Below are 57,671 nucleotides of genomic sequence, written 5' to 3' on the forward strand. Positions count from 1 at the left end.
GCCCCAGGCGAGGGCGGTGGTGGGGGTACTGGCGGGGCGGGGGCGTTCACGTTGCCGGTGCGGTTCGAGAACGACCCGGGTGATGACGTCCTGGCGTTGTTCATCGCCTCGCGGGTGCTGACGAGCGAGACGCAGCTGTGGCGTGAGGCGATCGGCCACGTACGGCACTGGTTCAAAGAAACCGGCGGGCTCGACGTGCCCTATTCGGCATTGGTCGGAGAAAACCAGAACTTCCCCTTGGGTAAATGGCTGTCTGACCGGCGGGTGGAGAAAGCGGCGGGTGAGCTGGCGTCATGGCGGGTGACGCAGCTCGACGGGTTCGGGATGATCTGGTCCGTCTCCGACGCCCGCTTCGAAGCCGGCCTGGACTGGGCGCAGGTCTGGGCGAAGGACCACGGCGGCTCTCTGGCGGCGCCGGCGCGGGCCTCCGTCGGCGGATACGCGATCGGCACATGGCTGTCTGAACTGCGGGCCGCGGCACAGGTGCCAGCGGGCGAGCAGGGCGCCCTGTCGCCGGAGCGTCGCCGGGCGCTGGAGAAAATCGACCCGTGGTGGTGCCCGGCCTGGCCGATCACCTGGCAGCGCGCCTACGCCACCGCCCGACAGTGGTGGCTGGAGTCCGACGGCCAGGTCGACTGGGCGCAGCTGCCGGAGTCCACAGTGTTCGAGGGTGAGCAGCTCGGCCGGTGGGTGCAGGCGCAGCGCGCTGGCTTCCCTGGTCTGGAGGAGGATCAGAAGGACCTCCTGGCCGCGATCGGCATCGAGGAGGACCCCGAGCTGGTAGCCGCAGAGGCGAAGCCGACGGTGTCCCGCACGGACCGGTTCGCTCAGGGTGTGGCCGCGCTGGCAGCCTTCGTCGAGCAGCACGGCCACCCGCGGGTTCCGCGCCCACACAAGCAGCCGCTGGAGACTGCGGAGGCCGGCCCTAACGGGGAGGACCGGGTCGTGGTGCAGCACGTGGCGCTCGGCACCTGGCTCAACAACCAGAAGGCCCGCCGGGCGAAGCTCACCCCGGGCCAGCTCGCCCAGCTCGCCGAGCACGGCGTGGAGTGGGCGTAGCGGGCCGCACGGCCAGGCTGGTGGGTTGGTCCGGGCTCGCCCCTGCGGCGAGTCGGGCCAGCAATCGCGTGGGGATGCTCAGAGGAGCAACACCTGTCACCTAGTGGGTCCTGTCGACGGGGTCGGCTGCCTGCCGGAATCTCAACTCAGCTTGCTCAAAGGCCAGTTCGGCGGCGATCTTGGCCGCGCGGCGGGCCTCGTTCGGGTCGGCAGCCGGTGCAGCCCGCTTGGCTGCCTCTCGTTGCTGCCGATTGGTTTCGGCGGCTCGCTTGTGGTCGGCCAGGATGGCCTCGCGTCGGACGCGAGCGGCCTCGGCTGCTGCTTCCCGGGTGGCCTCGGCATGGGCTGCCTCTCGGGCGATCTCAGCTTCGATGCGGGCGGCCTCGGCACGGGCGGCTTCCGCCTCAACAGCCCGGACGGCCAGCTCCGCATCGACCGCCGCGCAATCCTTGCAGTTGGCGGCTGTGTCCGGGCGCCGGTGATGGATGCCGCACGTGCCGTAGTAGACCGCTCCGCCACTACCGGCCCTGCGGGGAGCTGTCCTCCCGCTGCCGCGTACGGCCCGCACGACGCTGTTTTCTACGCCTCGTTCCACCATGCCGATCGGGTGCGCTGCGCGTCGGACCTGCCGAATTGGCTTCGGCGTGACGGCACGCTTGGCATTGCGTACCGGGTGCGCAGCGTGCCGGATCTTCTTGACCGGTTTCGGGGCGAGTAGGCGAAACAGTATGCCCATGATCATTCGTTCCTCTCGGCCGGCTGCGGCGCCCCTGGCTGCGCGCGATCGACCCCGGCAACTGCGGCGGCTACCGGCCAGCGGTTTCCACCCTACGCGCGTGCTGGGCTGGTGACAGGACGAACTGCCCGACGCAACGACAGCGCCGCGCCTTTGACGGGCGCAGCTCAGGAGTGCCAGTGCGGTTTCCCGGACTCGATGCCGCACGTGGTGGATCGGTCCTCGGCGTCGGTGGTGGCCGGCTCCGAGGGCGTCGACCAGGTCGAGCAGGTTGAGGTGAAGCTGGGCAGCTGGGTCAACAACCAGCCTTAGCATCAGGCCGAGCTCAGCGAGGCGTAGATCGCGGCTCTCGCCGAGCACGGCCTGATGCTCGGGCAGTGGAGCATGAGGGGGAAGTTGGGAGGCTGCCACCGAGGTAGCTCGGTGGCAGCCTTCGTCGTTGTTCTCGGGTCTCACCAACTTCGTCTCCTTTTTAGCCCAAAAAATCTTCAAAAAACTGACCTTCACGGTGCCCGATCGCGAGAGGCAAGTGCACACGGAGGAGCAGATTCAACAAGCGTTCTCCAACTAACGTCGGGCGCGCGCTCCACCAAGGGCCTCGCCGAGGTCCAGATCGGGGACTTTTTATGCTTGAAACGATGGACGATCACATCGATGCCTGGTTGCCCGACCCGAGGGCCCAGCGGATCCGCAACGACGCGGTCCGCGTGGAGGAGCTGCGGCGGAAGGAGTTCCGGGGCCCCGGCTACGACCAGCTGGTGGACGACCTGTGCAGGGAGGCGATGCGGCTCTTGCGGGGCATGCTCCGCAGCGGCTCCTTGGCCCGCTACTGCAAGGAGCGCTTCGCCGAGAGGTGCCAGCCCCGAGTGGGGTCGGCACCGGCTGCGGCCGGCCGGGGGCAGCGGTCACACGCTGGGCCTGTCACCTGTGGGAATCTGCGCAGCCTGTGGTCAGGAGCGGGCCAGCGCATGTCGGTAACTCGGTGTGCTCGCGCGGCTTTTGGTGAAGTATGTGCAGATGACTACCTCCTTGTTCGCCGCGGCGGCGACGGACCTGACGATCGAGCGCATCCGCGCCTTCGCCGGACGGCCGGAGCAGGTGGAGAGCCTGACGCTGGAGTTCAAGCGCGAGTTCTCCTCCAGCTTGGTGAAGACCATCGCGGCGATGGCGAACTCCTACGGCGGCCTGATCCTGGTCGGTGTGCTCGACAAAGTCGAGGACGGCGCCGAGCGCGTCGTCGGCGTCGACGCCCAAGACACCATCGACAAGATCGCTTCTGCCTGCCATTCGAGACTCGACCCACCGTGGGAGCCGACCTTCATCCCGGTCCCGCTGAACGACGGCTCCGGGAACAGCGTGGTGGTGGTCCGGGTAGACCACACCGTCGCCCCACGCCCGGTGCTGATCGACCTCAAGGCGCCGATCCGGTTGAGCGGACAGAACTCCACCGCGGACCGGGCCCGGCTGCTGCAACTGGTCCGCGAAGAGCCGGCCGGCGGGGCGCACGCCCTGGGGCAGCACCTGATGAACCCGCGACTGGACACCGACACCGAGGGCAATGCCACGGAGGACTTCGTGCTACGCACCGGCGTCAACCTCCCGATGGGAGAGGCTGGCACTTGGCGGCCGCTGTCGGAACGGTCCGTCACCGCCCTCGCGAATGCGCTGAACGGCTCGCCTCTGCCCCACGTGCTACTGAATGTGGGGCATGGTGCCTTCAACAGCTACACCGGCTTCCGCCAGCTGGGACACAACCGGGCGCGTACCGCACGGCTGGTGTGGCAGGCGAACTCCGACAGCCCGGTGAAGCACCCGCTCGAGGCAGTCGTGACAGTCCAGCTCCCCGAGGTCTACGGCCCTACCGCCACCGCGTCGGTGGCTACCGTTTCCATCGACATCCTGGCCCGGATCCGACGGTACGCCGAGAACCTCGGGCATCTGCAGTGGGCGTACCAGTACCCGGTCCCGGATCTGGCGGACCTGTTGGACGGCATTTTGAAGATCTTCGTCGACGACTCCGTGACCACGGAGCTGGCCCGCCTCGCGGACATCGACACCGCCCTGGTGGCCCAACCCCGCGAACTCCACCTCGTCGCAGATGGTGCGGTCGCGGACCTCCTAGATCCCGAAGGGCTGCAACAGATCCCGGGCAGCGGCAGATCGAGCGGGGGCACCTTCCGGGCCAATCCGGCGCTCGACCTGCGCGTCGAACAGGAACGGCAGGAGCAGGTCCACGACTGGCTCCGGCAACTCGGCCTGGACGCCGGGCTGGCCGGCATGGAAGCTCTGGTGGAGCGCTACCGAGCTTCGGCAGCCGGGGCAGAGGCGTAGTACGGACGGCCCGCCAGCAGCTCCGAGACGGACCCCCTAGATCCTGCTAGGGACGCAGGGCCTCCATCATGTGCTGGAGGCCCTGCTTGTTGTCGTCTCAGCGGCGGGTCGTGTACATGTGCAGGATGTCGCCCATCGGTGCTTCCGTGCCGTCTGGGTTCTTCTGGATGCCGGGGGCCGTGTTGAAGCGCAAGGTGGGTCCGCGTTTGCTCAGCTGGACTCTATCGAGCGCGGCGTGACGGTCTGGGTGTCCGACAACGACCTGTTCGCAGCTGTCTGCGAGGTCCTGGTTGCAGCTGATTACTCGGTTGAGCTTGACTTCCTCTGTGGACGCTCCAGGGCGGCCGGGAACGAGCACCAACTGGGCGGTGGGGCTGACCGGGAACCTGATTTCATGAGCGCCTTCCAGGCCGAACCCGCGGTAGGCGTCGCTCGGAGTTTCCGGGCGCCAGAGTACGAGGGGTGCGTCGGAGGTGAGGAAGATCGGCTTGCGGCTGGTCTCGAGCCGCCAGTGCCGAGCACGGAAGTGCGGAACGCACACCTCAACAGAGCTGAGCGTATCCACGACCGCCTCATCGTGCGTGGGGTCGTTGCCCGCGTTCATCGCTCGCATCCCGTGGTAGTAGTCCCAGGCTCCTTGAGCTTCGGCGGGCCGAGGCGGGTGACCGAGATGCTTGCGTGTGAGGTACTCGGTGATCAGCGCGAGGTCGATCTCCCGCCCACTCGCATAGGCAGTGACGTTGCGCCCAAAGAGCGGGCCTGTGCGCTTCCGTGGAGTCCGGGCCATCTGCACAGCCAGGTACAGGCAGAGCAACTCGCGGTCGTCGGTACCGATAACCGGAGGCATTCCCGTCTCGTCTATTCGGCGCAGGACGTCGATGCCCTGCCCTTCCAGACGGCTGAGCTCGTCCTCGATGACCGTGGAGGGCGCGCCGTTCTCGTCGGTGATGGTGTAGAAGCCGGTCTCGGCCGCGATGTTCTTGACGTTGGCGAGGTGCGCCTTCGGCGGGCACCGGCGCTTCACCCTGACCATGACGCCTTGTCCGAATCGTGCTAGGTAGCTCTGCGGCACATAGTGGTGAAGTTTCGGTGCAGACACGCCGCCCAGCGTAGGCGGTCCACCCTCGCACTACGACGGATTTTCCCGGTCCACCGCATGCAAGCCGGTTTTCTGAGGCACCGATCAGTGCCAGGAGTATCCGTCATCGGCTCCAACAGGACGGTGCCGGCGGCCGCGTCGTTGAGGGCGGCCAGGGCAGGGCCGACGGCCGGGTACAGCGGGAGGACCGCTGCGCGCAGGACGTCGGCCCAGAGCACTGGGTCCGGTTCTCGGCGCTGGCATACGCAAGACCTTCGCCACGTGTCCCTGGGTGGATGATCTGGTGCTTCACCACTCGACATGGCAGGAACGAGCAGCGTCAGCGATCAGCGGGTCCATCTCCCTCATAGTGTCGGTCAACATGGTGAGTGCATCGGCGACGACGCGGTGCAACTGCTTCTCGTCGTTCACCGCGTCGTCGTTCACGGCGTGGTCGCCAGCCCCGACAAGGTCGATGCTCACCACGTCGCCCGTCGAGGAAGCGATCCCCTTGCGGGGCGAGGCGTGGGTGATGGACTGAGGACGGTGGCGGTGGTAGTACCCGCCACGGCGCTGGTCCAGGGCGTCGAAGCGCGGGTCGGCCTGGAGATGAGTCAGGCGCTCCACGAGGGCGGTCATCTGCGCGGCCGGGGCGGCTGCCGCTACCAGCGTCTCGGACCAGAACTTGCCTGGCGGGGCGAAGGTGAGCCACGCCTGCTTGTTCTGGTCTTCTCCCGGTGGGAAGCCATTGCCCTTCTTGCCGAACGGCGAGCTGTTGATCACATCCGCTGCCACCGCATCGAGGAGCAGCACCCGGAGCACCGTGTTGGCCAGAGCGTGGGCGGCTGCGAGAGAGAAGTGCGCGCTGGCCTCGCACAGCCCGCGGGCAGCCATCCGATGATGCTCCTGACCCGTCCGAAGCCGCAACGGATCATTGGCGTCTCCCACAATCGGGCGGGCCAACCAGCGCTGGGCGTCCTGCTCTGCCGCGTACGCCAGCGCCAGCTGCTCCCCGATGCTGCCCATCAGGCCATGTAGCTCGACCACGCGGTTCACGGCGTCGACGGGATCCGCCGCACCTGCCGCGCGCAGGCCGTCGAAGGAACTGAACCCCACCTGGCTGCCCCGTGCGCTGCGCTGCTGCCAGGCCCTCGCGACCTCAGCAACGTCTTCACGGGGATCGGTGGGTTCCGGGAGCGAGCCGTCGGGGTTGAGCGGCGAGAAGGTCGAGAACGACAAGGCGGACGTCCACTGCTCAGTCATGCCCCGCACCGTACCGCCGGCGAGGCTGACAGCCCACCCCTTGGGTCGCCCGCGCCGATCGGTGCGCACGCAGCAGAACGACGCGTGGCCCGCGTCGTCGCCGGGGGCGACCCCACGTGGAGGGCCTTCCGAGTCAAAGTTGGGTCTCGTTACCAGCTACCGAATTTCCGCAGGTCAGAGCGCTCTCCATCTTTTTCCGAACAAAATTTGCTCACTTCGTAGGGTCCGACTTAATTCCCGACGTAGCAACGCACGGTAGGACCATCTAGTACGAGGTTAGGTTTGCCCTAAATGACACACATGATCATTGCTGGTGAGGCACCGCAGCGAGAGCTCGTACAGGGTCTCGGCGGTGATGCAGAGTTGGTCCAGCAGCTGGAAGCCGACGGCTACTCCGGTGTCCGGTTCGAACTGGCTCGGGAGCAGCTCTGGACGTACGCAGTCAGGGCTCTGACGGGGATGATGCGGAATGGATCCATTGCGGCCAGCAGCCGCGCGGGAATCTGGGCCAACGAGCTCAAGATGCTGGAGCGGGACCGGGACCTGCGCGACCAGCTCGCTCTAGAGACCGTCATCGCGGTGGACGCGTGGTGGTTCGGGGAGGAAGCCCTGGGTCTGAATGCTTGGGATCCCGCCAAGGGTGCGAGCCTTCGGACGTACTTCATGGGAGCGTGCCTGTCGTCCGGTTTCCCCAACGTGCTGAGGAGCTGGCGACGTAAGCGGCTGAAGAGCGAAGCTGCATCCGCCCGACACCTGGAGCGGATCCATGATTCGGCGGACCAGAGTGGACTGGAGGCCGTGATCTTGCGTGCGGTGGTCCGTGAGGTGTTGGCCGAGGCAACGCTGGTTCAGAAGAGCATCTGTGGGCTCATCTACACCCAGGACCTGACTCACAAGGAGATCGGGAAGGTTCTGGGCAACAGGAGCGCGGCCGCCGTCGGAGCCCAGCTGAACCGGCTGCGCACAAAGGTGACCCGGCTGGTCCGCATCGGGGTGCTGGACGTCCCGACCGAGTATCTGGCCTCGGCCGGCGCCGGATCTGCGGTGCGGGGTGTCAACTGATGGCGCGTCCTGGAGCAGGAATCGCCACGGTGCTCGTCGGGCCGGTCTTGAGCACGGTGACGGGTTCACCGTGGCTGATGGTGGTCGGGGTGGTGGCCACGCTGCTGGCGGTGTTCGCCCTGCAGGCTGTCTTCCCCCAGGACTCAAAGGATCGCCTGGCTTGGTGGAAGGACCGCCGCGTCCATGGCACGCGCCGCTGGGAAGCCAAGGAAGCCCGACGTAAAGCCAAGGAGGAGCTTCGTCTGAAGAGGTTGGAGCAGGGCAGGGCAGAGCCACCACCACTGCCTGCGCCGAGGCACAGCGAACCGGTCGAACGAACGGAGGAATGAGCTTTCGCGGCGGCTCTCACATGCACATCCCGTGTCGGCATGACTTGCCCGGGGCAGCTCGCGCAGCTCGCCGAGCACGGCATGGAGTGGGCCTAGCGGCTCCGTCCTAGCCGGGAGGTCGTTGCCCTGCGCGGGGCCGGAGCGGGGCACGATTGTGCGCCGGTCCGGCCCCGGGCCGGGCGTGATTCACTCCTGGACATCGGTGGTCCGGCGGCAGTTACGGACACTGTGGGTGATCAGTCGGCGGGGGTGCGCGGCGCGGGGGCGGGGACGTCCTGGTCGACGGGGAAGACGTGGTCGGCGCCGGTGATCTCCAGCGTCCTGGCCGCGATGCGGGTCGGGCGGGCCAGGTGGAGGACGGTGTTCCGGCGCCGGGCGTCGATCCGGGCTTGGAGCAGGGCGTTGAGTCCGGTGGAGTCGCAGAAGGTGACGTCTGCGAGGTCGATGACCAGTGTCGGCGGGGCCGGGCTGGGGGCGAGGCGCGGTGCAGCGCGGCCCCCAGGCGCGACACGTTGTCGAGGTCGAGTTCGCCGGCGAGCTCGAGGACCGAGCCGTCGGGGGTGTCGCGGACGACCGCGGTGAAGGCCGGCCCGGTGGTGTCGCTCAACGCGTTCTCTTTCGCCACCAGTCGGGGGACAGGACCACCGTACGGCGCGGCCCGACGGCCGCCCACCGGGCCTGGAGGAGGCTGTTCACCACTGCGGGTGCAGATGGGCGGGCGATGGCGTGTCGCGGGCGCAGCGGGGCGGGACGGTGATCTCCGGCATCCTGGCGGAGCGTTTCCGGCCGGGTGCGGGGTTCTGTCAGCATCGGGTCGGGACGGTGCGGAGGAAGAGGTGGGGCCGTGGTGGGCACGTTCGGCAATGCCGGCGTGATTCTGGGACCGGTGAAGGGGCGGGCGGCGGCGCTGCGCCGGTTCTCAGGGCGTCCCGGCGCCGCGGACAGTGCGGCCGCCGTTGCGGTGGTCGCGCGGGCGGTGGGCCTGGCGGAGCGGCCGGACGGGGTGGGCGAGGTCGGTGAGCTGATGGAGTTGTGGACGCTCGCCCGCGTGTGGGGCTACCCCGCCTACGAGAACGTCACCCTTCCCGAGCTGAGGCCGCAGACCTTGGCGCTGGCCGGGCAGTTGCAGGCGCTGCTGGAGGAGCTGGAGCCGGAGCACTGCAAGAGGTGGGGTGTGCGCTGGCGATCAACCACGACGTGGTGTCGCTGGCGTTGGAGTTGGTGGAGGAGAGCGCCGACCCGCGCCCGTTCCACGTCCGGTCGATGGGCGAGTTCGACCTGGAGCGCCGGCTGGAGGAGGACCGCATCGGCGACCAAGTCGATGTCCTGTGCTGGACGCTCCCTGCGACTGGCCAGCGGCGCAGCGCGGTGCTGTGGTGCTGGCGTGGGTGTGGGAGGTCGCCGCCCTGGTTGCGCAGATCGCGCAGTTGTCTGTCCTGCCCGCGGTGCCCACTCCCCTGCTGTGGCAGAGCGCCGGCGCCGATCACGCCTGCAGCAGCGCCCGCGTTCCCGGTAGCGAGGTGCTGGTGTGGGCCAGGACGGAGCCGGAGCCGTACGTGGGCCGGGTGCTGTGGGCCGGGGCGCGGCCGCCCGCGTGGTCGGCCTGGTCGGTCGGCTGGACCGGCGGGGAGGGCCAGCGGCTTTGGTGGAAGGGCGGACGGGCGGCGAGTGTGGTCGCCGCCCGGTGGAACGCCGAGGTCGTCGTCCAGGCGCTGCTAGCCGATCCGCACCGGGCGATCAGCCCGCAGAACGGCGAACCGCTGATCACCTGACCGTTGCTGCCTCGTGATTCTCGGTGGGTTGGTCGAGCTGCTGTTGGCGACGTCGCTGCTCGCCGCGAATTGCCTCGACACGATCGGTAAGCCTGGCGAGGGATTCGGCCTCGCTGGCGAGGCCGGCGTAGTCGCCGACACGAAACGTGGCGGCGTTGAGTTCCTGTTCAATGGCGTCTGCGGTCTGCTGCAGGTAGAAGGAGCGTTCGCGGAACTTGAAGTATCCGGTGAAGCTGGCTGCCAAGCCGACCAGAAGGCTTACGGCCACTGTGGTCCACCGGTGTGCCGGCAGCGCGTCGGCGAGGGCGGCGATCGTAGTGGTCAGCAACGAACCGATGATGATCACGCTTTGGAGCCAGTTGTGGGTCCGTCGGTATTTGAGGCTCTCCGCCTGATACTGCCTGATGAACTCGAAGACATCCTGGCGGTAGTAGCGATGACGGACCTCCAGCTCCGGATAGGTGCTCGCGGTGAAGTGACGCAGGGCCTCGCGACCCCGTTCCTGGCGGCCTTCCAGCACTGATCGGCTGGAAAATGCCGTACGCCTGACCCGAGTCCGCACACGCCAGTTCAAAACTCCGCCGGCCGTGGCCAGCACTGCACAGATCCCGTCCAGACGTGCCAGCACCGGCCAGCTGACGCGTCCGGCCAGCGCGATGGCCAGGCAGAGCGCGACGGTGCCCGCGAGGATACCGATGCCCCCGGTCGTCCAGAAGGCGAGGTTGATGAACCGTCGGATCCGCAGCATCTCCTCGCCGGTACGGATCTCTTCTTTGAGCAGGAGAAGCTGATCGAGTTCTACCGGCTGGGACGATCCGGCTCGGAGCTCTTCGTCCGACACAGTTCCCCCCGGAACGCGCTCGGGAATCGGTTAACCGATCACCTCGTGATCCACGGATTATGGCATCGAGCATGCCTGTGTAGCAGGCGAATCCCGGTGGCTGATCCCGTAGCTTCGGGCACGGTGCAGGACGCGTTGGAGGGGCGCGCTGCCGTGACTGGCTCCGGCCGGCTGGCAGGCGGAAGCGTGGCGGCGCTGGGCCAGCCGCTGCTGTCGTGGATCCGGGGCCCGGACCGGCGACTACCGGGGGGCGACCGATCGGGTGGTGGCGTCCTCGTGTGGACGGGTGGGCGGCGCCGGCGCGGGCGTCGGTGGGCGGGTACGCGATCGGGACGTGGCTCTCGGAGCTGCGGGCCGCGGCCCAGGTGCCGGCCGGAGAGCCGGGGGCGCTGGCGGCGGAGCGGCGGCGGGCGTTGGAGGAGATCGACCCGTGGTGGTGCCCGGTGTGGCCGATCACCTGGCAGCGCGCCTACGCCACCGCCCGGCAGTGGTGGCTGGCCTGCAACGGCGTGGTCGACTGGGCAAAACAGCTGCCGCTGGACACGGTGTTCGAGGGCGAGCAGCTCGGCCGCCACCGTGTGGTGGTCGCACCCGGCCAGCTCGGCCGCGGAACGGTAACTGCCTGTGAGACATCGCACGCGATTAAGAGTCAAGCGGAGCGGGTTGATCGTCGGCCAGGGTTGGCGGGTTGCCAGGTGAGATCAAGTGCATCATCGACTGTGGCAGTGCGGGATTCCTGGGAGCCGCCGAGGGCTGCGTGGCTCAGCAGCGCGGGCGTGCCGGTCTCCAGCGCGTTGGCGATGTCTTGGAGCATCGAGGTGACCGAGGCCCACTGGGGGACGTCCAGCATCCAGGTCTCGTGGTCCCAGAGGAGTACCGCGCCGTGGGTGTCGCCGGGTCGCATGTCGACGACCAGCCCGTCGCCACCGGGGCTCAACGCGATCGGCATGAACTCACGCAGGTAGCGCGTCTCGGGCTGGCCGTTCTCGTCGAACGACTCGCCTTCCTGCTCGGCGACCAGTAGCCAGATCCCATGGGTCTCCAGGGCCTCGTCCAGCGAGACCGGGGCGAACGCCTCCGGAATCCAGTAGCTCGCGCTGACACCGGGCAGCAGCCACCAGGCCCGAAGGTCGGCGGGCAGGGGCAGGCCGAGGTCAGCCTCGAACGCGTCCAGGCGGGCGGCATCCGGCGCTGGTCTCGCCGGGCCTCGTCGGGTGTGCGCGGTGAGCCAGGTGTCGATGCGGCTCCAGGAGGTCGGGATGTCGTGATCAGCGGTTGTCATGGCGGGCAGTCTGCCTCACGGGGGTGTCACCGGCCGAAGCTGTGAGCGAAGCAACTGGTCAAGCCGCGACTGCGGTGAGAACGGGTGCGGGAAAGGCGGTGTTCTCGTCGAACCGTTCGTGGTGCTGGAGGCAGTGGTGGAGCTGTCCGAGCAGGCGGTTGAAGAGGTGGCGTTGGGCGGCGGCGTGCCAGTCTCCGTGTCCGCGGCGGGCGCGGTAGTGGGCGCCGGCTCCGGGTGAGGCGGTGAGGGCGGAGAACGCCCAGAGGTAGCCGACGTGGTTGAGGCGGTCGTTCTTGACGATGCGCCGGCCGATGTGGCTCTTCTTGCCGGAGGCGCGGGTGACGGGTGCTGCTCCGGCGTAGGCCTTGAGGCCGCGGGCGTCGGCGAAGCGGGTGCGGTCGTCGCCGACCTCGGCCAGGACGCGGGCGGCCAGCTGGGTGCCCAGGCCCGGGAAGGACAGCAGGATCTCCGCGTCGGGATGCTGGGGGAAGAGCTCCTCGACGGCTTGGGCGAGTCCCTCGGCGGCCTGGCAGGTGGCGTCGAGCTGCTGCAGGAGGGCGAGCATCTGCTTGCCGAGGGCGTCCTCGACGAGCTGCGGCTGGTGGGCGTACTCGGCGCGAAAGACCTCGCGCAGGCGGTCGGTCTCGGTGTCGAGCTTGCGGCTGCGTCCGGCGCGTCTGAGGGCAGCGGCGATTTGGCTGCGGGTCAGCCGTGCCGCGCGGGCCGGGGTGGGGGCGAGTTTGAGGAGTTGGCGGGCCTCGGGGCGGCAGAGGCCGTTCTGCCAGGGGCCGAAGGCGTCGAGGGCGGCGGGGTAGTACTCGCGGAGCAGGGAGCGGAGCTGGTTGGAGATCTGCTGGCGGTTCCAGGTGGCGTCCTGCTGGGCTCGGGCCAGCACCGCGATGGCGCGGGCGAGGTCGGTGTCGGCGGGGAGCGGGCGGTGCATGGGCATGTCGGTGCGCAGGATGTTCGCCAGGACCAGGGCGTCGCCGGGGTCGGACTTCTTGCGGGAGACGCCGTGGCGGTCGCGGTAGCGGGCGGCGGCCATCGGATTGATCGCGAACACCTTCCGGTGGCCGGTGCGCAGGATGGCGACCAGGAGGCCGCGGCCGGTCTCGATGGCGACCGGGATCGGCTCCTCGGCTGTGTCGCCGTGTTCGGCGAGGAGGTCGAGCAGGAGCTGGTAGCCGGTCGCGTCGTCGGTGATGCGGCGCTTGGCCAGCAGCTGGCCGCTGTCGTCAACGAGGGCGACGTCGTGGGTCCGTTCGGCCCAGTCGATCCCGCAGTAGATCATGCTGTTCTCCCTGGTCAGGGCATGCTCGGGCACTGATCCGCGAGCACGTGTGGGGCCACTCAGCTCCCTAATTCCAGGCCTCGTCTCGGGCCGACATCGCACTAGTTGTTGCGTGGCACCAGCTCGCTCCACGGGCCTCGATCTGTGCCGGAGCTCAAGGCTCGGGCCTTTCGAGAGGTCACCGTAGAACGGGCTCGCACCGCCAACATCACCAACGAATGATCACAGCCGCCCGCCGGCGGTCCGGGGCACCAAGCGCCGCAGATCTGTACTAGGGCATCGAACGCCAGGTCAGAGACATGCGTACGCTCGATGCCCCGGCCGCTGGCGGGCGGCCTTGTGGCGATGGTCGTGCGGGGGCCAGGGCGGCACCGATCTCACAGAAGGCCTCGGTGGCCGGGTCGTATGCAGGCGTCTCTCCGACCATCTCACGACCACCCCAGCGGGCCACGGTCGTGGCAACCGCTCTGGCCCGCTAATAAGGAATTAGGTCGTATGCCTCAAGGATCTCCATGATCTCCCTGCTGTTCTTCACCCGCTCCAGCGTCGCCGAGCGGGACTACTCGGGGCGAGCGGGGAGAAATTTGGCCGTACGCGGGGAAACCCGTGGCCATAAATTGCGCGGTAAGTGGCCGCCTACGGGGAGCATGCCTCGACCGCCGTCAGAGCTGGTGTCGGCGGGAGGAGTTCACCGCCGCCGGCTGCGCAGTTGGAGGTGTCGAGAGTGGTCCTGTGGCCGTGGGTGCGCTGGGCTGGTGCCGGGCTACTTCAGGGCGAGCCACGCGATGATGGCGCTGGCGATAGCGGCGATGGCGGCGGCGGCGCTCCAGATGACGTCGGTCCTGTGCCAGTAGGGGGCGGCGCCGGGGTACTGGCGGGGGTGCCGTGGGCGGCGTTGGCGGTACTGCCGTGGTGGGTCTGGGGGGGCAATGATGGTGATGTTCGCCTGGGGGCCGGCGCTGACGTTGAAGGTCGGCTGGTCGGGAGTGCTGGTCATGTTCTTCTCCGGTGTTCATGGTTTGCCGGGCCTGCCGCCCCGCCGGGCAAGGCGGGGCGGCAGGCCTTCGGGCGTGGCGTGGTTAGGCCACGGCGCAGGGTGCGTGAATTCGCCTCGGGCCCCGGTTGTCTACTGTCCACGGGGTGGGCTGAGTCCGTCCGCTGCTGCCGATGATGGTGGAGATCGCGACCACCATGATCAGGGTGATGGGGGTATTCGTCGTCGTCATCCCCAGGCAGGAGAGCACGGCGCCGAGGACGACGGCGGCAGCCGGCAGCATCGATTTGGTTGGCATGGTTCTGCCCCTAGCGGGTGGCGGCGGGGTTCGCCGCTGTGGTGGTCCGGACGGCGGGGTTGCCGTCGGAGGCGTTGGCCGGGACGCTGGCGCGGATCCGCGCGATCGTGTCCTGCCAGTGCGGGCTGTTCATGGTCTGTTCCACGGCCGCGGACGCATTGTCCGTCAGGATGCGGCCGAGTCCTCGGAGGAACATCTCTTCCTCCTTGGTGAGGGCGGGGGCGTCCTCCAGGGAGGTTGCCCCGTTGATCTGGTCGTGCATATGAGATCTCCTTCGTGGCGAGACCCTGCTCTAGGGTCCCGACCTGGGGGCACGGTGCCGGCGGATGCGCCGTGCTTCCTAGTCGGGCTCTACAGGACGGGTGGGGGTACGGAACGGGCGGGCGCGCCGCACCCCCCGAGGGGTGGGGTTCCTACGGGAGGAGGCGGTCCCACAGTTCCGAACGGTTACGGGCGAGTGCGTGCGTGCCGCGGTAGAGGTGCGACTGCACCGTTGCCAGGGAGAGGCCCATGACCTCTGCTGCCTGCTCGGGCGTGAGCTTGGCCTCGAAGAGGAGGTGGAACACCTCGCTCTGGCGCCGACTCAGGTATGTGTCGCAGGCCTTGAGGGCCTCGTTGACGAAGTGGCCGCACTGGAGCGAGCGGTCGAGGTCGGTGTCCGGCTCGAACCACAGGCCGGGCCGCTCGCCGATCTCATCGCTGGCCATCTCCTTTTTGTTCCACTGCGTGAACAGCCAGTTCTGGCCGACGCGGTAGGCGTAGGCGACCGGGTCACGAAGTGCCGGGGGGCGCTGGGCGCGGGTGAGTACCCTCTCGAGGGCGTGCTGGGTGCCGTCCTCGGACTGTTCCCTGGTTGCCCCCTTGCCGCGCAGGTAGCGCGGCAGGAGGGTGTAGATCGTGGCAATGTGTTCATCGGTGACCGTGATGCTTCCCTGTTCGGGGATGCTGGAGTAGATCTTGCCGATGTGCTCGCCGGTGTCCGTGGCCGGCCCGTGTTCCAGGCCGGATCCGGCCTCCGTGGGGCCGGTTTCCTCGGCAACGCGCTCGATCATCGAGGTTTTACCTCTCGGTGTAGTGAAGGGTTGTACGAGTCGGGGCGTTCGGCCGATCCGCCTGCCGCCGGTTCCCGCCTCGGGTGGATAGAGGCGAAGGGGGGCCTCTCACTGAGCTCGCAGCTTGTGAGGTACACCACGACCGCTCAATCGGCATGTCGCCTCTTTCGAAAGCCTGTTGACGTGGTACAAGACCAGCGACCGCCGCGCGAGGGAAGACCACCTGGCGGTCCGCCTGGCAGCGCGCGTACGTGGCCGCCAGGGCGTGGTGGCTGGAGTGCGACGGCCGGGTCGACTGGCCCGCCCTTCCGCTGGAGCCCGAGTTCGAGGGAGAGCAGCTGGGGAAGTTCGTCGCCCGGGTGCTGGTCGGTGAGACGCAGCTGTGGCGTGAGGGGATTGGTCATGCGAGGCGGTGGTTCGAGGAGACCGGCGGCCTTGATGTTCCTTATTCGGCGCTTGTCGGGGAATCCGGGAATTATCCGCTCGGGAAGTGGTTGTCGGACCGGCGCAGTGAGAATGCGGACGGTGAGTTGGCGTCATACCGGGTGGCGATGCTGGACGCGCTCGGGATGATCTGGTCCGTCTCCGATGCCCGGTTCGAGGCCGGGCTGGACTGGGCGCGGGTGTGGGCGAAGGACCACGGCGGCTCTCTGGCGGCGCCGGCGCGGGCCTCGATCGGCGGGTACGCGATCGGCACGTGGCTGTCCGAGCTGCGGGCCGCCGCGCAGGTGCCGGCCGAGGAGCAGGGGGCTCTGGACCCGGAGTGGCGGCGGCAGTTGGAGGAGATCGACCCGTGGTGGTGCCCGGCCTAGCCGATCACCTGGCAGCGCGCCTACGCGGTCGCCAGGTCGTGGTGGCTGGAGTCCGACGGCCAGGTCGACTGGACCGCCCTGCCCTTGGAGACCGTGTTCGAGGGTGAGCAGCTCGGCCGGTGGGTCCTCGCGCAGCGGGCCGGCTGGCCCGGTCTGGAGGAGGACCAGCGGGACCTGCTGTCCGCGATCGGCATCGAGGCCGACCCCGAGCTGGTGGCCGCCAAGGCCGCCGCCGAGGCGAAGCCGGCGCTGTCCCGCACGGACCGGTTCGCTCAGGGCCTGGCCGCGCTCGCCCAGTTCGTCGAGCGGGAAGGCCATGCGCGAGTGCCCCGGGCGCACAAGGAGGTGCTGGAGAGCGTGGAGGCCGGCCCCGGCGGCGAGGACCAGGTCGTGGTGCAGCACGTGGCGCTCGGCGCGTGGCTCAACAACCAGAAAGCCCGCCGGGCGAAGCTGACGCAGGGCCAGCTCGCGCAGGTCGCCGAGCATGGCGTGGAGTGGGCATAGCGGGCAGAGCGGGCAGGTGGTGTCGGCTGGCCCCTGATGGGTGTGGTCGGCTCGCGGTGCGAGGCGGCCATGCCCATCAGGGCCGGGCTTCAGTGGGTCTTCAGCCACCAGTCAATGACGGCGACCAGGATCGGGGCGGGTGCGCGGGTTGCCAGGGCCAGCAGGGCGGTGCGCCCGGCCTCACGGAGCATTGAGGCGTTGGCGGGGGCAGGCGGGGTGGTCGTTGCCGTGTTGGATGCGGTGGGCGGGGCGGCTGGTCCGGGCGTGCGGGTGAGGTTGTGCTTCATGGTGGGTGTCCTCTCGGTGGTCACTGGTGTGGGGATGCCGGGCCCGGCGTCGGGTTCGAATGTGACATCGAGGGGTATGGGGTGTCCCAAGTTGCGGGCGGGGCGGGCGTGATGGGCGCTACGCTGCTGGTCAGCGGTGGTGGGTCACGGGTGCCCGCCGGGCCTGCCGCGGGCGGGGCGGGCGCACGCGGGGTGGGTGAGAGGCAGGGCGGCCGGGCGATGCCGGACAACGAGCTGGAGTCGGGGCCGAAGCGGCAGGCGCTGTACCTGGGCCTGCTGGAGTTGAAGGAGCGGGCGGAGCGGGCTCGCAAGGCCCGGCAGGAGTTGTACGGGCAGCTGGAGCTGGAGAAGGCTGTACGGCGTACCGGGCGGGCCGGGACGGAGACGTTCGCCGGGAAGCGGATCAGCTCATGGGTGCCTCCGGCCGGCCGTGCGGGCGGGGCGCGGGTGCCGCAGGATGCTGAGGTGCTGCTGGCGGTGGTGGCGGTGTGGTCGTCCTGGGCCGGGGCGCCGTCGCTGTCGGCCGATGGCCGGGTGGAGGAGAGGTGGCTGCGCGCGGAGCGGGCCCGGTGGGTGCGGCTGCTGGACGGGGCCCGGGCAGAGCGTGAGGCTGCCCGGGCAATCGGCGCGGGCGATGGCGCCGCGCAGGACCAGGTGCGCGCCGCCGAGTGGGCGGCGGCCGTGGAGGCTTACCTGCGGCGGGTGCAGGAGGTCCACCGGCGGCTGAACCTCGACGTCCTCGGATCCTCAAGCAGCGCCGGTGAGCAGCCGGTGATCGAGGTGCGGCAGGTGTTCATGGCGCAGTTGTGCCGTCCGCATGTGGCGCAGGTTCCGGGTGAGGTGCGCCGGTTGCTGATGGCGGCGAACGAGCTGGCGGAGGCGGATCTGCCGCCGGGGATGGCGGCCGAAGCGGCCCGCACCCTGCGGAAGGATTACCACGCGCAGCCCGCGCGGCCGGTGTTGGAGGTGCTGGCGGGTGAGGGGGGTCGGCGGGTGGTGGTGCTGGGTGATCCAGGTGCGGGGAAGTCGACGCTGGCGAAGTACGTGGCGTTGGCGTTGGCGGGGGCGTTGGAGGAGCTGCCGGGCGAGCTGGGCGGGCTTGCCGGGTTGGTGCCGGTGGTGGTGGAGCTGCGCCAGTACGCGCAGGCGCGGTGGCGTGAGCGGACGATCGAGGACTTCCTGGAGCAGGTGGACCAGCAGGACCGGATGTGCCTGACGCGGCCGCTCCTGGAGGGTCTGCTCGCGCGGGGGCGGGCCGTGGTGTTCTTCGACGGCCTGGACGAGGTGTTCGACCCGGCCGTGCGGGCGGAGACCGCGCGGCGGATCACCGCGTTCGCCGCGGCCCACCCGGACGTGCGGGTGGTGGTGACGTCGCGGGAGTACGGCTACCGGGCGGGTGAGTTCACCGCGGCCGGGTTCGCCCAGGTGATGCTCCAGGACCTGGACCGCGGGCAGGTCGAGCAGTTCATCCGCCGCTGGTACACCGCAGCGCATCCGGAGAACCCCTCCCTCTCCTCGCAGCTCACCCAGCGTCTGCTGGGGGCGGTGCGGGGGGTGCGGGCGGTGGCGGAGCTGGCCGGCAACCCGTTGCTGCTGACCGTCCTTGCGTCGATGGGGCTCGGCAAGACCATCCCCCGTGAGCGCCGTGAGGTCTACGCCCACGCGGTGGAGGTCCTCATCGAGCAGTGGGACAAGGACGCCAAGTTCCTCGACCCGCACTCGTCCGTCACCGGGGAGGCCGCCCAGGCCCTGGAGTGGCTCAACGTCGACCGGCGCCTGAAAGTGCTGCAGCGCATCGCCCGCCGCATGCAGGAAGGAGCTGGCCGACCCGCCGGCACGTTCATCCAGCACAGCGAACTGACCGCCATCATCAGCACCTACCTCACCGAACAGAACATCTCCCGCACCGCCGCCGACATAGCCGCCCGCCACGTCGTCGAACGGCTGCGCACCCGCAACTTCCTGCTCGCGCACTACGGCGGTGGCATCTACGGGTTCGTCCACCGCACGTTCCTCGAATACCTCGCCGCCACCGACCTCCTGGACCGCGCCTTCGAGGAGGACTGGACACGCGACGAGACGGTCGGTCTCCTGGCCGGCCACGCCGAGGACCCGGCGTGGCACGAGGTCCTGCTGCTCACGGCCGGCAACCTAAAGCAGCGTGACGTGGCGGCCTTCATCGCGCACCTCCTCCAACAGCACCGACGCCATCGGGAGCCCAGGGATGCGTCGGTGCCGATGCTGGTGCTGGCCATCCGCGTCCTGGCCGAGGTCAAGGAGATCGGTGCCTCCCCCGCCCCGGGTGCCAAGGACCGGCACCTGTCCGTGGCCGCGCAGAGCGACGCCGTCATCGACACCCTCACCACCACCATGCGCCAGTCCGTGTACCTCTTCATCGAGGAGGCCCTGCCCGCTCTCGGCACCTTCGACCGTTTCTGGAGCGGCCGGGACCGCTACCTGCGCTGGTACTACGCCAGCTATCAGCGGGGCACTGCGATTCAGAGCAGCGACGTCGCTGCGGCCCTGAGCCGCGACCTGGACGAAACAGCACACCAGGCACGTACCCCCTGGGATCCGTTTCTCCGCGGCGACGCGCTGCGGGTCCTCGGGGAGCGGTGGCCGGACCATGAGAACACCTACCAGAGCGTTCTCGCCGCCACCACCGACACCGAACCGAACGTCCGCGCCAACGCCCTGCACGTCCTCGGACGGCACTGGCCAGAGCACGAAGACACCCACCGGGCCGTCCTCGCCGCCACCACCGACACCCAACCGAACGTCCGCGCCAACGCCCTGCACGTCCTCGGACGGCACTGGCCAGAGCACGAAGACACCCAGCAGACCGTCCTCGCCGCCACCACCGACACCGAACCGAACGTCCGCACCACCGCCCTGCACGTCCTCGGGGAGCACTGGCCGGAGCACGAAGACACCCAGCAGGCCGTCCTCGCCGCCACCACCGACACCCAACCGGGCATCCGCGCCAACGCCCTGGACGTCCTCGGGCGGTACTGGCCGGAGCACGAAGACGCCCACCGGGCCGTCCTCGCCGCCACCACCGACACCGAACCGAACGTCCGCACCACCGCCCTGGACGTCCTCGGGGAGCGGTGGCCGGACCATGAGAACACCTACCAGAGCGTCCTCGCCGCCACCACCGACACCGAACCGAACGTCCGCACCACCGCCCTGGACGTCCTCGGGGAGCACTGGCCGGAGCGCGAAGACACCCACCGGGCCGTCCTCGCCGCCACCACCGACACCGAACCGAACGTCCGCACCACCGCCCTGGACGTCCTCGGGCGGTACTGGCCGGAGCACGAAGACACCCAGCAGACCGTCCTCGCCGCCACCACCGACACCGAACCGAACGTCCGCACCACCGCCCTGCACGTCCTCGGGGAGCACTGGCCAGAGCACGAAGACACCCACCGGGCCGTCCTCGCCGCCACCACCGACACCGAACCGAACGTCCGCACCACCGCCCTGCACGTCCTCGGGGAGCACTGGCCAGAGCACGAAGACACCCAGCAGACCGTCCTCGCCGCCACCACCGACACCGAACCGAACGTCCGCACCACCGCCCTGCACGTCCTCGGGGAGCACTGGCCAGAGCACGAAGACACCCACCGGGCCGTCCTCGCCGCCACCACCGACACCGAACCGAACGTCCGCACCACCGCCCTGCACGTCCTCGGGGAGCACTGGCCAGAGCACGAAGACACCCAGCAGACCGTCCTCGCCGCCACCACCGACACCGAACCGAACGTCCGCACCACCGCCCTGCACGTCCTCGGATGGCACTGGCCGGAGCACGAAGACACCCAGCAGGCCGTCCTCGCCGCCACCACCGACACCGAACCGAACGTCCGCACCACCGCCCTGCACGTCCTTGCGGCCAGGTTCCCGGGTGTGGCGTGGCCCGTTGTGCGCGAGCACACCGCGAGCGACCAGCCGGCCGACATCAGGGTGTACGTGATCAAGCTGCTCGCGCTGCTGTGGCCTAACGAACCCGACACCCTCCCTCTCATCCGAGCCATGGAGCAGCACGACGATGAGGATGTGAGCCGGACAGCCAAGGAAGCCTTGGGGCTGTTGGAGTACCAGCCCCGCTCGGGGGGCTCTCGGAAGTAGGGCTGTCAGGGGACTTCGGCTGTTCGGTGGTTCGCCGGTCTCAACGCGCACGTCCGGGCCACGGGGCAGCATCGGGGTGCCGACGTGGGCCCGGTCAGTGGCTACGCCATCGGCACCTGGCTCTCGGGGCTGCGGGCGGCGGCGCAGGTGCCGGCTGGGGAGCCGGGGGCGCTGGCGGCGGAGCGGCGCCGGGCGTTGAAGGAGATCGACCTGTGGTGGTGCCCGGTGTGGCCGATCACCTGGCAGCGCAGCTTCGCGGTCGCCCGGTCGTGGTGGCTGGAGTGCGATGGGCGGGTCGATTGGACCGCCCTGCCGGAGTCGACGGTGTTCGAGGGTGAGCAGTTCGGTCGGTGGGTGCTCGCGCAGCGGGCCGGGTGGCCTGGCCTGGAGGAGGACCAGTGGGACCTGCTGACGGCGATCGGCGTCGAGGCCGACCCCGAGCTGGTGGCCGCGAAGGAGGCGGCCGAGGCGAAGCCGAAGGTGTCCCGGATGGACCGGTTCGAGCAGGGCCTGATGGCGCTGGCGGCGTGCGTCGGGCGTGAGGGCCATGTCCGGGTGCCCCGGGCGCACAAGGAGGTGCTGGAGGCCGTGGAGCGACCGGACGGGAGCGGGGAGATGGAGGCCAGAGTGGTCGTCGCGCTGGGCCTCTGGCTCAACAACACTCGGGCCCGGCGGGCGAAGCTGACGCCCGGCACCGGTGAGCCGGTTATAGCATTCCATTGGGTCCTGCTAGCCGATCCCGTGATGCTGCGGGGTCGGCCGGCGGCGTTCCGGTGCCGGGTCGGCCGAAGAAGGCCTGGGGATGAAGGCAGGCCGGTCCGGCGTGGAGTGGTGCCAGACCGACCTGCGGCGGCAATCACGCCTGTTCAGCTCGAGGGCGGCGGCTTCGGCACCAGTGCATCCAAGGGGTGACCGGCGCTGAGGAAGGGCCCCAATGCCGCCTCATCAGCTGCCAAGAGCTACCTCTGGCTGTAGTGGTGGAGATCCTCTACGACGGTCATCAGGAAGGCTGGCCCCTTGGCTGCGTCCCTGACGATGGAGTGGCGCAAGCGGACTTGCTGGTAGCTGCCGTCGCGGCGGGAGAGCCGGACTTCGGCCATGCCGGCCTCGGCGCTCGTGCGTTGCAGCAGGGCGAGGTCCTCGGGGTGGACGAGGTCGGCGAAGCTCTGCTGCCGCAGGAGGGCCCGCGGCCGGCCGAGCAGGCGGCAGAGCGCGTCGTTGACGCGGGTCAGCTGGCCGTTCCCGCCACCGTGCAGCTCGGTGATCGCCATGCCGCTCGGCGCGTACTCGAAAGCCTGCCGGAAGCCCTCCTCGCTGGCCCGCAGCGACTGCTGCTCCTTCTCCAGCCGGGCCAGCGCGCGCTGCATCTCAGCCCGTAGCCGGGCGTTGCCGATGGCGATGGACGACTGCAGGGCGAAGGATTCGAGTGCGGTGCGGGTGTGGGTACCGGGGTGTTTGCCGCTGTGCGGCTGGTCGACGGAGAGCACGCCGAGCAGGTCGCCGCTGGCGCTGTACATGGGGGCGAAGAGGAAGTCGTGCGGGTGCCAGTCATTGGTGAAGACGGGAAGCGGTCCGTCGCCCGTCCAGGTCGGGACGTCGGTGTCGATCGCCCCGGCCCGGTCATGGGGTAGGAAGCGCAGGGTGCCCCAGTGGTCGCTGACGTTCAGCATGCGGTCCCAGGACTCCCGGGCGCCGACCTGGCCGAGCAGCACCGCCGGGCCGTTCTCGCCGCTGTCCTCGAGCTCCCAGATGGCGGCCACCACCAGATCGCCGTCGGCGGGCCGCACCAGGTGCACCACGGCCACGTCGAACTCGAGCACGTGCACGGCCCCCTCGACGGTCGCCTGCAGCGTGCCGGCCAGGCTGCTCGCCGCGTTGAGATCAGCGATGGCGCGTTGCAGTACCTGGGGGTCCGGTTGGGCCTCGGCTTGAGCTCGTTCCAGTTCCGCGGATGCGCTCTTACGCGTGTAGGTGCGCTCCGTCTGCAGGGTGGCTTCCGCAGCCAGGAGGCGGGCTTCCAGCCGCAGGCACTTCTCCTCCGCATCGTGCTTGAGTGCCTGGGCGCGGGACAGCTCGATCCGAAGTGCCTCCAGTTCGGCCTTGAGGCCGCGGATCTCATCCCCGAGCCCGTGCGCTCCGTCGGTCTGGACATAGACATCCAGTTCGGCGGAGCTGGAGGCGTAGTGGGCAAGGGCCCAGTCACTCTCCAGCTGGCGGTAGCGCTGTTCCGCCTCACGGGTCTGATCCTCCGCTCCTTTGAGCGCTTGGAGCAGGGCGCGTTCACGGACATCTGCGAGTTTGAGTTCGCGTTCGGCAGCACCGAGGAGGTCCCTGAGCTGTTCGAGTTCGTACCGGGCGGGGTTGCGGACCTGCAACGCCTGAAGGCGTAGCTCGTATGCCTGGGCGCGGACGTCGTCGGTGACGGGGTTGCCGGTGAGGTCTGCGAGTTCCTTCAGGAGCTCGTCGATGAAGGGCCGGGGTGCGATGCGGTGTCCGTTGAGGTAGCGGGAGATCGTGCCCTTGTCGCGCCGGACGCGGGCGGCGTAGCGGGTGATGGAGATGGCGAGGGCGATGAAAAGCTGGTTGAGGAAGCCGGTGAGGGCCTCGACTTCGGGTTCGTGGCGTTCGGGTGGTTGCCCGGTCCGCTTTTCCAGCACTGCGTCTCCTCGTCAGGTCTTCGGTGTTGCCGGTGATTGGCAACGGTTGCAGCTAGCGCAACGACTGGGCCTGACGGAAGCGTAGGGGACAGGTTCAAACCGCCGCAGAGGAAGGGACTTTCGTGTCCGTTCAGCTGGGGCGGGCTGTTCAAAGAGCCAGGTCGGCAGCGGTTGACCGGCGCGATGGAGGGTGCAGGGGCGGGGCTCTCGTCCGGCTGGCCGGCTGGGCGAAGACGCGGGAAATCTGCGTCAGGGAAGGACTTGATCGGCGCCATGGGCTGGCTACCGTGCGGCGCCATGGGCTGTCAGGAGATGGTCTGGGCGGCTTGTTGTGTCCGGTTCGGCTTCTGTCGGTCCACCTGTCCATGACGGTGTACGAGACGAAAGAGAGATTTCGTGGACGAGTTGAGGCCGCGCAGCGAGATGACGGGCGCGGCGGGGTGGGACGGCGTCGAGTGCCGGGAACAGCCGGATCGGCGGGCGCAGCCGACGGTTCGGGTTGGGGTGCCGGCCTGGCGGAAGCCGGACCGAATGAGCGGAGCCATCCTCGCCGGAGTCGGCTCCGGCGTCCTGGTCGAGACGCTGCGTTTCCTGGCCGAGCACATCCAGGTGACCTGGCACTGAACCGGCGCTTCCTGGCCGGCCCGTCCACGGGCGGTTGACGTCGACGCCGTCAAGATCCCAGTGCAGTGCCCGGCCGCGCGCCGGACAGGCGCGGGCGGCCGGTCGGCCGGGGGCTGCGGCGGCACCGGGCCGAAGGGGTGCGGAGGCTGCTGCTCGACGCTCAGGTCTGCTCGCCGACCGTGTCCATCGCGGTGCCCTTCTTGCGGTACGCCTCCGGCAGGCGCAGCGTGGCGAGTCCGAGGTGGTGGGCGCGCAGGCGCATGCCGGTGTCGTCGGTCAGGACGCGGACGCCGGTCTGGGGGTGGAGAGCGGCGATGTCGGCGGCGCAGCGCAGGATGGCGAGGTCGGCGTCGGTGTCACGGTGGTCGCTGTCGTTCCACACTTCCAGGGTGGCTTCGCCGGGGCGGAGGTCGACCGGGGTGCCGGGCGCGGCGCCGCGGAGGGCGTTTTCTAGGTAGCGAATCGCGGTGGCGGCCTTCTTTGCGAGGGCACCGTCGCCGTACTTCTGCCGGTCCAGTTCGTCGATCACTTTCAGCGGGACCACCAGCCGCACCAGCTTCGCCTCCACCCCCTCGCTCTTGAGGACCTGGCGCCAGCGCACGTCCCCGGGCTGTGCCCAGTGGTTGAGCATGTTGGTGTCGTAGACGACGGGCAGGCCCGGGCGCTGGGCGAGTTCCTTCAACCCAGTCAGCTCGGCGAGGGCGTGCTTCATGGTCTGGTGCTGGCGCTCGATCTCGGCGGACAGGGCTTTGTTCCGGGCGGCGTACTCCGCCTGCACGCGCTCCGGGGCGGAGGGCAGCGGGAAGCCGCAGGCGGCGATGACCGTCTGGGGGCTGCCGAGTTGGAGGAGGTGCCAGTACGCCGGGGAGCGCAGGCCAGCGGCCAGGTCCGGTACGGCGAAGGCGCACTCCAGCGTCGGGAAGGTCTTCTCGACAGCGTCGGTGAAGGCCCGGAAGTAGTCCTGCGCGCCGCAGGCGGTTTCCCACACGGCGACGGCGTTGCGGATGGCGTCCTCGGCGTACTGCAAGGAGATGCCTGGATTGAGTCGCATTCCAGGATTCTGCCTCCCATCCAGAGCCTCCGGAACGGCTGGCACCAAACGAGCTGTTCGCCGAGAGGCCGCCCGTACGGGGTGCCAACCCCAGGCACGGGCAGAGTAAGCGCCAGCCGTACGAGTCGTCCGTCATCGGCTCCAGCAGCACCGAGTCGGCGGTCGGGTTGTTGAGGGTGGCCAGGGCGGGGCCGATGGCCGGGTACAGGTGGAGGCCGGCCGCTCGGACGACGTCCACCCAGACCACCTCGGCCTAATCCTCGGCGTCCAGCTCGGCCACCGCGATGCTCTGACGGGCCTCCTCACAGTTGCGAGCCGATGCCGTCGGCGCCGCCGCTGGCCGGATGAGCCCCGCGGGAAGCGCGGGCGAACGACCGACCGGGAGAGCAGTGTGAGGGACTACTCGGCCTGCCGGTAGTTCAGACAAATCCGCTGGTTGACGGCGCAGGAGGAGTGATCTGATGCCGCCATGGCCAAAATGAGTATCACGGTGTGTCTGCCTGCACGAGAGGCCGGCCGAGTGGAAGCGGCGGTCACGGAGGCGATGGCCCCCTTCGAGATCGACTACACGCGCGGCGACGACCTGGATATCTGGGACTCCTGGCGCATCACGGGTGGCACGGTGCACGCCGGCGGGTACAACGTCCTTCCGGGTCATGAACGGGATGCCAGGCTGCTCCACGAGCTCCCGAACCGGTGGCTGACCGGGCACGTGCCGGTCCCCAACGACTTCGGCTGGTGCGCGGGCGGGCCTCGCGAACTCCTCGACTTCTCCGCCTCGCCCGAGGCGGCGTGCGAGCTGGCCGACGCGGTGTGGCACCGGTGGCACCAACTCGCGGCAGAACTGCCGCCACCCCGCCCCCTGGGCTCCTACCTCGCCCGCCATTTCGCCGAGGCGATGACCTACTCGTCCCAGCAGGCCCATGCCGACTACATCGCCCAGCCCCTCGTGCGGGCGTTCACCGACTACCTGAAGACGGTGCCAACGGAGCGCTTCTCATCGGCGTTCCTCTTCCTACAGGACCCGGTCGCGAAGGTGGGAGGCACTTCCCGCGAGGAGTTCATCGCCCGCAGCGCGCCCTACGCTCTGCGCCGACGCAATGTCCTCACCTTGGAGGGCTGGTGGTACGAAGACGGCGACCCGGGTGTGCACGGCGCCTGCCACAGCGGCGCCTGCCCGCACGAGCCGGATCTGGCACCGGGCTACGACCACGTCAACAGCTACCTGGCGGCGCTGCACGGCGACACACTCCTGGTCAACGTGCACTGCCACGTCTGAGCGACGGCCACACTCGGTTCGCGAGGAAGGCCCACGGTGCTCTTGTGAGTCACCGACATCTCACCGCCCAGTGATCATCTACTGCTCTCCGGAGTGGGCGATATTCGCTCTCGCTTCTCACGTACGCAGCCAGCTGGTTGACGCACTGCTAGCGGCATGAGCGAAATGCATCGACTAGTCCGAGGCGCAGCACCTAAGTTCTGGTCATGAGCCCGGACGAGCTTGAACTGCTGAGAGTTCTTCTGCAGAACATCGACAACGTATTGAAGAACTGCGTGCCGCTCCGTGACGAGGTGTGGCCGGTCGGAGTAGGGAGTTCGCTGGCCGGGGATGACGCGAAGGCCTCCCCGTACCACCTCTCCCACAGCGTGCAGCATGCTCTGCAGGTGGCGCTCGACCATCTGCAGTGCCTACGGTCGGCGCTGGTGGCCCGGGAAGAGCCCGACCGGATATCGGTGACCTTGCCGATCCACGCCGGTGCCACGCTGGTACGAGGTGCCCTGGAGAACAGCGCCCGGGCGATCTGGTTGTTGGCCCCTGCTCAGCGTCTGGAGCGGGTAAGGCGACGCCTGGCACTGCAGGCCGACGACCACAAGCAGAACCGGGCCACCGCGGCAGTACTCACAAGCTCCATCGCCGCGTACAGGAGCGTCGACCCGGACTCCCTTTTCCAGCGGACCGAGGATGAGCAGAAGGACCAGCTCGTCAGGTTGCTCCTCGCAGCGGGCTGGACCTCGACCGGCCCCAAGGACACGCCGCAGAAGGCCCTGAAGTGGCCCACCTACGCAGAGGTGGTCCGCGAAGCCGGTGCCAGCCTGCCCCAACCGACGGACAGCGACCGCACCGTCGATATGGGCAAGCTCCTGGAGTACGTGTGGAAGACGTGCAGCGCCTTGGCCCATGGCGACTTCACGGGCTCCCTCAGCATCCTCGGCAAGGAGATCCAGGCAGAGTACGACGGGGTGTCACATGTCAGGCTGACCGGGTCGGTCTACCACCTCCAGCTCGGAACGTCGCTGGCCTGCCTGAGCATCATCACGGCGTTGAAACTGCACGAGCAGCGGAGCCGTCAACTTCGTTGAGGAGCCGCCTACCAGCCAGCCACCGAACACGCGGAAGCCTCAGAAGCCGTCGCGGAGCAACGAGGCCCCCCCGGCCGTCACCCGCAGGAGCAGGACGGGACGAAAGCGGCAGGCAGGGCCTTCCCCTCGACAGCGACATCGACGCCTTCGTCCTGGCTGCCCTTCCGAGGAGGCGCTCAAGGCGCTCTGAGTCGAGAGCCACGGGAACCGCAACGACCGCAGTCGGCACAAATAAGGGCGCCGGCCACCAGATGGTGGCCGGCGCCTCGGTGTCTACGACCGACGGCGGCACCTCTACATGGCGCCAGGGTTGAGCTCGGCGGTGAGCCGGAGCCGGAGCCGGCTGGAGTCTCGATGGTGCCGCACCCGGGCGACCTGGAACGGCCCGGGCCACGAGGATGGGCTGCAGCGCTCAGCCGCCGGTCCTGACAGGTCAGGACCGGCGGCTGAGAAGGATGGCGAGCAGGGTGCGGGCCTCCATCCGGCGCGCGGGAGTGGGCGCGGCGATGGCGGTGATCGCGATGGCGGTGATGGTCCCGAGGTAGCCGGTGACCGTGGTGGCCAGGGCGAAGGTCGCGGGGTCACGTACGGGCATGGAGTTCTCCTGGTCGGATTCGGGCCGGGCCCGCGCAACCCACGCGCGGGCCCGGCCGGGTCAGTGGGCGGCGAGTTCGTGCAGCTGATGGGCGATGTCGTCGGTGGGCAGGCTGAACGGCCCGCACATCTCGTCGGTACCGCCGGGCAGGCCGTCGATGGCCACGCGCAGCGCGTGGTCCGGCGACGGCAGGCTGGCGGTGTCCCGGATCGGTGGAGCTAGGCGGGAAGCCAGACGCGGGTATTCGGGAACGTCGGGCAGCGACGGCTGCAGGGGTGCCGTGGCGCCCTCCTCCAAGCGGGCGGCCTGGAGGAACCAGTGCTCGGCCTCGCGCAGCTCGCCGGCGCGGATGTGGTGGAGGTAGAGGCAGTAGGCGGCGGTGAGGTCTCCGTCGCCGGCGGCGAACTGCCACCACCACTGGGCTTCGAAGGGCAGGCCCGCGAGGTCGAGCAGGCAGCCGAAGACCAGGCCGCCGCGTGGCTCCCAGCGTGTCACCAGGGCATTCACCAACGTGTCGGCGCCGGGCTCGTTGATGACGAGCTTGGCCAGGGCCTTCAGGTCGCGGGCCGCATCGTCGAGCAGGGGGCCCAGCGGCGGCAGGACCGGCGCGGCGGGCCCGGACGCGCCCGGGCTGGGCGACGCGGCGGCGGGGGCCGCCCGACGGGCGGCCTGCTTCTCGGCGACGTACCGGCGCCCGGCTTCGAGGTCATAGCAGGGTCGGGCTTCGGGAGCGGGGCCGGCGCCCGCCAGCAGGCGGTCGAGGTCGTAGGTCATCGAGATCACTCCTGGTCGTCCTTGGCGGTGTCGAGGTGCAGCAGGCGGCGCGGGGCGAGCCGGGCTCGAATCTTCGCCTTGGCCTGGGAGGCGAGGGAACGGACGGTGTTCTCGTCGATGCCCATCGCTCGGGCGGTGCGCTCGACGCTGGAGCGGTTGAGGTAGCGCAGGATGATGACGTCGAACTTGGCGCCGGACAGCTCCAGGACCGCGGCCGCGACGGAGACGCCGACCTCAAGGTCGGTGGTGCCGGCGTCGATACCAGTGATCAGAGGCTGCGCCTGCCGGTGCACCAGTTCGGAGAACAGGATCCGCTCGATCAGGAGTCGGTGCTCCGCGCAGCGGGCCGGCTGGCCTGGCCTGGAGGAGGACCAGCAGGACCTGCTGTCAGCGGTCGGCGTCGAGGCCGACCCAGAGCTGACGGAACCTCACCTTGAGCTCGCGAGGCCCTTCAGCTTCCTTGGTGTGTCAGCACAACACGGGCGGCGATGGTCTTCTCAGTGTCGGGAGCGAGGTCGAATAGCCTCATGAGCCAACTGGCCGCCAGCTTGTGGCCCAGTTCGGCGACCAGCGCAGCGTAGAACTGGGTGAGCGCGTCTTCCAGCGGCGTCCCCACGTCATCGCGAGCGGCGATCCCGTGGCGGAGCCCAGCAAGGGCGAACGGAAGCGAAGAAGCGGTGACCCATGGCTGCGTCAGGGTGTGCCAGGCCAGCACCTTGAGGTTCTGGTTGACAGCCCCAGGTGCCGACGCCTTCGCCAGGCCGTTGGATGCCTTGGCCAGCCATTGGGCAATGTCCTGCGGGTATTGCTCACTGATGTGGGTGATGCAGCCGAGAACGAACGAGGCCACCGGTTGCGGCTCGGTCCATGCCTGTGGGCGGGACAGCGCTTCCGCGACGGCCTTCGCGCGCCAGCCGTCCGCGAGGGCGGCTGCGGTGTAGAGGTCATGGGAGAAGTCGATGTCGGCGTAGTAGTGGCGCAGGAGTTCTGCCTTGGCGAGCAGGACCTCGTCGGTGCTGAGCTGGCCTGATACTGTCGCCGCGTTGAGGAGGTCAAGGGTTCCGAACGTAGGGACCTCGCTGGAGTGTGCAAGGGAGCGCAGCACTCGGTCGTCGGTCCACAGGACCAGCCCGTGTTCCTTCGCGTGGTCGAGTGCGGTGAGCCACTGCCCTCTGCGGTGTGCGGGGAGCGGGAAGCTTCGCAGTTCCGGATGCGGAACCCTGGCAGTCGACCTGAGGATCTCGAGCACGCGGCCTGCAGTGGAGCGGTACCACTCCAGCTCGCCCTCATCCTCGGAACGAACGCCCGGATGCTGACCTTCGGCATCCCAGACGATCGTGAGGTCTGACTGCAGGGCCAGTGACTCCTTCGCCTGCAGCGCGTCCTGGAACAGCTGATCGGTGGTGACGACTCCATCGGGGAATCCGATCAGGATCTCGGCCAGCCGAGGGTCCAGCAGCGCCAGAGTGTGCGCGACAGTCGGATCGATGACGGCACGTACGCTCTGGGCCGCAGTGACTGCTTCGGCACCTGCGGCATCGGCCATGGCGTCGCGGGCATACACGAAGCCAGCGGCACGGCGCAGACTGACCTCAGTGTAGGTGCGGCCCACCACCCACGTCAGGATGCCCAGAGGAAGGTCGCCGCTGGCAACCTTGTCCCGGACCTCTCGGGTGTTCTCGAATGCCTGCCTCAGATCGTCGGCAAGGTTGGCCAGTGGATCACTGTCAGGGCCCAGTTGCACGGCCCGGAACTGGGAGCTGCCAGGGAAGCGTTCCAGGTAGCGCTCGGTGGCTTCCCTCAGTTGCTCGCCGTCCTCCTCGCTCCAGCGCTCCTGGGTGCCGGCCGCGCTCGCGTGCAGTGTCGTGATGAAGCCGCCGAGAAGCTCCTCGTCATCGGGCCAACGCCGCATCAACGTCAGAGCCTGGCCTACGAAGTTCGCGTCGTCGGAGTACCTCACCCCCAGGGCAACCCACAGCAGGGCCTCGTGTTCGGTGCGGGGCTCGATGGGCGTTCCTTGATCGACCAGTACGTTCCAGGCGTCCTCGGTCATGCCGCGGGCCACGTGGCAGCGGGCCAGTGCCCACAGGGCGTCGTGGTCATGCGGGTTGAGTGCGAGCATGCTGCGCGCCGCGGCAGCGGCTCGATCGGGGTTGCCTTCTGCGAACTCCGCCTCGACCAGGAGCGCGTACATCTCGCTCTTGCTCTGGGAAGGCCAATCGGGGCCGCCCAGCTCCAGCGCGTCCCGCGCGCAGTCCCTTGTCATCCCCGGCCTATCGGCCTGCCGGTATGCCTTGGCCGCCATGGCCATCAGGGAGGCGTCCCGCCAGTGCTGGGCGCCCGAGCGCAGGGTACGTGCCCGCTGTTCCCGCTCACCGGTGACCTGGTAGTGCTGCGCCAGCAGAATCACGAAGATTGGGCTCTTGGTGACGTTGGCGCGAAGGACGGTGAGGTCACCGGTGGCGCTGGACCTCGACGCCCGGGCGATGAGCCGGATTTCGGCGACCCGCTCAAGGTGGGCCGCTTCGAGGTCGTGAAGGCCGGCAGGCTCCACTCCGCACTCGGCCAAGCCCATCGCGGCGTGAAGCTGCCCCTGCTCAGTGGTAGCCGTGTCCCATACAGCCTGCCAGGCAGCCTGGAGCTGCGGAACCTGCACCTGGTCGCCGCTCTCCCGCTCCAGGGTGAGCGCTGTGATCTGCGCTTTGACGTACGGGCTGTCGATCTGGCCCTGGAGGTGCCTGGCTTCGTCCGTCCGTCCGGTGAGCGCTGCCAGCAAAGCCCTGTACTCAAGCAGGCGGACATCGCGCGCCTCACGAGCGGTGGCCTGACCCTCGGGCTGTTCCTGCATCAGATCCCATGCGGTGGCGATGTCACCGCACGCCTGTGCTGCCTGCACGGCGACCACGATGGGCTCCACGCTGTCGCCGAACCACGAGCGCCGGCTGTCGCGCGCCTTGATCGCGAGCGAAAAAGCCTCCCGAACCTCCGTCAGCCACTGGTCGCCGCGTCTGCGGTCTGCGCGCCCCAGAAGTATCTGGGCGATCGTCAGCTGGACCCCAGACAAGGTGCCGTTCGGATCCGCGGCACGCAGGCAAGCCAGGGCCGCATCGTCCTGCCCCGTGTTTGTGAGGGCGGTCGCTTCCACCGCGGCTTTCAGTACGCGGGTGGTCTCGGTATCGGGTTGCCATGACGCGATGTGGCTCAAGGCCGCGTTCCAGTCAGAGTCGCAGAGCGCAGTCGTGGCAAGGAGCGGCGGGGATCCGGGGTCGGTGTTGGCGGCCAGGAACGCCCGAGCCTCCTGGTCTTCTCCGTCCGCCATGTACTGCTGCGCAACCAGCACGACCCACTGGTCCCGTGGAAATCCGCCATCGTCGATGCACCGCCGGAAAAACACGGCCGCCGCCTGGTGGGCGTCGTAGTCCGAGGCGAGCTGGCCCAGCCAGCCGAAAGCGTCTGCAGGTGCCTGCTCCGCCCAGCCCGGCAGGCTGCTGGCCCACTGCCGCAGAAGCGCCCTACGGTTCTCCCGGTTGCTGTGCAGAAGCCCCACTGCCTGCTCGATCGCAGGCCATGCGCCCACCAAATCCTGCGCACTCTGCCGCGCGCGGGGGCTCAAGGTCGACAAGCCCGTCGGGAAGTCCGTTCGTACATCCAGCCGGGCAAGGATCGCGGTGCCGGTGGCAGCAGCGTGATCCATTCGGGTGAGGAGGTCGTCGCGAACGTCCGTGAACATCGCCTGCAGGCTCGCCTCAGTAACCTCCCGCAGGCCTGCCAGCGCACCCAGTCCTTCGGCCTCCCGGTCGTGCTTCCACTTCTCCAGCAGTTCCACCGGGTACTCGGCACTCCGAGGACCGTCAATCGTCTTGTGGTGCGGCTTACACATCAGGAGCAGGTTGACGAAGCTGTTGCGTTCCCTGACTGTCCGAGACGGATCGAAGCGGCAGCCGCCCTTCTCGAGCGCACGGATGTGGGCGATCTCCAGGTTGAGCATCGGCTCCCCACCCACCATGCGAAGGATCGGCTCACCGCAATCAGGCCAGTAACACGCGCCGCCTGCCAGCGTCATCAACCCGGCGACCGTCGCGTTGCTGTAGGTACGGCGCGGCTGCGAAGTCACAGAACCCTCCACTCACAACAAGACACCCAGCCTACGAGCACCCACCGACAACCACGCCGGTCACGGTACGAGCTGCCCAGCCTGAGACAACCGCAGCCGTCACCTGTAGCTGGCGGCCGGGGGTCTACAGTTCGACGTCCAGCCAGGCGATGTCGTTCAGCTCGACGTCCAGTCCCCGGGCGCGGTGGCCGTTGTCCTTGAAGTAGTGCTCGCGCAGGCCTTCGGCGAGGATCCGCTCCTGCTGGGCCTGGGTCGCTCCGGCGTCGCGGGCCGCGTACAGCTTCTTGGCGATGTCGCCGGGCATCTTCTGGGTGATCGTGCGGGAGCGGGGGTCGTCGGTGGAGCCGCCGGCCGCGCTGTAGCCGAAGGTGCCGCTGATGTGGAGCATGAAGCCGTTCTTCTCCGCGTCGCGGCGTACCCGCCGGCGGACCTTGGGCTGCCACTTCGCGCAGACGACCTGCTCCACCTTCTTCTCGTTGGCCTTGGTCATCACGGGCTGCTCGCCCTCCTTCAGCGCCCGGGCCCAGCGCTGGGCGGTGCGCACCGAGATGCCGGCGGCCTTGGCCAGGGCCTTGGTGTCCTCCTTGGCGACCTTCTCCCACAGGAACTTCACCCGGGTGCTCAGGTGCACCGGGATCGGGCGGGTGCGCTCCGCGCGCTCCAGGCCCTCGTCGATCTCCCCCATCAGACTGCTCCTTCCTGACGCCCCCAGGGCGCGGCTTTCGCTTGGGTACGGGCGGACGGGTACCGGCGGGCCGGTGTGCGGCTACTCGTCGGCGGAGACGATGCCGCCGGTCTTGATGTGCCGGGCCGGGTTGGCCTGGTCGGCGATCAGCTCGGTGATCTCGCTCATCGGCCTGCTGCCCTCGAACTTGACCATCCCCGGGCTGACACCCAGGCGCAGCGAGGTGGTGAGGGTGTGGTCGGGGCGGGTGAGGATGTCGAGGGCGCTGGGGCCGGGGGCGGCGAAGACGGCGCAGTCGGAGAGGACGGCGAGGGTGTGGAGGCCGGTGTCGGCGGCCATTTTGCGGAGTTTGCGGTGGAGGTTGACGGTGGCGGTGTCGATGACGAGGGCGCGCATGAGCGGGTCCCAGGTCGGTCGGTCGAGGGCGGCCCAGCGCTCGCCGGGCTTGTAGCCGTGGCCGCGGGGGCGTTCGCGCATTTTGCCGATGGTGCCCTTGGCGGTCTGCTTGATGGCGGTCAGTACCGCGACCTCGGCCGGGTCACCCTGCTTGATGGCGGCCATGGCGTCGAGGAAGGCGAGCGGGTCGGTGTCGGCGAGGGTGAGCGGGACGCCGAGGGCGGCCATGGTGTCGACGTAGGCCTGGCGCAGGCGCTTGTGCCACGGGTCGAGGTAGGGGCCGCTCTCGTGGCGCAGCCACCCTTCGGTGGGCTGGACCTTGGCGCCGAGCTCCATCGCGTAGGCGACCTTCGCCGTGGAGTACCAAGCCGGCCCGGTCGGGCGGGAGCCGTCGGCGGTGAACGGCGAGGGGAGCAGCGGGTTCGTCTCTACGCCGGACAGGTCCACCAGCCAGGAGCCGGGTGTCTTGGGGTCGAAGGCCGGGTTCAGCTCGTGGACCGGCCCCGACAGTGGCAGGACCAGGCGTCCGGCCGCGGCGAGGAAGGCCATGTTGACGTCGAGGCCGACCGCGAACGGCGCGGCCTTCTCCGCGTCGGTCGGCTCGCGGTGCCAGTCCCACGCCTCGGTGACCAGCTCGCCGCCCTCCTCGCGGTCCTGGGCGAGCGGGTGGACGTCCGGGACCTCCGGCGGCGCCGGATCGAACCCGTCCTTCGGGCGGGAGCCCTCCACCCGGCCTGACGTCCAACCCGTGTCGGTGCGCACCGCGCGGGTCGGCGGGCGCAGCGCGGTGACCAGTTCCAGGCCGCTCACGGCGGTGGAGCCGCGCGGGGTGAGGACCCGGATGGCGTAGGTGCCGAGCAGGCGGGCCAGGTCGGCGGCGCCGAGGTCGTCGGGGATGGTCCAGCCGCCGGAGGCGAGGGCGCCCCAGGCCGGGATGGACAACTGCACGCACTGGCGGCGGCCGTCCTCCGGGGTGCGGTAGATCCGCGCCCACGGGCCGAGGCCTCGCTGGGTGAGCAGCCAGCCGGCCTTCTCGATCTGCTTGACGGCCTTGTGGGTCTTCGGCAGCCGGCCGAGACGCTGGACGAACTCAGTCTTCTCGTCCCGCCCGAGCGGGGGCAGGCCGAGCTCCGCGAGGGCGGCGTCGGTGAGGACGACGAGGGCGTCGCCGTCCTTTCCGTGCCGGTGCAGCCGCGGCGAGCCGAACCTCTGCTCCAGCGCCCACTCCACCACCGCCGCCAAGGTACGGCCGGCCGGAGCGGTGGGTGCCTGGGTGCCGTCGGCGAGGTAGGCGACGAACGACTTGCCGTCCGGGGCAACGTCGAGCACCGCGAGCGGACCTGCCGGGAACCGCGCCGCCGCAGCCGCCTCCCAGTCCGACGGACCCTCAGCCGCCGCAGCCGTCTTCGCCGGAGCCTTACGCGCCCGCGACGAAACGACCGGACGCGACGACGCGGTACGGCGGGGCGCAGCGGCCGGGCCGGTCGCAGGGGCGGTACGGCGGGGAGCGGCCACCGGCGCCCCCACGGCGGCGGCAGGGGCTGCCGCCGGGGCCGCGGGCACGGCGACAGGCGCGGGCTGCATGGCGGCAGGGGCGGCGGCGGGGCGGCAGAACCCGCCCAGGTGCATCGGATGGCCCTGCGCACGGTAGACCGACGGCTGCCCGCACTGTACGCACGGCGCGGGCGCGGCCATCAGCAGCGAGCCGTCCGGGTTCTGGTCCAGCATCACCAGCTGCGCTGTGGGGGCCGGCGGCTCGGACACCGGGGCGGTGGCCGTCTTCGACACCGGCGCTGCCGGAGCGGCAACGGCTACCGGAGCCGGTGTCTCCCGCGTAGTGTCGGCCGGTGCCGGGGCCTCGGCCGTATCCGGAAGGGGCGCGGCTTTGCGGGCGGCTCGCACGAGGCCGGCGGCCTGGGCGCGGTGCAGCCACTCGGTGGGCTCCACCGTGCCGTGCTGGAGCGCCAGCGTCGCCAGGAAGGCGATGTAGACCTCGCGTTTGGGCGGGCGCGGGTCGGTCGTCCCGGCCTCCCATCGCACGATCGTCTCCCGGCGGGTCTTCAGCGCCTTCGCCAGGTCCTCCTGGGTGTACTCGGCGGCCTTGCGCAGGCGCTCCCGCTCGGCGGGCACCGGCAGGTCGTCCGCTGGCCTGGGCCGCTCCAGCAGCGCGTCGATCGCCGCAAACAGGTCGTCACTCATGCAGCACCTCCCCTTCCATCCCCACCCTAGCGTGAAAGTAACTTTGAATCGCACATTTGAGTCGCGCCACCCGATCGGAAGCAGCACGGCACGGACTGCCCGCTGACGGGAGAGGTCTGGTCACCAGGACGCGAGAAGAGAAAGAGGAAGGAACTGCCTTCAGGACTTGCGGCTCTTCGAGAGGCTAGGGGTCATGGTTTCCGGGATCTTCCGTGTGTCTCCTCTCGCTGGGGAGACGACCTTCTCGCTTCTTGACCGGGTCGCTGCCCGCTACGGCCTCGACGAAGGGGCCCTGCTGACGACCTGGCAGTGGAAGGGCCAGCGCCCTCGGCATGAGAGCGGTGCGCAGCGGGCGGATGCCGAGGTGCTGCTGGACGCGGCCGGGCGGCGAGCGCTGGCCGGGTTGTGCGGGGTGTCGGAGGAGGTGTTGGGGCGGGCGCTGCCGTCATGGGGGCTGGGCGACGAGAAGCTGGCCGAGCAGGAGGGCGGGGGCGGCCCGCGGGCGGTGTGGCGGGTGGCCGGCGCGGCGGTGGGGCCGGCGGCGTTCGGATGCCGGTCGTGCGCGGCGCGGCGGACCGGGGCGCCAGTGCGGGTGGTGCGGTACGCGCCCCGCTGGGAGCGGGTGTGCGCGCGGCACGGCCGGTGGCTGCTGGACGCGGACGCCGACCACGGCCTGGAGTTTCTGGATGTGCGCGGCCTGCCGGAGATCGCCGAGGCGCAGCGGCAATGGGTGGGAGTGGTCCGCCGGGCGCAGCGTGGCGGGGTGGAGGCGGCGGCGGTGTTCGCGGTGGCGCGGGCGGTGGTGTGCCAGTGGTGGGATCTCGCGTTGGGGTGGGAGCAGGAGCGGATCTGGCCGGCCCGGCTGCACCTCCTGGCCGGCGGGGATGCGGGGCCCGAGTTCTGGTGGTGGCGGGCGGTGGCCCGGGAGGCGGCGACGTTCCCCGAGGTCGTCGCGGTCGCCGGGGCGCTGGTGGACCCGGTGGCGGCGGAGCTGGTGTGGACCGACAGCGGCGGCGAGCGGATCCGTCCCTTCCCGCCCGACGGGGCGCTGTGCCGGGAGCTCGGCCGCAGGCTCGGGCGCCCGTGGCTGGGCGAGGTCGGCGCGGTCCCCGACAGCAGCGCGCTCACCGCCTGGTGGGGAGCACTCGTGCGCCGGCGCCGTGGCGCCGGCCAGAGCGGTGAGCGGTTCCTGGACCCGTGGTGGGTCAAACGCGAGGACCAACCGGTCTCCGTGGCGGCGCAGCTGCGGAAGCTAACCCAGCGGGCCGAGGGCACCATCAGCTGGCGTGCCGCCGTCCCCCGCCCTGAACGCACCTGGATCAAGGACGGGCTCCGCGACGCCACCGGCCTCCTGGCGCAGCTGGACCTCGACGACACCGCACCACTCGCCGCAACCACCCAACAGCTGCTGGACACTCTCGACAGGGCCATCGGCACCCTGACCAAGGCCGGCATCGGCATCGCCAGCGCGGCGCAGAGCGCGGGCATCCCCCTCGCCCAGCTCAGCACCTGGACGCACATCCCCGCAGAGGACCTCCGACAGGACATCGACGACCACCGCGACGACCTCGAGGAGCAGTACGGGTGACGACGCCGTTAGCACGGCGGTGGGGCTCTGTGGGCCGCTTCTGTGCGGACGTCGCTCGGACGGGTGCCCTGGTGGCTGTATCGGCCTATCTGCTGGATTCTCACGTACTTGACTGGCCGCCATGGCGGACATGAGCGTGGCTGTACCGGATGTGCCCGAGGAGGGCTTCGAGGCGGTTTTCGCCGTTGCTGGGGGTCTTGAGCAGGAGCGGTGGGAGCGGGCTGCGGCGCGGGTGCTGTTCGAGGAGTTGGGGCCGGTGTCGGCGTTCCCGGTCATTCCGGGCAAGCGGTGGGGGCCGGGGTGGTGGTGGTCGGCCACCACCGGAAGACATGTGGCACAAGGGTCCGCGGCCATGGTCGTGCAGTTGATGCTGCTGGACCGCGACCCGCACGTGGTCGCCATGGCCGGGCGCCCTGTGCGGGTGCTGTGGCGCGATGCGCAGGAGCGGGGTGTGGTGCGGTCGTGGGTACCGCAGTTGTTCGCACGGTACGCGGACGGGACGGGGTTGCTGGCCGACTGCCCGGGCACTCCTGGTGCGGGCGGGGTTGCGGCGCAGCGGGCGGCCGCGGCGGTGAGTGAGGCGTGTGCGCGGGTCGGATGGGTGTACCGGCGGCTGCGGGCGCCGGATCCGGTGGTGGTGGGCAACGTGCGGTGGCTGGCCGGATACCGGCATCCGCGTTTTCGCGGCGCGCTGGAGGTGGAGGCGGCGGTGATGGAGGCGTTCGCTGATCCGCGGCCGTTGGTGGAGGGGGTGCGGGCGGTGGGCAATCCGTTGGTGGTGCTGCCGGTGGTCTATCACGCGCTGTGGGCCCGCCGGTTGCGGGCGCCGCTGGATCGTCCCCTGCACGGCGGAGTGCTCGTCAGCCCGGGGCTGGCCTGGGCTGGGCCCGTCGCGGGTGAGGGCGCGGGGGCGGGGCGGTGAGCCGCGCTGCGGGAAACCGGCCGGTGCTGGCGGTGGGCGTTCACGTGGTCTTCGAGGGCCGGACCTGGCAGGTCGTCGGATTGCAGGGGCAACAGGTGCGGTTGCTCGATGAGCAGGGGACGGCGGTGACGCTGCTGGCGGCCTACCTGTTCGCGGCCGGCGACTTCGCGCTGGCCGGCGCTGCCGCGGCGGCGCCGGTGCCGCAGTGGGGGATGTTCGCAACGGTGCCGCTGCGTGAGCAAGAGCGGGCCCTGGCCTGGCAGCGGCACATCCGCGAAGTGGAGACGGGGCTGCCGGACGCGGCGGCAGACGGCGGGCGGGCGCCGCGGGCGGAGTACGATCCGGCCACCCGCACCCTGGCCCAGCGCGAGCTGGCCAAGGCGCAGGAGCTGACCGCGCTGGGCTTCGGCAGTGTCGCGCGCACGACCGTGCAGCGTATGCGCCTGGAGTACCGCAAGCAGGGTCTGTGGGGTCTGGTCGACCACCGCACCACCCGCACCCACAGTCCCACCGGGCGCACGGACGAGCGGGTGGTGGTGGCGGTCCTGGAGGCGATGCGGCGCCAGCGCGGCAGGTCCAAGGGCACCGTCAAGGGCCTGCGGCAACTGACCGCGCAGGTGCTGGAGGAGCGTCACGGCCCTGGCGTCGTCAAGGTTCCCGCTCAGGCGACGTTCTACCGCCTGGCGGCCGTCCTGGCCGACCCCGCCGAGCGGCCCGGGAGCCCGGCCCGCACCGCCAGTAAGCCGGCCCGCCCCTACCGTCCGACCCGGGTGCTGCGGCCCGGCGAGCAGGTCATGCTCGACACCACCCGCCTCGACATCTTCGCGGTGTTCGACAACGGCACCACCGGCCGCCCGGAACTGACGATCGCCCTGGATGTCGCGTCCCGCTCGATCCTGGCAACCGTTCTGCGCCCGGCCGCCACCAAGGCGGTGGACGCAGCCCTGCTGCTGGCCGAGATGGCCACCCCGCACCCCGTACGGCCCACCTGGCCGCAGGTCCTGGAGATGTCGCGGGCACCGGTCCCGTACGACCTGCTGGTGGACGCCGACGACCGTCTGCGGGGTATGGCCGCCCGGCCGGTGGCCGTACCCGAGACGGTGGTCGTCGACCGCGGACGGGTATTCGTCTCCGAGGCGTTCCTGGCCGCCGCCGAAACCCTGGGCATCAGCGTGCAGCCCGCTCCCCCGCGCCAGCCGGCCGCCAAGGGGCCAGTGGAGCGCACGTTCGGCTCCATCAACAGCCTGTTCTGCCAGCACGTCGCCGGCCACACCGGCTCCAACCCCGTCCGGCGCGGACCCCGCGCAGAGACCGAAGCCCTGTGGACCGTGGCGCAGCTGCAGGACCTCCTGGACCAGTGGATCACCACCGAGTGGCAGAACCGGCCCCACGAGGGACTGCGCCACCCGTCGATGCCCGCCGTCGCGCTGTCCCCCAACGAGATGTGGGGCGCGCTGCTCGGCATCTGCGGCCACCTCCCCCTCCCGCTGAGCAGGGCCGACTACGTCGAGCTGCTGCCGGTGTGCTGGAAGCCGATCACCGAGCGCGGGATCCGCATCGACCACCGCACCTACGACCACCACGCCCTCAACCCGCACCGCGGCCAGCCCTCCGGCATCGCCGCGCAGCGGGGCCGCTGGGAGGTCCACCACAACCCGCACGACCAGCGCCAGGTCTGGGTCCGCCTGCCCGACGGGCAGTTCACCGCCGTGCCATGGATCCACGCCGAGTACATCGACCAGCCGTTGGCCGACGACCTGTGGCAGCATCTGAAGACAGTCGTGGAGCGCCGAGGCAGCCGCGAGCAGCACGAAGCCGACCTCGCCCAGGCCCTCGACGACCTCCTGTTCAAGGTCCGTACCGGCCAGGCCAGCGCCCGCGAACGGCACCTCACCGCCCGCCAAGCCCCCACCTCGCTCCCCCACGACCTGACCCCCGGCCCGGGCCAAGGCATGGCCCAGGGCCAGGTTCACCCCCGGCCGACCGCCGACGGCGGCGGGGCCGCTGGTCCCGGCGGACAGCACGACGAACCGGGCCAGATCCGGCGGCCCGCCGCCGGTGACGAGCTCGCCGGGCCGCCACACCCGGGCACCGGCGCGCAGCACGGCGACGCCGACCTGGTCCAGCGGTCCGCTCCCGACGCTGGGTCTGCAGGGTCGGCACATGCGGAACCCGGTCGGCCCGGCAACGTCGGCCAGGCCCCGAAGCTGCCCACCGAGGCGCAGGCCGGCCCCGCGCAGCCGCACACCGTGCCCTCGCAGAGCTCACGCGAAGCCGGCAGCGAGGCCACAGGGGCTGGTTGGCCGGGCGAGGACAGCCTGGACGATATGAGCGCCGACGAGGACGACGGCGAGGACCTGGACGGCCAGGGCGCCTGGCCCGAAGAGGAAGCAGGGGCCGCCTTCGCCCTGTACGACGCCCGTAAGGAGGCCGAATTGTGGTGACCCACGATCCCGCTCACGACCCGGATCCGGGACAGGACGCGTCCCCCACCACGTGGGAGCTGTTCCGCCGCTTCGCCGACGACCCGCCCCCGGTGCCGCCCGGGCCCGGGGATGCGCCGCGCACCGCGGAGCAGCGCCTGGCCTACCACTCCCGCTTCGTGACGGTTCGCACCCCCGCCGTCGTCAAGACGCTGCTGGAGGTGCGGACCCTGATGGCGCTGGGGCGCCACCAGCGGGCCACCGCCAGGCCCTCGCTGATCGTCACCGGCCCGCCCACCACGGGCAAGACCACCACGCTGCTGGAGGTCGGCCGCACCTGCCACCTGGCCGAGCAGGCCCGAGGCGGCCCTGGGGCGGCCCAGGTCCCCGTCGCCTACCTGCTGGTGCCGCCCGGGGCCACCGCCAAAGCCCTCGCGCTGGAGTTCGCCCGCTACCTCGGCATCCCCGTCTCCGCCCGCATGACCCAGGCCCAGATCGCCGCGTCCGTGTGCCACACCTACAACACCGTCGGCGTGCGGCTGGTGCTGATCGATGAGATCCACCGCCTCAACCCGCGCACCAGCACCGGGGCCGAGGCAGCCGACTTCCTCAAGGACTTGACCGAGCGGATCTCGGCGACGTTCGTGTACGCGGGCATCGACGTCACCACCACTGCGCTGTTCACCGGCACCGCCGGTGCCCAACTCGCCGGACGCGCCGGTCTGATCGACTGCGACCCCCTGCCCGCCACCACACGCACCAACACCGCCAGGAGCAGCCAGAGCGCTAACGGGAGCGGCAGCACCGGGAGCGGTGAAGGGAACAGCAGCGAGAGCATTGGGAGCAGCAGGGCCAACGCGGGTGGTGGAAGCGGTACGGGGAGCGCGAGCAGCGGTGGCGTGGTGGTCACCCGGCCGTTCCGTGAGACCGTCGCCGCGATGGAGAACGCCCTCGACCTGCAGCGCCACCGCGCCGGAAGCCTCGTGCGCCTGGCCCCCTACCTCCACCAGCGCACCGCGGGCCGCATCGGCAGCCTCTCCCGTCTCCTGCGGCGCGCTGCGATCACCGCCATCCTCGACGGAAGCGAGAAGATCACCCGCTCCGCTCTGGATGCCATCGCCCTGGACCACCTCGCCGAAGAGCACTACCGGCCCCGTTCCCCCGGCCGCAAGGCACCCGGCGCCGGTCGGCCCGCCCGCACGGCCTCATGAGCGTCCGTCGCACGACCGGCGCCATCGCCGGCACACCGCCTTGGCCAGGCACGGAGCTCCTGGCCTGTGAGGCCGCGCCCGCACGCCCCGACCGCACCGCAGCCGCAGACCCCCGGCCAGGAACGCTTGGAGTTCGTGAACCCGCCGCGGCCGCGGACTCCCGACCGGCAGAGACAGCCTCCCAATCGGGAGAAGGCCCGGTGTTCGTGTCGGGGCCGAGCAGCGGGTTCCACGTGCCGGCGGCCGGGGCGCTGCGGGTGAGGCCGATACCGCATGAGGCCACCGCCTCCTACCTGAACCGTCTCGCCCACGCCTACCAGAGCACCACCGCCGACCTCCTGGACGCCCTCGGCATCACCACCACCCGCGCCCACACCGCTGGCGGAGGTACCGCCACCGCGGAGCTCCACCTCGACGCCGAGGCCCGGCAGCGCCTGGCCACCCTCGCCCGCACCCGGCCCGGCGACCTCTCCCGGGCCCTACCGAACCTGGCCCGCGATCCCGCGGCACCGCCCCGCTCCCCCGAAGGCGGCATCATGCCTCACGAGACGTCAGATCCCGGCGCGGTTGCCACTGCCGCCTGGCAGCCACGGGAGAGCGGCGAACAGCCCGTGCGGGCATGCCCGGCCTGCACCCTGCGCCACACCCGGGGAGCCACCGACCGGGCCCACGTCCACCCGCCCCCGCACCAGGCGCTGTGCCCGCGCCACCACCACTGGAGCCTGGATGACGACACCAGCCTGACCACCGCCGCGCTGCCCGAACTCCACCAGGCTCAGCGCCACCACCAGCGCCTGACCCGTCACCCGGGCGCCGCTCCAGCGCTCAGCTGGGCCGGCGCCATCACCACCCGCTGGTACGACCAGCAGACCCACCTCGCCACCCGCTGGCAACGCCGGCTCCACCACCTCGCCGACACCAACCCCCACGCCACACCGGCCACCATGTCCTGGGCCCTGTACGCGCGCGAGCTCGTCACCTACCCCGAAACCATCACCCTCGCCCGCACACTCGCCACCACCCACCTGCCCAAGCAGCCACGACAAGGACCCGCACCCCAAGCCCACCCCGCCATCACCGCGTTCCTACGCCACACCGCCCACCAACTCCACCTGGAACGCCTCGCACCCCCACCCGGCGACCTCCTGTGGACCTGGATCCACCACACCCGCACCAGCTGAAGCCCGGCACCCCGGCACCTAACGGGCTACCGGTAGACCAGCGACCAGCCCCGGAACACCTCAGACAACCACCGATTCCCGAGATGTCACCGATACCCGCAGACCAGAACCCCGGACAACAGTCACACCCAACAGAAACAATCAAGGAACCGTGAGGCAACGCCCCGTCACACCCTGACCATGTCCCCACTCCAACCACAACACCCCACATCACAGCCACGACCCACAACCAATATGGCGACACGTCACAATCATGCGGAAACCGCCCGTCGGGGAAGGGGAAGGGCACCTGCCGGAGCACCACGTGCTGGTGGGTGTTGTTCATGGCGGAAGTATCCGGTGCGCCCGCTCGACCTGCTCACCGAGGACGGCAGCAAGGCGGGGACGACAACCACCAGCCCACGGTGGCCACGGCCACACCCGCCCGGGCCGGCCGCGACCCACCACCAGCACGACCAGCACGACCAGGGCGACCAGGGCGACCAGGGGCAGCGGGCGGGCCGACAGGTGGGCCGGCGGGCGGGCGGGACCCGGCGGGCCGGCGGCCCGGGGCGCCGGCGGACGGCGGCTGACCTTTGACAGGCGACCTTGACCGATGGACAGGTGAGTTTGACCGGCTCCGAGGGCCGCAGATTTCTGACTCTTGGGGCACGGCGAAGCCCCGGGCGCTCCTCCTGCAGCGCCGGGGGCTTCGCCGCCCTTGGGTCAGGCTTTGACCTCGCGGGTCAGCCCTGACGCCCACGGGCACCAGTGGCCGCCGGGAAGGAACGGTCCGGCGATCTCATCGAAGTGGTCCTCGGCGTACTCCGCGCCGGAGTCACAGAACTCGCTCGCCACGTCGAAGAAGCTGATGGTGGCCGGGTCGAGGTAGAAGCTGAAGTCCTGGTTGTAGGACGCCTTCTTCTTCACGATCCTGCCCTGGACGTGGGTCTTGATGGTCTCCTCACCGCTCAGGACCTTGCGAGCGTGGGCGATCAGGGCGTCATTGGTCAGTTCGAAGATGAACTCCTTGCCGTGGCCGGGCGGCGTCTGAAACGCGAAACGAGCGGTTGCCATGGAGAAGCCCTTCATCAAGGCGACGGGAGTGCCGGGTTCGAGCACACCCAGCCATCATGACGCTAAGCATGCAAGTTGTAACGCTGTGCAGTCATTCGTGGGCGGGCCGGACGGTCAAACTCACGTGGCGATCGGCCAAGGTCGCCTGTCAAAGGTCGGCAGCCGCCGCGAGGCCGTGTCCCAACCCTGTCTCAGGCCCGGACGGAAAACACTCCCACCTGCGGATACAGCCTGAGACCGCCTCAGCGAAACGGACATACCCGGCGTACTGGGACATCGGTGGGACAGAGCTGGGACAGCACCGTCCCAGCCCGGGGCGAGCCGGCCGCCGCACCCAGGACGACGGCCAGGCGCAGCGGCGCCAGGGCGCAGCGGCTCGGGCGGGTTCCACCGGGCACGGCCACAGCGGCCGGGGGTCGAGGAGCCGGGGCACGGGGCCTGGGCCGGCCACTGGCGGGCAGGGAGGAACCCGGCCGCCCAAGGGGCACCGCGGCCCCCTGTCGCACGGCCTGTCGCGGACCGGCCAGCCACAGGGGAACCGGCCCAGGCGCCCACGTCACCCCACGCGACACCACCCCCGGCGCGACAGGGCACGCGACAGGGTGCCCGCCGGAGAGCGGGGCGGTCCGGCCGCTGACGGGGGCCTCCCCCTGCCACCAGACCCAACCAGCCAGACAGCACGACCGGACGAACACCGAACAGACAACGGCACCCGCAGGCGCAATAGCTCCCAGGTGCTCCTGCCAGCCACATAACACCAGGTCAGACCCGCAATATGGCTGCGCATGACAGGTGACTGCGACAAAGCCAGGGAACTGCAAAAGCCCAGGTCAGAAGGCCACGCTCACATGTGCCAGGCGAACATTTGCCACGGTTCGCCAGGGTCCGCCCGATCGACGGCCCCTGGGAACGGGGTGTGAGGTACCTGTGACGCGTCGCGGCGATGTGAGGGCCCGGCGTAGTGCCAGCAGGGCCGTTCAGGAAGGAAGTGGCGATGGGAAAGCAGGGGCCAGGCCGCCGTAGGCAGCTGGATCCAGACCGAGTGCAGGTGTTGATCGCTGTGCTCGGTGCGGTGAGCGCGATCGCAGGATGTGTCACACAGCTCGCGCGGTAGCGCCTGCACGGAGTACCGGCCGTAGCTCGGCCCACCGGGCGCGGCCGGGGACCACGAGCCGCCGCCGAACCCCGGACGGGGCCGGGCACGGGACCGGGGCCGGCCACTGGCGGGCGGGGAGCAGCCCGGCCGCCCGAGGGGCACCGCGGCCCCCCTGTCGCGCGGCCTGTCGCGGACCGGCCCGTCAGGGCGACACCGCGCCCGGCGGGCGGGTAAGGGGGCGGGCACGGCAGGCAGCGGCCGGGCCGCCCGAGACGACGGGCAGCAGGCCGGCGGCCGGGCACGATGGGCGGCGGGCGGCGGGCGCAGCGGGGCAGAACCGGCGGCTCCTGGCCGTCCCACTCCGCCACCCTGGGAGCAGCCGACCTGGCCGCCGTCCCGGACGGCGGCGAACCGGTCGCGGCCGCGCGCCGGCCCTCGGATCCCCCGGCGCCCGCACCGCACCCCGGCCGGATCCCCCGGCGAACTCCCCGCATGAATTCACGCCCGCCGAAGGGCCCAAGCGGCGGTAATCCCTTGCTGAATCCGAGAGAAACCAGAAAGGAAACCTAGGGGAATTCCCGACCGGCCGTCAATTCGTCGGAGTACCCCGCAACGGCGCCGGGCCGCCGAGCCCCGGCTGACCGGACGGCTGACCACACACCGTCACCAAAACCCGAACGCCCGCGGTACCCCGGACAGTCAGACCGAGCCCCGGGCACCGCTCGGCACCAACTCAGATTGGTCAACCAGGAGCCGATTTAAGCGCTCGAAACGCGGTGAGGTCACGGCACAGAACCAGACCAGGAGCGGGAGCCAGGTCCAGTTCCGTCACACCCGACCCGTCACGCCACCGATGGGGCTCCCCGCCCGGCGGCAATCAGGAGCAGCCAAAGGCGAGGCAGGGCGGCCAACCAAGTCTCAGCCCGGATCCACCGGTCAATAGCCGGTCCATGGCCTGGACATGAGGACGCGGATGCCCTCTGACCTGGGATGATGGTTCTTCCTACAGTTCCAAGTCCACAGATCGAGAGAACATCCGCGAGATGCAATCTTCCCATGCCGTCGCGGCGGTCCGCGCTGCCTTCGACGAGTCGAACCTGGTCGCGGATGCCGGAGTGGTGCCGCTGGTCCGCCTGGCCGAGCGGATCGGCCTGCCGAGGATGGTCGCGGAGCGTCTGCGCATCGACGGCGCCGGCAACAGCGGCGGGGCCAACGCGGGCGCGAAGGCGATGACGCTGGTGGCGGCTATGTGCGCGGGCGCGGACAGCATCGACGATGTGGATCGGCTGCGGCACGGTGCGATGGACAAGCTCTTCACCGGTGTGCGCGCGCCCTCGACACTGGGCACGTTCCTGCGCTCGTTCACCCACGGACACAACCGACAACTACACCGCGTGCACCGGGAGTTCCTCGCCAACCTGACCCGCTCGACGCCGCTGTTGCCGGGCGCCGACCAGGTGGCGTTCGTCGATATCGATCCCACTCACCGGCGGGTCTACGGCCGCACCAAGCAGGGCGCCGAGATCGGCCGCTTCAACGGCGTGCGCACCCTGCACCCGATTCTGGCCACCGTCTCCACCCCGCTCGCCCGGCCCGTGATCGGTGCGGTGCCTCTACGGCGGGGCAAGGCCGCCGACGCCCGCGGGGCCGGCTCCTTCACCGCCGAAGCCCTCGCCGTCGCGGCCGACGCAGGCTGCACCGGGGTGCGCATCGTGCGCGCCGACAGCCAGTTCTACAACGCCGACGTCGTGGCCGCCTGCCGCCGCGCGGACGCCCGCTTCTCGCTGACGGTGCGGATGAACCCGCACGTCGACGCCGCCATCACCACCATCGCCGAGGACGCCTGGACCCCGATCCACTACCCCCAGGCGTTCGCCGACCCGGACACGGGCGAGCTGGTCTCCGACGCCGAGGTCGCCGAGATCGGCTACACCGCCTTCACCGGCCGCAGGAAGGCCGAGCACGTCACCGCCCGCCTCATCGTGCGCCGCGTCCGCCGCCTGAACGCGGAAGCCGCCGCCGGGCAGGGGCGAGTTGTTCAAGTCCTGGCGCTACCACCCGGTCTTCACCGACAGCCCGTTCACCATGCTGCAGGCGGAGCTGCAGCACCGGCAGCACGCGGTCGTCGAGCTGGGGGTGCCCCCTCTGGGGGAGTGATCGCGGACGGCAAGTCCGGCCCGCTGGCCCATCTGCCGTCCGGGAATTTCCAGGCCAACGCCGCCTGGCTGACCCTGTGGGCGATCGCCTTCAACCTGCTGCGGGCCGCCGGCTGCCTGGCCGGCACCTTCCACGCCAGGGCCACCACCGCCACCCTCCGTGCCCATCTGGTCAACGTCCCTGCCCGGATCGCCCGCTCGGCACCGCGCCTGACGATGCGTCTGCCAACCCGGTGGCACTGGCGCGACGCCTTCACCGCGTTCTTCGACGCCGCCCACGCACCGCCGACCCGCTGACCGAACCCACCCACCCCGCCCGCGAGGGCCCGACCGGAGAACCTGTGGAAGAGCTGGGACCAACCAGCGGATGCCGCACGCCCTCCGAGCGGTCACTGCCACCCGAACCCCGAAACGGTCACCTCGGAAGCAGCGCGGTGGATCCGGGCTCAGTCAGCTCGACCACTCGGATTGCCTGCAGTGCGCACGGCTGGCAGCCCAGACCCGAAGACCGCGTTGCAGGCGGTGGCTGATATGGCCGACTCGTGCATGGTATGGCAGATTGCACCGGGTGCAGATGCAGTCGACCGGCACTTTCGTGGTGACGAATGGTCCGACCTTGCGGAGGCCAGCTTGAGCGAGGATCTCGCAAACCTGGTCGTCGGTCAGTCTGAGGCAGTTGGAGCATCCTCTGGTGCCGCGCTTCTGTGCTTCGCGCAGATTGTGCATGCGGATCGGGGACGGCTTCTCGCATTCTCGGCACTTAACAGCGACCGGCGTATGCGTGTTTACGTAGGTGCCGATCAAGTCGAATCCGTAGGTATTGAACTCCAGCCCCATGCAGGTATCGCATTCGCGACGGTTCGGCTCTGTGTACGCGCCGCATCGGGAGCAGCCCGCCATCCCGTTACGCCAGAGCTGGTAGTAGTGACGGCGACAGAGCTTGAGGGTCCTGTACTCGTCTGCCTCCCGAAGGCATCGTCCGCCGACCGCTACACAACGGATCGGCTCCCTGGGTGTCGGCGGTTGAAGCTCTCCGCGCTCTCGCGCCTTTCGCCACCTATTCACCGTTGTGGCATAGAGGCTGTACTGCTCCAGCACGTCCTTCTTCGTGCCGGGCGCAGCAGCATCGTAGGCGTCAAGGACTTCGATCTTGAACTCGTAAGAGTGGTCTCGGTACGGCACGACCTCAGAATGTCACTCACCACTGACACACAATCAGCTGCAGGCCGCCCACGGTCAGGCAGCGAGCCGATGAGGGGCCAGGAGGGGATCTCCGGGATGTCCGCCTCGCTCTACTGTCCGCCTTCGGTACTGGCCGTCCGAGCCACGATGCACTCCGTACGGACCAAGCAATCTCCGAGCGCCCGACCCGGAAGGCGAGGGCCCTGCCACCGGAGAGCGATCCCCTTCACCGTGTCATGCGACGAGTTGGACAGACCTATGGTCAATGACCAACCGTGCACAAGCGACGGTCAGGTGGGCGACCAGCGCATCCGCGAAGGCGTGACCGCGAAGCAGGACCGGCAACGGTGTGGTGTCCAAGGCCACGACCTGGCCCGGACGCTGGATCACGACCGGCGAGGCCCCGTGATCCATCGCGGCAGCTGAACGTTGGTAGCGCGGCCGCGTCCCGCCCGGCCCGAACCACTCGCGCCAGACCCGCGACAAGGTCTTGTAGTGCGGCACCTTGACGTCCTCGCCGAACATCTCCCGGACGTACTGGTTGATCGGCGTCTCCCGGGTCCGCATGCTCACCCGCGACCGGTGCAGACACTCCTGGTGCACCGCCTCGATCGCCTCAGCGATCTGATCCGTCACCGATGGCCGGCCCGGAGACATCCGCAGCCAGCGGCCATCGATACAGCCCTGGACGCCGCCGCTTTCCCAGTAGGCATCGGCAAGACGTCGAAGCGTCCGCTCGCTGACGCCCTCCAGGCCCAGCCGCCTGGCCTCCCGGGGATTGAGCGCCTTCAACTCAGCCGCCTTGCAGCGCAACCGCTGCTGCTTGGTCGAGGTCGCCGGGTCGTACTGAGGCTGCGGTTCCCCCGGCTCGGGGCACTGCGGATCCCCGCTGCGGAACCCGCAGTCGGCCTCCAGCGCATGGGCGACCCGCAGACGCAGACGCTCGACCTGATCGTCCGACAAGTCCGTCAACTGCGGAGACTGCTGATTCCTGCCGCGCTTTCCCTCCGCCCGAAGCCGGGTGAGCAACCGACCGAGCGGCCACTGCCGGACCTCGCCGTCCGGCCTGCTGAGCACGACGGCCCCGCTGCCCGGCAACAGCTCACGGACCACCCACCTGTCGCCGCCCAGTTCCAGAGCCGTTCCGGCCGTCAACTCCAAGTGGCCGCCGGTAGCGCTCACCATGGCGGCCTGATCGCCAGCGCGACCACGGAGGAATCCCGCAATGGCGACGCCAGGTCGAAGCCGATCCGCCGCCACCGCAGCAGATGCAGGGCATGCGCGCGAGCCACCACCGGCATCGCCGTCGCCCCCACCAGGTCGCCGAACCTCGCGCTGCCGCGCTCCAGGCGGCCGAGCATCTCCTCCTGAAGCTCAAGACAATGGGCATCGGCCGCCATTCGGCCCGGATCGCCTCCAGCGTCGGCAGCAGATGAGGCCGCCAACCCGCGACGACGCTGTATCGCCACCCTGCTGCCCGCACCACCTGTTCAGCAGCGGCAAAGTACGCACGGTCCTTGTCTTTCACCAAGGCACGGGGCCGGACATCGATCAGTCAGCGCCCATCCGGCACGGCGACCAGGTAGTCGGGGATGTGGTGCAGCCATCGGCCCCCGACCGTCGCGAACCTGATCCGGAAGGGCTGCGACAGCACATCTCCGATCCCGCCGGCGAAGTCCAGAACCCGCAGGAAGTTGCGCTCCTCCAGACTCTCGAACCCGTGCAGCCGACCCGTGCTGGCCAGGACCTCCAGCCCGGGACGATGGTGCTGCCGGGGATGCCAGCTGAAGTGCCTCACCGGCTCAGCCCCACGCATAGGGATGCCGCTGATCTCCCGGATCGGGCAGGACACCTCGCACCTGTCGAAGCTCCACGTTGCTGTCCAGCGACCGGCCCAGCCCTCACACATGTCGAGCACGTCGACGTCCGCATCGTCCAGCCGGAACACATCACAGACGTCGCCGACGGCGCACGACGACGACCAAAGACCACAGCCGACCTGACCGTGAAGGCTCATGACTCCATGACAGCCCCTCGGAAACGGCTGGGACGATGCCCCGTGCCCCGGTTCAGCACATCAAGGGAACTATGTCCAGAATCACCGTCCTCGTCCGCCTTGGCCAACTACCCTGTCTTCTTTGGCTGACTGCAAGTGCGCTGGGCCCGAAGGCCCCCCAAACCGATTGTCAGACGAGGTCAGGCCGTGCCACCCTCCCGCTATGGAGCAGAACCAACCCCTCGTTCGCGACGTCTTCCCCGACCTCGTTGCCGAGCTGACCGCTCTCCTGGAAGCGGAAGGAGAACGTTGGCTGGCCATCAGCGTGCGGGATGTCCGCCTGGTCGGAAAATGCGGATGTTCTGACGACTTCTGCCAGAGCATCCGAACAGGGGATCACCCGCAAGGACAGCCCTACGGCCCAGGACATCGGTGCGTGCCGCTCATGCCCGCGGAAGGCATGCTGAACCTGGACGTCCTGGACGGCCGGATCATGGTCATCGAAGTGCTCGATCGGGCACCCATGGACAACCGTATGTCCTGCACGGCCAGCGACGTGAAGACCGACGAATGAGCGAGGACGGCGAGTTGTTCAGCGACCTACTGGCGCGGTGGGAGGAGAGGTGGCAGACGAAGCCACCCGACGCGCACGAGCTCCGTGCAAAGCACGCTGAGCGCTGGGTCCGGTTCCACAGCCTGCCAGGCTCAATGCGCTACCCACAGGACGAGGCCGAGTACAGGGTCATCCTGGAGCGCCACAACACGGTGCTGGACGAACTGTTCACGGGGCAGGACGTCTGCGTGATCACCAACGGGTGGTCCTATCCGGGCGATCCCGCAGTACGGTCAGACGACCAGCTCCGACTCCACCCCGGCAGCGAGCTGTGGACATCCTCTCTCACCAACGAGCCCGATCCGGAGTACCGGCTCTACCGGCACTCTTACATCAGCCGCATCCGATGGCAGCCCACGTGCCTTGACCCGCTGCTTCGCTCGGTCGCAGACGACGTATCAGCGGGCGTGATCATCACCGACGCAAACCTCGATCAGCTCTACCACCCCTACGACGGCGGCGCAGACGTGATCCTCGCGAACAACGCCAGCCGGGACGCCATGCGCGAACACCACAGCGACTGGCTGTCCAAGCACCCACAAGGACTCTGACGCCTTCCTATGTCAACGCGGCGCAGCCCGGTCCTGGACGCAGTAAGCAGCGAAAGTGACTGACTGCGGGGGTTGGCCAACTGTGCTGTCACCTTTGGCCATCTACCGAGTCCAGGCACAACGGCTGTGCCATGACTCTGTAGTTGGCCAAGACCCCGGCACCGCTGTCCCGTTTTCAGCCGACCGGCTCTGCTCCGAATCCATCGTCTGGGGCATCGAGGGCCGGGGGCATGCAGCTGTGTGTGCTGGTCCAGATTCCGACGTTCGCCAATAGCGGCTCAGGGATGTCCGCAGTGCGGAAGGTGAAGGTCGCCCCGGTCGGTTCGGCCTGAAGCGCGATCTGTCCCGGCGGTTGGTGCCGAGTGACTGGCTGCCAGTGGCATCCGATCGCTTCGAGGGCTGACGTGACCTGCCGGCGGGTCAGATGCCCCGGGCAGGAGACGACAGTCTTGGACTCGGAGTGCGGGAGGTCGATGCTGTCCTGCCAGGTCTGGACACTGATCAAGGTGATCAGGCGGCAGTGGCAGACGCAGAGCTCGACGCTGCCGTAGGAGAACAGGTGAGGCCAACGGCGTCGTGTCTTTCCGGGCTTAGGGGCTGCGTTTCCGCTGTTCAGGCATGGGGTCGGCGGTCTCGGGGAGTGGTGACGTGTCGTGTCGTCGCTCTGGTGGAGGTCGGGGATGCCGTCGGTCGTGGGGCTGCTGGAACAGCGTGAGCTGACCGCTCGCCGTCGTGTGGACGCGCTGCGGGAGGAGGTGGACCGTATCCAAGCCGAGCTGGTCGTGGCGGAGCGGGAGTGGAACCAGTGGGTCATCGCCCGTTCACGCGTCGGCGAGGCGCTCTCCCCGGGCGAAGGCGACATCGCCGGCCCGGATGCCGCCGAGGAGCCGTCGGAGCGCGGTGAACCACCCGCGCTGCCCGCGTCTTCGGAGGCGGCGAAGCCGAAGTCGGTGGTCCCCATGTGGCGTGCGGGTCTGGCCCGGTCGGCACTGTCGGCGGACTACCAGCGCATCGTGCAGGCTCTCGCGGACCGGGGACGGCTCGGTCAAGGCCCGCTGACCTGCCAGGAGATGGCCGGCTGCTTCGGCCTGGACCCGGTGCCCGGGAAGATCGAGGCGCTGCGGTCGAAGGCGAAGCGGCTGACAGCGCGCGGGTGGCTGCCAAGCCGGCGCCGCGCTGCACCGCGCCCTCGCTACCAGCCCGGCCCCGCCGACGCTGGTGGTCGACCTCGCGGACGTCACCTTCTGCGACTCCAGTGGACTCAACGCCCTGCTCCAAGCCCGGATCGACGCCCGGCGCCGTCCTCCACCTGGCACGCCCGACCCGCATCGTGGCCAGGATGCGGGAGATCACCGGAGCCGACCACGTCTTCCCCGTCGACCAGGACGACCCCGGCGCCGCGTCGCCCCGCGCGAACTGACCACCCGAACAGCGTCTGGCCGCCGACCCCGCCGATGCCCTGGACGCCGCCGAACGAACACCGCCCCCGGGGCCGCGCTGTCAGGCCGACGGTGGGCGGCCCGCAGCCCACCCGGTCTGGCCAGCCCCCCGCCGCACGCCGTTGCCGACCACCTACCGCGCTGCCAGCGATGGAGCTCTACCACCTGCGGGTGGCCGAGGACGGCGGCTGGGCCGGCCCGGCCGCCGGGCTCCGCGGGCGCCAGATAGCGGCGGCACCGGGGCCCCGCTGCGGGGTCACAGCCAGTGTGTCAGTACGTACAGGCCGGCCGGGGAGACCCCCACGGGAGCGGGCACCCGGGCGGTCCCGGCAACCGGCCGGACCCATCGCGGGCGCCCTCGCCGACTCGGTGACCACCTGCTGCGGCCACGTGCCCCGTGGCGTTCTCCCTCCGTGAGGAGGTCAAGGAGCTGAAGCCCTGGTCATGGATGGGCGCGAGGGTTTGCGATCCCAGGGTGCTGCATAGCGGCCGTGCCGGCTCCAGCCAAACGGATAGATCATCCGTATATGTGTTAGCGTCACCCCCAGCAATCGGATGACCTATCCGTTTTACCTGTCGGGGTGGAGGAACACATGAGGACAGCCGTGGTGACGGCCGGTACGGCCGGCATCGGTCTGGAGACGGCGTTGGGGCTTGCCGTGGCCGGGTTCGCGGTCACGGTGGTCGGTCGGAGCGCAGACCGGGGCGCCCAGGCGGTGGACCTGATCAACGCCATGGGCCCGGCGCACCCTGGTCAGTTCCTGGCCGCCGACCTCTCCTCGCTGGACCAGGTGCGCGCGCTGGCGGAGCGGATCACAGCCAAGCGGGAGGCCTCGGGGGATCCGCTGGCGGTGCTGGTCAACAACGTCGGGGCGATGTTCCCCGACCGGCGCGAGCTGGGCGGTGTCGAGGCCTCGTTCGTCGTCAACCACCTGTCGCCGTACCTGCTGACCGAACTGCTGCTGCCCGCGCTGAGGGCCGGTGCGCCGAGTCGGATCGTGAACGTGACCTCGGGTGCGGTCGGGGTCGCGAAGCGGGTGTTCGACGCCGTCGAGCCGCCCGGCGGCTACTACGGCTTCCACTGGTACGGCCGCGCCAAGCTCGCCAACCTCGCTTACACGCTCGACCTTGCCGCGAGGCTGGACGGCACGGGCGTCTCGGCCTTCGCCGCCGACCCCGGAGGCGCTGCGACCGACATGACCAACGGCACCCTGACCGATCCGAAGATCGTATCTCCCGCCCTGCGACTGCTGTGGCCGCTGGTGCGCCGCAAGTTCGAACGGTCCACGTCCGGCCCGGCGTCCGCGGCAGCCAGGCCATCGATCGTCGCCGCCACGGACGACGCGTTGACCGGCCGGACCGGCGTCGTCATCGGTCCCCGAGCGCGTCCGGTCGCCCCGTTCCGCCCGGCCACCGACCCTCGCGTCGCCGAGGCCGTACGCCGGCTCAGCGAAGCCCACGCTCCCCTCGCCGTCAGGTAGGCAATACGCCCGCTCCGGTGGACCTCGGGCCGGCCCGCCTCAACTCCGCGACGCAGGCCCGGCACCACCGGTAAACAGCGGGCCGCTCCGCCCTACAGCCTTGCTGCTCCACGCCCCGCACGCCGTCACGCAGACGCGCACGGCCCGCCACGGCCGGTCACCGAACGCCGCACATCGTCACCCCTGCACACCTTCGCCAGACGAGGACACGTCCATGAACGCCCCAGTCCCGAACGCCCACGCCCGCACCGTCCACGGCTCCGGCCCCGGCCTCCTCCTCGCCCACGGCGCGGGCGGCGGCATCGAGGCCAACTACGGGCCGATCATGGAGGGGCTCGCCGCGCAGCACACCGTCGTCGGGGTCGACTACCCGGGCTCAGGAAGGAATCCCACCACGTCCACGCCCCTGGAGCTCGACGTGCTGGCGGACCAGCTCGTCGCCGCGGCGGACGCCGAGGCGCTCGACACCTTCGCCGTCTGCGGCTATTCGCTGGGCGGCCAGGTCGCGATCCGTGCCGCGGCCCGCCATCCGGAACGCGTCACCTCCCTCATCCTGACCGCCACGTTCGCCCGTCTGGACACCCGTACCGAGCTGGCCGCCGCACTCTGGCACCAGCTCTACGAGTCCGGACAGCACGTCCTGCTCGCCCAGTACCTGACCCTGCTGACCGTGAGCGCGCCGGTGCTGAACTCCCTCACCCCGGAGCAGGTGCGCGCAGCCGCCGAGCAGGCCGCCTCTGCGCTGCCGCCGGGCACCGGGGACCAGGTCGACCTGGTCCGCCGCGCCGACGTGCGCGCAGACCTCGCGCTGATCGCCGTCCCGACCCTCGTTGTCGTCACCACCGCCGACAACCTGATACCCGCTGCCCTCCAGTACCAGCTGGCTGAGGCCATCCCGGGCGCGCGGACCGCCGAGCTCGCCACCGGGCACCTGCCTTTCCTGGAGCAGCCCAAGGAGTGGCTGGAGATCATCACCGGCTTCCTCGCCCGACAGCAGGGCCAGGGCTGACGGCGCGGGCGGGTGGGCCATGCGGCCCACCCGCCACAGCGCCGACTTCCCCGCCGGGAACGGCTGCGTATGATCGAACGCCGGACATATATGACGGGACACGCGACAGGGATTTTTGGCCACACATGACGACCACACAGCTACGCAAGGACGCTGCCCGCAACTGGGACCGGATCGTCGCCATCGCCCGCGCCCTGGTCGACCAGGGCGTCACGCTGCAGCTCAACGATGTCGCCCGCCGGGCCGGACTCGGGGTCGGCACCGTCTACCGGCACTTCGCCACCCCCGAGGCGCTGCTGGAGACCGTGGCCACCCCCCGCCTGGAAGCCCTGGCCGCCCATGGCGAACAGGCGCTGGCTGACACGGATCCCTGGCGCGCCCTCGAAGGGTTCCTGACGCGGACCCTCGACGCACAGATCACCGACGCCTCCCTGGCCCTGGTCACCGCCGCACCTACCGACGCCCTCCCCCGCACCACGGAGCTCAGGCAGTCACTGGCAACGATCGGCACCGACCTCCTCTACCGGGCCCGCGAGGCCGCAGTGGTCCGCCCCGACCTGTCCGCTGCCGATCTGGTCCCGCTGATGTGCGGCATCGCGCACGCCGTCACCGTCCACGGCGGCACCCCTGCCGACCGGATCAACACAGCACACCGCTACCTCACCACCCTGCTCGGCGGTCTACGAGCCGCCCCGTCGAACACGTGATGCCCAGTGCCCAGTACCTGACCGTGAGCTTCAGCGCCCCGGCACGTGGTGCCGAGGTTGTTCCATGCGATGCCTTCGTGGTGGCGGTCGCCGAGGTCGCCGAAGCCTTCAACGTCATGATCTGACCCGTGGCGGGAGCGGCATTACCAGCGGCCCACATGACATCGCGTCCTGGTGCGCCCTCCGGCGAGCCATCGCCGCCGACGCGCTGGTCGCTGACATCCACAAGGTGGAGGCCGAAGTTGCCGGCCTCACCGAAGTCGGCTGACCGCACTCTGGTGGCTGTACGGGCCACCCGGTACTGCCCGGAGCAACCTGGGCGCGGACGAGCGCCGCTCTGATTAGTCGACGCCCACCGTCGTGTGGGGGCCGCCTGCGGCTCGTTGAAGATCCTTCTGGCGCTGGGGCTATTCGGAGGCCTCGATCGATCGACTGACCGAGGGCACGGGCCTGGGCCGGGGCTCGCTCTACGGCACCTT

At 69.9% G+C, this 57,671-nt stretch carries 48 protein-coding genes and 3 pseudogenes (1 of these 51 running past the window's edge); 25 read left to right on the plus strand and 26 right to left on the minus strand.

Going from position 1 to position 57,671, the window contains the following annotated elements:
* Positions 1-1,059, plus strand: a 1,059-nt coding sequence (locus tag OG823_RS00005; RefSeq protein ID WP_371476347.1) for a helicase associated domain-containing protein, incomplete at its 5' end; no start/stop codon positions are given.
* Between the two features lie 100 nt (positions 1,060-1,159).
* Here OG823_RS00005 and OG823_RS00010 read toward each other — a convergent pair.
* Entirely contained in the window at positions 1,160-1,795 is a 636-nt protein-coding gene (locus OG823_RS00010) for a hypothetical protein (protein ID WP_371476349.1), read from the minus strand.
* A gap of 1,002 nt (positions 1,796-2,797) precedes the next feature.
* Between OG823_RS00010 and OG823_RS00015 the strand changes: the two genes are divergently transcribed.
* Positions 2,798-4,126, plus strand: coding sequence for a helix-turn-helix domain-containing protein (locus OG823_RS00015; RefSeq protein WP_371476350.1), 1,329 nt, complete (start codon positions 2,798-2,800; stop codon positions 4,124-4,126).
* Between the two features lie 97 nt (positions 4,127-4,223).
* Here the strand turns inward: OG823_RS00015 and OG823_RS00020 are convergent, their stop codons facing one another.
* Positions 4,224-5,225 (minus strand): DUF4238 domain-containing protein, encoded by a 1,002-nt coding sequence (locus tag OG823_RS00020; protein ID WP_371476352.1) that lies wholly within the window; start codon positions 5,223-5,225, stop codon positions 4,224-4,226.
* Between the two features lie 288 nt (positions 5,226-5,513).
* Positions 5,514-6,467, minus strand: coding sequence for a hypothetical protein (locus OG823_RS00025; protein ID WP_371476354.1), 954 nt, complete (start codon positions 6,465-6,467; stop codon positions 5,514-5,516).
* Between the two features lie 291 nt (positions 6,468-6,758).
* Here OG823_RS00025 and OG823_RS00030 point away from each other — a divergent pair, with 291 nt between their 5' ends.
* Both OG823_RS00030 and OG823_RS00035 read left to right on the plus strand, forming a co-directional pair.
* The gene (locus tag OG823_RS00030) at positions 6,759-7,529 is read left to right on the plus strand and encodes an RNA polymerase sigma factor (protein WP_371476355.1); all 771 of its coding nucleotides are present in this window, start codon (positions 6,759-6,761) and stop codon (positions 7,527-7,529) included.
* Positions 7,529-7,858, plus strand: a complete 330-nt coding sequence (locus tag OG823_RS00035; protein ID WP_371476357.1) for a hypothetical protein — start codon at positions 7,529-7,531, stop codon at positions 7,856-7,858. Before OG823_RS00030 ends, OG823_RS00035 begins: the two co-directional genes overlap by 1 nt.
* A 236-nt stretch (positions 7,859-8,094) precedes the next feature.
* On the opposite strand, the pseudogene OG823_RS00040 reads toward OG823_RS00035, so the two are convergent.
* Positions 8,095-8,328: pseudogene (locus tag OG823_RS00040) on the minus strand (STAS domain-containing protein); the annotation flags it as partial.
* Positions 8,329-8,923: 595 nt separating this feature from the next.
* Positions 8,924-9,175 (minus strand): hypothetical protein, encoded by a 252-nt coding sequence (locus OG823_RS00045; protein ID WP_371476358.1) that lies wholly within the window; start codon positions 9,173-9,175, stop codon positions 8,924-8,926.
* Between the two features lie 11 nt (positions 9,176-9,186).
* Between OG823_RS00045 and OG823_RS00050 the strand changes: the two genes are divergently transcribed.
* A complete protein-coding gene (locus OG823_RS00050; RefSeq protein WP_371476360.1) occupies positions 9,187-9,630 on the plus strand; it encodes a hypothetical protein in 444 nt (147 codons plus the stop codon).
* Here OG823_RS00050 and OG823_RS00055 read toward each other — a convergent pair.
* The 7 genes from OG823_RS00055 to OG823_RS00085 form a co-directional block, all read right to left on the minus strand.
* Positions 9,623-10,471: a DUF4231 domain-containing protein gene (locus OG823_RS00055; protein WP_371476361.1), complete on the minus strand. Its 849-nt coding sequence runs from the start codon at positions 10,469-10,471 to the stop codon at positions 9,623-9,625. The genes OG823_RS00050 and OG823_RS00055 overlap by 8 nt on opposite strands.
* 649 nt (positions 10,472-11,120) lie before the next feature.
* Entirely contained in the window at positions 11,121-11,753 is a 633-nt protein-coding gene (locus OG823_RS00060) for an SMI1/KNR4 family protein (protein WP_371476363.1), read from the minus strand.
* 58 nt (positions 11,754-11,811) lie between these two features.
* Positions 11,812-13,044 (minus strand): IS110 family transposase, encoded by a 1,233-nt coding sequence (locus OG823_RS00065; RefSeq protein ID WP_371484250.1) that lies wholly within the window; start codon positions 13,042-13,044, stop codon positions 11,812-11,814.
* Between the two features lie 763 nt (positions 13,045-13,807).
* Complete coding sequence (locus tag OG823_RS00070; protein ID WP_371476364.1) at positions 13,808-14,041, minus strand: hypothetical protein; 234 nt, start codon at positions 14,039-14,041, stop codon at positions 13,808-13,810.
* 82 nt (positions 14,042-14,123) lie between these two features.
* Positions 14,124-14,336, minus strand: coding sequence for a hypothetical protein (locus OG823_RS00075; protein ID WP_371476365.1), 213 nt, complete (start codon positions 14,334-14,336; stop codon positions 14,124-14,126).
* 10 nt (positions 14,337-14,346) lie between these two features.
* Complete coding sequence (locus tag OG823_RS00080; RefSeq protein ID WP_371476366.1) at positions 14,347-14,598, minus strand: hypothetical protein; 252 nt, start codon at positions 14,596-14,598, stop codon at positions 14,347-14,349.
* Between the two features lie 151 nt (positions 14,599-14,749).
* Positions 14,750-15,388, minus strand: coding sequence for an RNA polymerase sigma factor (locus OG823_RS00085; RefSeq protein ID WP_371476367.1), 639 nt, complete (start codon positions 15,386-15,388; stop codon positions 14,750-14,752).
* A gap of 251 nt (positions 15,389-15,639) precedes the next feature.
* Here OG823_RS00085 and OG823_RS00090 point away from each other — a divergent pair, with 251 nt between their 5' ends.
* Complete coding sequence (locus OG823_RS00090) at positions 15,640-16,200, plus strand: helicase associated domain-containing protein (protein WP_371476368.1); 561 nt, start codon at positions 15,640-15,642, stop codon at positions 16,198-16,200.
* 93 nt (positions 16,201-16,293) lie between these two features.
* Complete coding sequence (locus OG823_RS00095; protein ID WP_371484251.1) at positions 16,294-16,704, plus strand: helicase associated domain-containing protein; 411 nt, start codon at positions 16,294-16,296, stop codon at positions 16,702-16,704.
* 89 nt (positions 16,705-16,793) lie between these two features.
* Here the strand turns inward: OG823_RS00095 and OG823_RS00100 are convergent, their stop codons facing one another.
* Positions 16,794-16,991 (minus strand): hypothetical protein, encoded by a 198-nt coding sequence (locus tag OG823_RS00100; RefSeq protein WP_371476370.1) that lies wholly within the window; start codon positions 16,989-16,991, stop codon positions 16,794-16,796.
* Positions 16,992-17,210: 219 nt separating this feature from the next.
* Between OG823_RS00100 and OG823_RS00105 the strand changes: the two genes are divergently transcribed.
* Entirely contained in the window at positions 17,211-21,125 is a 3,915-nt protein-coding gene (locus OG823_RS00105) for a HEAT repeat domain-containing protein (protein ID WP_371476371.1), read from the plus strand.
* Between the two features lie 84 nt (positions 21,126-21,209).
* On the plus strand, positions 21,210-22,037 hold the full coding sequence (locus OG823_RS00110; RefSeq protein ID WP_371476372.1) for a hypothetical protein: 828 nt from the start codon (positions 21,210-21,212) through the stop codon (positions 22,035-22,037).
* Positions 22,038-22,084: 47 nt separating this feature from the next.
* On the opposite strand, the gene OG823_RS00115 is transcribed toward OG823_RS00110, so the two are convergent.
* Together OG823_RS00115 and OG823_RS00120 are read right to left on the minus strand one after the other, a co-directional pair.
* Complete coding sequence (locus OG823_RS00115; RefSeq protein WP_371476373.1) at positions 22,085-23,782, minus strand: PAS domain S-box protein; 1,698 nt, start codon at positions 23,780-23,782, stop codon at positions 22,085-22,087.
* A gap of 784 nt (positions 23,783-24,566) precedes the next feature.
* Entirely contained in the window at positions 24,567-25,457 is an 891-nt protein-coding gene (locus OG823_RS00120) for a PIN domain-containing protein (RefSeq protein ID WP_371476375.1), read from the minus strand.
* Between the two features lie 544 nt (positions 25,458-26,001).
* On the opposite strand from OG823_RS00120, the gene OG823_RS00125 reads away from it, so the two are divergent.
* On the plus strand, positions 26,002-26,736 hold the full coding sequence (locus tag OG823_RS00125; RefSeq protein ID WP_371476377.1) for a hypothetical protein: 735 nt from the start codon (positions 26,002-26,004) through the stop codon (positions 26,734-26,736).
* Between the two features lie 206 nt (positions 26,737-26,942).
* Complete coding sequence (locus OG823_RS00130) at positions 26,943-27,818, plus strand: hypothetical protein (RefSeq protein WP_371476379.1); 876 nt, start codon at positions 26,943-26,945, stop codon at positions 27,816-27,818.
* Positions 27,819-28,251: 433 nt separating this feature from the next.
* Here the strand turns inward: OG823_RS00130 and OG823_RS00135 are convergent, their stop codons facing one another.
* The 6 genes from OG823_RS00135 to OG823_RS00160 all read right to left on the minus strand — a co-directional run bounded on the left by OG823_RS00135 (position 28,252) and on the right by OG823_RS00160 (position 36,581).
* The gene (locus OG823_RS00135; protein ID WP_371476380.1) at positions 28,252-28,413 is read right to left on the minus strand and encodes a hypothetical protein; all 162 of its coding nucleotides are present in this window, start codon (positions 28,411-28,413) and stop codon (positions 28,252-28,254) included.
* A 60-nt stretch (positions 28,414-28,473) separates the two neighbouring features.
* Positions 28,474-29,187, minus strand: coding sequence for a hypothetical protein (locus OG823_RS00140; protein ID WP_371476382.1), 714 nt, complete (start codon positions 29,185-29,187; stop codon positions 28,474-28,476).
* Between the two features lie 5 nt (positions 29,188-29,192).
* Positions 29,193-29,480: an RNA polymerase sigma factor gene (locus OG823_RS00145; RefSeq protein ID WP_371476383.1), complete on the minus strand. Its 288-nt coding sequence runs from the start codon at positions 29,478-29,480 to the stop codon at positions 29,193-29,195.
* A gap of 158 nt (positions 29,481-29,638) precedes the next feature.
* Positions 29,639-33,301 (minus strand): tetratricopeptide repeat protein, encoded by a 3,663-nt coding sequence (locus OG823_RS00150; protein ID WP_371476385.1) that lies wholly within the window; start codon positions 33,299-33,301, stop codon positions 29,639-29,641.
* A 124-nt stretch (positions 33,302-33,425) separates the two neighbouring features.
* On the minus strand, positions 33,426-33,986 hold the full coding sequence (locus OG823_RS00155; RefSeq protein ID WP_371476387.1) for an XRE family transcriptional regulator: 561 nt from the start codon (positions 33,984-33,986) through the stop codon (positions 33,426-33,428).
* 81 nt (positions 33,987-34,067) lie between these two features.
* Positions 34,068-36,581 (minus strand): helix-turn-helix transcriptional regulator, encoded by a 2,514-nt coding sequence (locus tag OG823_RS00160; RefSeq protein ID WP_371476389.1) that lies wholly within the window; start codon positions 36,579-36,581, stop codon positions 34,068-34,070.
* Between the two features lie 214 nt (positions 36,582-36,795).
* Between OG823_RS00160 and OG823_RS00165 the strand changes: the two genes are divergently transcribed.
* The 5 genes from OG823_RS00165 (at position 36,796) to OG823_RS00185 (ending at position 43,906) form a co-directional block, all read left to right on the plus strand.
* Positions 36,796-38,169: a DNA-binding protein gene (locus OG823_RS00165; RefSeq protein WP_371476390.1), complete on the plus strand. Its 1,374-nt coding sequence runs from the start codon at positions 36,796-36,798 to the stop codon at positions 38,167-38,169.
* A gap of 121 nt (positions 38,170-38,290) precedes the next feature.
* On the plus strand, positions 38,291-39,091 hold the full coding sequence (locus OG823_RS00170; protein ID WP_371476392.1) for a TnsA-like heteromeric transposase endonuclease subunit: 801 nt from the start codon (positions 38,291-38,293) through the stop codon (positions 39,089-39,091).
* Positions 39,088-41,535, plus strand: coding sequence for a transposase (locus OG823_RS00175; RefSeq protein WP_371476393.1), 2,448 nt, complete (start codon positions 39,088-39,090; stop codon positions 41,533-41,535). Before OG823_RS00170 ends, OG823_RS00175 begins: the two co-directional genes overlap by 4 nt.
* Positions 41,532-42,725, plus strand: coding sequence for a TniB family NTP-binding protein (locus OG823_RS00180; protein WP_371476395.1), 1,194 nt, complete (start codon positions 41,532-41,534; stop codon positions 42,723-42,725). The genes OG823_RS00175 and OG823_RS00180 overlap by 4 nt, the downstream gene beginning before the upstream one ends.
* Before the next feature lie 200 nt (positions 42,726-42,925).
* Positions 42,926-43,906 (plus strand): TniQ family protein, encoded by a 981-nt coding sequence (locus tag OG823_RS00185; RefSeq protein ID WP_371476396.1) that lies wholly within the window; start codon positions 42,926-42,928, stop codon positions 43,904-43,906.
* Positions 43,907-44,611: 705 nt separating this feature from the next.
* Here OG823_RS00185 and OG823_RS00190 read toward each other — a convergent pair.
* Positions 44,612-44,962: a calmodulin gene (locus OG823_RS00190; RefSeq protein ID WP_371476398.1), complete on the minus strand. Its 351-nt coding sequence runs from the start codon at positions 44,960-44,962 to the stop codon at positions 44,612-44,614.
* A 2,139-nt stretch (positions 44,963-47,101) separates the two neighbouring features.
* Between OG823_RS00190 and OG823_RS00195 the strand changes: the two genes are divergently transcribed.
* Positions 47,102-48,511, plus strand: a complete 1,410-nt coding sequence (locus tag OG823_RS00195) for an IS1380 family transposase (protein WP_371476400.1) — start codon at positions 47,102-47,104, stop codon at positions 48,509-48,511.
* A 153-nt stretch (positions 48,512-48,664) separates the two neighbouring features.
* On the opposite strand, the gene OG823_RS00200 is transcribed toward OG823_RS00195, so the two are convergent.
* From OG823_RS00200 to OG823_RS00215, 4 genes are all read right to left on the minus strand, one after another.
* On the minus strand, positions 48,665-49,396 hold the full coding sequence (locus OG823_RS00200; RefSeq protein WP_371476401.1) for a hypothetical protein: 732 nt from the start codon (positions 49,394-49,396) through the stop codon (positions 48,665-48,667).
* A 234-nt stretch (positions 49,397-49,630) separates the two neighbouring features.
* On the minus strand, positions 49,631-50,581 hold the full coding sequence (locus tag OG823_RS00205) for a hypothetical protein (protein WP_371476402.1): 951 nt from the start codon (positions 50,579-50,581) through the stop codon (positions 49,631-49,633).
* Positions 50,575-50,796, minus strand: coding sequence for a hypothetical protein (locus tag OG823_RS00210; protein ID WP_371476404.1), 222 nt, complete (start codon positions 50,794-50,796; stop codon positions 50,575-50,577). The genes OG823_RS00205 and OG823_RS00210 overlap by 7 nt, the downstream gene beginning before the upstream one ends.
* Positions 50,797-50,951: 155 nt before the next feature.
* Positions 50,952-51,413 (minus strand): hypothetical protein, encoded by a 462-nt coding sequence (locus OG823_RS00215; protein ID WP_371476405.1) that lies wholly within the window; start codon positions 51,411-51,413, stop codon positions 50,952-50,954.
* A 202-nt stretch (positions 51,414-51,615) separates the two neighbouring features.
* On the opposite strand from OG823_RS00215, the gene OG823_RS00220 reads away from it, so the two are divergent.
* From OG823_RS00220 to OG823_RS00255, 8 genes and pseudogenes are all read left to right on the plus strand, one after another.
* On the plus strand, positions 51,616-51,966 hold the full coding sequence (locus tag OG823_RS00220; protein WP_371476406.1) for a hypothetical protein: 351 nt from the start codon (positions 51,616-51,618) through the stop codon (positions 51,964-51,966).
* Positions 51,963-52,556, plus strand: coding sequence for a hypothetical protein (locus tag OG823_RS00225; protein ID WP_371476407.1), 594 nt, complete (start codon positions 51,963-51,965; stop codon positions 52,554-52,556). The genes OG823_RS00220 and OG823_RS00225 overlap by 4 nt, the downstream gene beginning before the upstream one ends.
* A gap of 680 nt (positions 52,557-53,236) precedes the next feature.
* Positions 53,237-53,728 (plus strand): annotated as a pseudogene (locus tag OG823_RS00230) (hypothetical protein); the annotation flags it as partial.
* An 83-nt stretch (positions 53,729-53,811) separates the two neighbouring features.
* Entirely contained in the window at positions 53,812-53,976 is a 165-nt protein-coding gene (locus OG823_RS00235; protein ID WP_371484751.1) for a hypothetical protein, read from the plus strand.
* Positions 53,977-54,588: 612 nt separating this feature from the next.
* Positions 54,589-55,476, plus strand: a complete 888-nt coding sequence (locus tag OG823_RS00240) for an SDR family NAD(P)-dependent oxidoreductase (protein ID WP_371476408.1) — start codon at positions 54,589-54,591, stop codon at positions 55,474-55,476.
* 214 nt (positions 55,477-55,690) lie between these two features.
* A complete protein-coding gene (locus tag OG823_RS00245; protein ID WP_371476410.1) occupies positions 55,691-56,485 on the plus strand; it encodes an alpha/beta fold hydrolase in 795 nt (264 codons plus the stop codon).
* 125 nt (positions 56,486-56,610) lie between these two features.
* Positions 56,611-57,192, plus strand: a complete 582-nt coding sequence (locus tag OG823_RS00250; protein ID WP_371476411.1) for a TetR/AcrR family transcriptional regulator — start codon at positions 56,611-56,613, stop codon at positions 57,190-57,192.
* Between the two features lie 402 nt (positions 57,193-57,594).
* Positions 57,595-57,671: pseudogene (locus tag OG823_RS00255) on the plus strand (TetR/AcrR family transcriptional regulator); its annotated part runs 13 nt beyond the window's last position; the annotation flags it as partial.

The sequence above is a fragment of the Kitasatospora sp. NBC_00315 genome (genome assembly GCF_041435095.1).
Taxonomy (GTDB): Bacteria; Actinomycetota; Actinomycetes; order Streptomycetales; family Streptomycetaceae; genus Kitasatospora.

Bases quoted from the DNA above. Each gene is read 5' to 3' on its own strand.
- OG823_RS00060 (WP_371476363.1), bottom strand. From the start codon at position 11,753: ATGACAACCGCTGATCACGACATCCCGACCTCCTGGAGCCGCATCGAC.
- OG823_RS00120 (WP_371476375.1), bottom strand. From the start codon at position 25,457: ATGCGACTCAATCCAGGCATCTCCTTGCAGTACGCCGAGGACGCCATC.
- OG823_RS00030 (WP_371476355.1), top strand. From the start codon at position 6,759: ATGACACACATGATCATTGCTGGTGAGGCACCGCAGCGAGAGCTCGTA.
- OG823_RS00075 (WP_371476365.1), bottom strand. From the start codon at position 14,336: ATGCCAACCAAATCGATGCTGCCGGCTGCCGCCGTCGTCCTCGGCGCC.
- OG823_RS00070 (WP_371476364.1), bottom strand. From the start codon at position 14,041: ATGACCAGCACTCCCGACCAGCCGACCTTCAACGTCAGCGCCGGCCCC.
- OG823_RS00085 (WP_371476367.1), bottom strand. From the start codon at position 15,388: ATGATCGAGCGCGTTGCCGAGGAAACCGGCCCCACGGAGGCCGGATCC.
- OG823_RS00160 (WP_371476389.1), bottom strand. From the start codon at position 36,581: ATGAGTGACGACCTGTTTGCGGCGATCGACGCGCTGCTGGAGCGGCCC.
- OG823_RS00135 (WP_371476380.1), bottom strand. From the start codon at position 28,413: ATGCCCGTACGTGACCCCGCGACCTTCGCCCTGGCCACCACGGTCACC.
- OG823_RS00195 (WP_371476400.1), top strand. From the start codon at position 47,102: ATGCAATCTTCCCATGCCGTCGCGGCGGTCCGCGCTGCCTTCGACGAG.
- OG823_RS00170 (WP_371476392.1), top strand. From the start codon at position 38,291: ATGGCGGACATGAGCGTGGCTGTACCGGATGTGCCCGAGGAGGGCTTC.
- OG823_RS00080 (WP_371476366.1), bottom strand. From the start codon at position 14,598: ATGCACGACCAGATCAACGGGGCAACCTCCCTGGAGGACGCCCCCGCC.
- OG823_RS00190 (WP_371476398.1), bottom strand. From the start codon at position 44,962: ATGGCAACCGCTCGTTTCGCGTTTCAGACGCCGCCCGGCCACGGCAAG.
- OG823_RS00065 (WP_371484250.1), bottom strand. From the start codon at position 13,044: ATGATCTACTGCGGGATCGACTGGGCCGAACGGACCCACGACGTCGCC.
- OG823_RS00215 (WP_371476405.1), bottom strand. From the start codon at position 51,413: ATGAGCCTTCACGGTCAGGTCGGCTGTGGTCTTTGGTCGTCGTCGTGC.
- OG823_RS00140 (WP_371476382.1), bottom strand. From the start codon at position 29,187: ATGACCTACGACCTCGACCGCCTGCTGGCGGGCGCCGGCCCCGCTCCC.
- OG823_RS00010 (WP_371476349.1), bottom strand. From the start codon at position 1,795: ATGGGCATACTGTTTCGCCTACTCGCCCCGAAACCGGTCAAGAAGATC.
- OG823_RS00205 (WP_371476402.1), bottom strand. From the start codon at position 50,581: ATGGTGAGCGCTACCGGCGGCCACTTGGAGTTGACGGCCGGAACGGCT.
- OG823_RS00025 (WP_371476354.1), bottom strand. From the start codon at position 6,467: ATGACTGAGCAGTGGACGTCCGCCTTGTCGTTCTCGACCTTCTCGCCG.
- OG823_RS00220 (WP_371476406.1), top strand. From the start codon at position 51,616: ATGGAGCAGAACCAACCCCTCGTTCGCGACGTCTTCCCCGACCTCGTT.
- OG823_RS00100 (WP_371476370.1), bottom strand. From the start codon at position 16,991: ATGAAGCACAACCTCACCCGCACGCCCGGACCAGCCGCCCCGCCCACC.
- OG823_RS00125 (WP_371476377.1), top strand. From the start codon at position 26,002: ATGGCCCCCTTCGAGATCGACTACACGCGCGGCGACGACCTGGATATC.
- OG823_RS00105 (WP_371476371.1), top strand. From the start codon at position 17,211: ATGCCGGACAACGAGCTGGAGTCGGGGCCGAAGCGGCAGGCGCTGTAC.
- OG823_RS00210 (WP_371476404.1), bottom strand. From the start codon at position 50,796: ATGGCGGCCGATGCCCATTGTCTTGAGCTTCAGGAGGAGATGCTCGGC.
- OG823_RS00250 (WP_371476411.1), top strand. From the start codon at position 56,611: ATGACGACCACACAGCTACGCAAGGACGCTGCCCGCAACTGGGACCGG.
- OG823_RS00130 (WP_371476379.1), top strand. From the start codon at position 26,943: ATGAGCCCGGACGAGCTTGAACTGCTGAGAGTTCTTCTGCAGAACATC.
- OG823_RS00035 (WP_371476357.1), top strand. From the start codon at position 7,529: ATGGCGCGTCCTGGAGCAGGAATCGCCACGGTGCTCGTCGGGCCGGTC.
- OG823_RS00245 (WP_371476410.1), top strand. From the start codon at position 55,691: ATGAACGCCCCAGTCCCGAACGCCCACGCCCGCACCGTCCACGGCTCC.
- OG823_RS00225 (WP_371476407.1), top strand. From the start codon at position 51,963: ATGAGCGAGGACGGCGAGTTGTTCAGCGACCTACTGGCGCGGTGGGAG.
- OG823_RS00155 (WP_371476387.1), bottom strand. From the start codon at position 33,986: ATGGGGGAGATCGACGAGGGCCTGGAGCGCGCGGAGCGCACCCGCCCG.
- OG823_RS00240 (WP_371476408.1), top strand. From the start codon at position 54,589: ATGAGGACAGCCGTGGTGACGGCCGGTACGGCCGGCATCGGTCTGGAG.